This window comes from Sphingobium sp. KKT206 (assembly GCF_055640555.1).
Map to the genome: position 1 here is coordinate 2,842,501 of NZ_CM145764.1, position 56,967 is coordinate 2,899,467.

Consider the following 56,967-nt stretch of genomic DNA (forward strand, 5'->3'; position numbering starts at 1 on the left):
TCGCTTGGTCCTTCTGCAAGGCGGTGCGGTTGCTGTTGCTGATTTCCTGTCCGGTCTATCTGGGCATGGCGGTGACGGCCGAGCCGCTGGTCGAGACATTATTCGGGGCGAAATGGCTGGAGATGGCGCCCTTCGTGGCGATTCTCGCGCTCGCCATGCCGTTCATGACGGTGCAAGTGATGTTCGCGCCGGTGAGCAATGCGCTGGGTCGGCCCGGCACCACGGCGCGAGTCGCGGCGGTCGGTGCGGTGCTGATGCCGATATCCTTTCTGATCGGGATCAAATTCGGCGCGATCGGCCTCGCCTGGGCGTGGCTGGGTGCCTTTCCGATCCTGACCGCGATCACAGCGCGGTTGGCGGGGGCACCGATGGGGTTGCGTCTTACGGATCTGGTCCGCGCGGCGGCACCGGCGCTGGGCTGTTCGGTGTTGATGGCGGGTGTCGTGATAGCGGTTGATTGGCTGCTGCCGCCGCTGGCCGCGCCGATCCGGCTCGCGATCCTGGTGCCGACGGGCGGCATCGCCTTCCTCGCGGCGTTGATGCTGTGTTCGCGCGCCACGGTGATGGAACTGGTCGCGCTGGTGGTGCGCCGCGCGCCCCCGGCCCAGGCACCGGCCTGAACCGAGGGCGCGAGCCGCCTGTTTCAAGCCGTCTGGATATAATCGCGCAGCGCGCTGGCTTCCGATTCGATGCTGTCGATGCGGAATTTCACCAGATCGCCGATCGAAATCAGGCCGACCAACTGGCCATCGACCACGACCGGCAGATGGCGGATGCGCCGCTTGGTCATCAGCGAGAGGCCATGGATCACCGGCATCTTGTCATCCACGGTGATGGCGGGCGAGGTCATCAGGTCGCCGACCGGGTGGTCGAGCGCCGCCGCGCCATCGGTTGCCACGCGATAGACGAGGTCACGTTCGGAAAAGATGCCGACCACTTCGCCATCATCGACCACGGGCACGCAGCCGATTCGCCGATCGGCGAGCAATTGGACAGCGGACAACACCGTATCGGTAGACCGCACCTGGACGACATCGCCCCCCTTGCCCCGCAAAATCGCTGCAATCGTCATGGCTGCTCTCCTTCTGCCCTATAATTTGGTTCAGGCGCTTGATGATCCCACTTTCGCGGGCCAAAGAAAAGGGATGACACGCAAGCAAGCGCTCGATGATCCGCAGATCGCCGCCGTGGCCTGGACCCGGTTTCGCCGCATCATGGCGTGGATGGCGCTGGGCGGGGCGGCCTGCACCGCGCTGGCGCTGCTCTTTCTCTATTATCGGTCGGAAACCATGCCGATCCATATGATCATCGCGACCATATTGGGGGTGTGGCTGACCTTCATGCTGGGCACGGGGCTGATGGCGCTCGCCTTCCTGTCGCATGGCACCGGCCATGACGAGCAGGTGATGGACCGGTTGAAGGACGAGGTGCCGCTGGATGACTGACAAGCGCGACGATGTGGTGTTGCGGGTCATGCCACGCATCGCCGACATCAACGCCAACGGCCATATTTTCGGCGGCTGGGTGCTGAGCCAGATGGATATTGCGGGCGGCATCGTCGCGCATCGAATCGCGCAGGGGGCCGTGGCGACCGTCGCGATCGAGAGCATGAAGTTCATCACGCCGATTTTGCTGGGCGATGTCGTGTCAGTCTATGCCCATGAGGAGCGGCGCGGGCGGACCTCGCTCGCCATCCGCATCGATGTGGTGGCGACGCGCGGGGCGGAGCAGGAGCAGGTCGATTTGACCAGCGGCCTGTTCACCTTCGTCGCGCTGGATGAGAATCACCGGCCGCGCCCCTTGCCCGCGACCTGATCGTCAGCGGGGCGTCCGCAGGCGGTAGTCGAGTTGGGCCGTTCCCTGCGCCGGTACGGTAGCCGTCCAGAGCCAAGCCCCGTCGCGACGGACGAGGCGCGGACGTGATCCGACGAGTTGGTTGGCTTCGTCATCCTGCACGATGATTTCCGCGACCAGCGGTTCGGCACCGCTATTGATCAGCCGAAGACCGTATCGCTGCGTTTTTTCATCGAAGGTCCGTTCGTAGCGCAAGTGCGGGCTTTGCCCCGCCGCGATCTCTACCTTGTCGCCGATCGCCTGGTCACGCATTCGCGCCTGCGCCAGCAACAGCGATTCGACCCCGCGCATCGCGAACAGCGACAGGCCGCCGGACGGGAGCGGTACGCCTGCCCCACTTTCGCGCCGATTGGTGAAGCGCAGCGTGCGGGTGAGCGGGCCGCCCTCGCTGACATCGCCCTGCGCTAAAAGCCGCGCGGTGTAGAGGATGGTGAAGGCAATCGCGCGCTGGTGCAGGAGGGCGACCTGCTTTTGGCTGCTGGGGTTGAGATCGACCGCCATGGGCACACGATAGAGTTTGAGGTCGCCCAGTTCCTCCTGCGTCGCGACGCGGCGACCCGTCACCATGATTTCCTGGGCCGCCATCATCGGCGGGGGTGCAGCAACCGGCGATGGCATGAAAATGAGATCAGCCCCGTCATCCTCGCCCTCATAGCTTGGTTCGGGCCAGCAGCTCAGGTAAAGCGGTGGCGCTTCTGGGGCGCGTCCGAGCGCGTCATAATCCGATGTGCGGTTGAGTCGTCCCGCAATCGCCAGCAGGCGCGCGTCGGAAAAGGCGACGCTGTTGCCGTTGGCGACCGTCAGCCAGGCGAACAGGTCGAGCGTGCGCCCGTCCGGCGCGATTCGGGCGACATAGTCGGCGGCCCAATCGAATCCGGTGGTGAGATAGGTGAGCGTCACATCGGCCTGCGTCGCCCGGTCGCTCTGCGTGTCGATCGCCAAGGTGGGGGTGACGGACAGGTCGGACGGCACGCTGTCATGGATCAGCGTTTCGGGCAGGCCCGAACAGCGCAACGCCTCTACCCCGTCCGCGCTTTCGATGACGAGCGCTTGGTCGGGCGTGGAGCGGACGATCGCGTCCTGCTCCACCACTCTGCCGGTCGCGGGATCGGTGCGGCGCAGATGCACGGCCTTGCCCAGCGCGCCGAGTGTCAGACTGGCGGGCGACAGCAGCCGGGCATCGCGATTTTTCTGGATGACGCCGCCGGGCAGGCCGGTCACCGCCGCGCTGACCGCGATCATGCCGTCCGCAACGCCTTCGAAGCGGATGGTCGCATCGCCGGGTGGGAGGGTGATGCGCCGCTGTTCGGTGACGAGCGCGAAGCCGGTGGGGAAGCGGGCGTTGATACTCCCCTCGCCGCGTTCGGGGTCGCGATAGACGGTGACCGAGCGGGAGTGCGCGCCGGGCGAGACGATAAGCGTCTGCGCAGACGCGGGCGCGCCCGTCATCGCGAGCAGCAGCAGGATCAGCCAGCGGCGCATGCGCGGGCCGTCAGTAGCGGGTTTCGAAAATGGCGGTGAGGGTGGTGGTGCCATTGGCGGGCACGGTCACCTGCCACCGCGCGCTATTGTTGTCGATCCGCTGGGACGGCAGGCTTTCGCTGACGATGCGGGTATCGTTATAGGCGAAGTCGAGGCCCGATTGGGTCAGTTCGATCGTGACCGGCTGATCCTTCGCATTGCTGAGGTCGTAGCGCATATGGCTGCGCCATTTGCTGTTCGAGACACGCTCGCGCTGTTCGACGACGGGCCTGACCTTCACGTCGAAGGCATCGCCGGTGGCGAGCGCGAGATCGCTGCCCATCGGCGTATGATCGACCTGATTTTCGCCGATGAACTGCGGCGCGCCGCCGGCATCCTTCATATAGAAGCGCACTGTGCCGGCGGGCAGCGCGTCGCCAAGGCCGCCTGACCGCGCGGTCGAGAAATGCACGACGCTGCGGACGCTTTGCGGCTCCTCGCTGCTGGCGAGCCAGCCGTTGCGATAGGCATAGCCCGCGCGCGCGGGCACGCCCTGCACGTCGAGGAAACTCACTTGCTTGGTCTGGCGATCGGCGATGCGGGTGCGGGCGGCGATGGGATAGAGGTAGAAATCGCCCAATTGCTCGCGCGGGGCGGTCTCCGTTCCGGCGCGGCGAAGGGCGGCGGCACGTTGCGGGCGATAGCCGCCCTGGCTTTGGCCGACGCTGCCCGCGACCAGCAGGGTGCGGGCATTGTCATAGCTGGTGCCGCTGGTGTTGGTGAGCGTGACCCAGCCCTGCACGTCGATCCGCCCGGCCTTGGCATCGAACAGCGCGACATAGTCCGCCGCCCAGCCAAGCCCCGGCGTCAGATAGCGGAGCGAGGCCGCGCGCGTGCCTGCGCGGGCGCTGTCCACCGTTACCGACAGGGTCGGGCGCGCGCGCAGATTGGCGGGCACCTTGTCGAAGATGACGCGCACCGGCAGGCCGTCGTCGCGCAAAATCTCGATCCGCTGGCCGATCTGCAGTACCACGCCGCCCTGGACGCTCAGCACCTTGGCCTGTTCGCGCTGTTCCGCGCCGGTGGCGGGATTGGTGCGGACGATGGTGACGGTGCGGCCGATCGCCTTTTCCATCAATTTTCCGGGGGACAGCAGGTCGAAGTCGAAATTCTGTTCGACGATCGATGCGTCATCGGCGGCGAAGGACAGGGTTTCGGGGCGGATCTGCGCCGACACATCGGGAAATTCGATGCGGCTGACCCCGGCGGGGATGGCGAGTTGGCGCACATCCTGCACCAGCGCGAGATCATTATTATAGATGGTGACGGCTACATCCCCCTGCGCCGGAGCGGCGGTCGTGTCGGTTACATCCTGTGCCAGAGCCGTGGCGGGCAGGAGAGCGAGCAAAGGCGCAAGCAGGCAAAAGCGGGGCATGGCGGCATCTCTCCAGTCGGAACGCCGGTGCCTTGTGCCGGATCGCAGCGGCCTTGGAAAGCGGGCATGAAAAAGGGGATGGCGCATGGGCTGCGCCATCCCCCTTTTTTGTCCGGTAGAGCCGGTGTGCGGCCTTATTCGGCCGCTTCCGTCGCGGGACGGGTGCGGCGAGTGCGCTTCTTGGGCGCTTCAGCTTCACCGTCATTGTCGGCGCGACCGATGGCGGGCGGCAGCACGGCCAGGTCGAGGCTTTCATTGGCCTGTTCGGCTTCGGGCACGACCTTACGCGGGCGACCACGGCGGGGACGCGGCGCTTCGGCTTCGGGCTGCGGCGCTGGGGCCTGTTCAACGACGGGCTGCGGCGCGGGGGCGGCCTGCTCTACCGGGGCCTGCGATTCCGCGGCGACGGGGCGATCGCGACGCGGACGGTCGCGACGGGCATTGCGATCTTCGCGCGGTTCGTCCTGGCGGCGATTCTGGTCGCGCGGGGCACGATCGCCGAACTCGCGGGGTGCGCGGTCGGCCTGATCGCGTTGCGGACGGTCGCCCTGGTCGCGTTGTCCGCGATCGGCATAATCGCGCTGGGGCCGGTCGCCCTGCTCGCGCGGGGCACGGTCGTTGCGGTCATTGCGATCGTTACGGTCATTCTGCTCACGCGGGGCGCGATCGAAACCGGGCTGTTCGCGCGGGGTGCGGTCGTAGGACGAATTGTCGGTGCGGAATTCGTCGACGCCGTCGGCGACGCCCTCGAAATCATCGCCATCTTCGTCGAAATTCTCGTCCGGGCGACGCTGGCGCTGGGGCTGGCCCTGCTGCTGTTCTTCCTGCCGGGCGCGGTTGTCGGCCAGGACGCGGAAATAATGGTCAGCGAATTGGAGATAATATTCGGCGTTGACCCGATCACCCGACATCTGGGCATCGCGCGCCATATTCTTGTATTTTTCAAGAAGCTGGGTCGCATTGCCACGGGCGCGATTGTCGATGCGGTTGCCGCTGTCGCCGCCCCCGCCCCGATTGTTGGTGTTGGGACGTCCGTTATTATTCCGGCCGCGATTGCGGCGACCGGCCTGCCGGTTGTTGATCAAGATATGATCCTTGTGTTCGCTGTCATAACCTTGGCTGAAAACACTGTTCCGTCGCCATCCCCAAGCGCGACCCGCTCATCGGGCCGGATATAGCTCCGCAGGACATAGGCCATTATCTGGCTTATGCCGTCCAATGCCAGAGGTGCCGCGCAGCAGCGCCATCATGACTTTAAGGAGCTAGAAAACAGCTTTTCCATCAATGACCTAAAAGGGTCATGTCGCCGGAGCGTGCTGTTCCTGACCCCGATGTAATGGCTTTCATGGGATAAACCAAGCAAATTCGGCTTTATCATCGTTAATCATGGAGTGGCGACCAGGCAGCGGTCCAGACCCGCCAAGTCGGGCAGCGGGCGCACGGCAAGGCCGACGCCCTCCAGCAGCGCCGTAACGGCAAGCCGCTGGTCATGGCCGATCTCGATCGCGGCCATGCCGCCCGGCGCGATCAGGCGCGGCAGGTCGGGCACGATGCGGCGATAATCATCGAGGCCGTCGTCGCCCGCGAACAGCGCGCTGCCCGGTTCGCGCAGCACATCGCCCGCGAGCGCCGCGTCGCGGGCGATATAGGGCGGGTTGATGAGGAGGAGGTCGAACGGGCCATCCACCCCCTGCCCCCAATCACCGAGGCGGAATTGCGCGCGCGTCGCCAGGCCCAGCCGCGCGGCATTGCCCTGCGCGACGGCAAGCGCGCGGGACGAGGCATCGATCCCCAAGCCCTGCGCGGTCGGCCATTCGCTCAAGGCCGCGAGCAGGAGCGCGCCGGAGCCAGTGCCGAGGTCGAGAACGGACGCAGGCGCGCGCCCCGCAAAATGCGCGACCGCCGCCTCGATCAGCGTTTCGCTGTCGGGGCGCGGGATCAGCACGTCGGGCGTGACGGTCAGGCTGATCGTCCAGAAATCGCGCATGCCGCTGATATAGGCGATCGGTTCGCCGTTCAGGCGGCGGTCGAGCAATGCGGCGAAGGCGGCGGGGACCGCCAGGTCGCGCTGGCGCAGCAGCATGTCGGCGCGCGAGAGGCCCAGCGCATGGGCCATCAGTAATTCGGCGTCGAGCCGCGCTGTGTCGCTGGTCGCGCTCAAACGGGCCGTAGCCTCGCGCAGCGCAGGCGCGATGCTCACCCCACCCCGTCCAGTTGCGCCAGCCGTGCGGCTTCGTCTTCGGCGATCAGCGCGTCGATGACTTCGGCAAGGCCCGGCCCTTCGAGAATTTCGGGCAGGCGGTGCAGCGTCAGGTTGATGCGGTGATCAGTGACGCGGCCTTGCGGGAAATTATAGGTGCGGATGCGTTCTGAGCGGTCGCCCGACCCGACCATCGCCTTGCGCGCGCCGGCCTGTTCGCTCTGGGTGCGTTGCCGTTCGGCTTCGTAGAGGCGCGCGCGCAGCACCTGCATCGCCTTCGCCTTATTCTTGTGCTGCGAGCGTTCGTCCTGCTGAATCACGACGAGGCCGCTGGGCAAATGGGTGATGCGGACGGCGGAGTCGGTGGTGTTGACGTGCTGGCCGCCTGCTCCGCTAGCGCGGTAAATGTCGATCTTGAGGTCGCCGTCAGCGATCTGGACATCGACTTCCTCCGGTTCGGGGAGGACGGCGACGGTCGCGGCGCTGGTGTGGATGCGCCCGCCGCTTTCGGTGACGGGGACGCGCTGGACGCGGTGGACGCCGCTTTCGAACTTGAGCTTGGCGAAGACGCCGGTGCCGGTGATGGAGGCGACGATTTCCTTGAAACCACCCGCTTCGGACGCGTTGGCCGTCATCTGCTCCATCTTCCAGCCCTGCGTGTCGGCATAGCGCTGATACATGCGGAAGAGGTCGCCGGCGAACAGCGCGGCTTCGTCGCCGCCGGTTCCGGCGCGGATTTCCAGCATGGCGGGGCGGGCATCGGCGGAATCGCGGGGCAGCAGTTGCAGCGCCAGCGCGCGTTCGGCCTGGGGCAGCTGGCTTTTGAGGAGCTGCATTTCCTCCTGCGCCATTTCGCGCATCAGCGGATCGGCATCGGCATCGACTCCGCCCGCCATATAATCGAGCGCGGCCAGTTCCTGCCGCAGGCGGCGCACTTCATGCGCGGCGCGGGCGACCGGCTCAATCTCGGCATATTCCTTCGACAGGCGCACGAACGCATCGGGGGCAAGGTCGGCGCGCGTCATCGACGCCTGCACCTCATCCCGGCGCGCCTCGATCTGCGCGATGCGTTCAGGCGAGATGTGCATTAAGTGTTGCCCCTAAATCCGTTCGGGCTGAGCTTGTCGAAGCCCCGTCCTTTCTTGCAGGCAGCAGAAAAACGGCCCTTCGACAAGCTCAGGGCGAACGAGGGTGGGGAGGCGCGATTGGCGGTGAAGGGCATTAGTCGGCCGTTGCCTTCACGCCTTCAAGCAGCGCTGGATTTCGCGCCATGCCTTCACCAACCAGCAGCATCTTCAACAGTTCATATGGAGAAGTCAGTGGCACTTCCTGCTGCTCACCCGACCGCAGATTTTTGAGCGCCATTACCCCTTGGGCGATTTCATCATCACCCAGGATAGCCGCAAATAACGCCCCGGAAGCATTCGCACGCTGCATCCGCTTTTTCATATTGCCGCGAAAACCCATGTCGCAGGCGATACCAGCGCGCCGCAGATCAGCGATGATGCCGGTGGCCTTCACTTCGGCGGCTTCCCCCATCGGGATGATGGCGACTGTTGGCTTCTCAATCTCCGGCGCATCCACAAGCATCGCCAGCCGCTCGATCCCCGCCGCCCAGCCGACCGCTGGCGTCGCAGGACCACCCAGATTTTCGATCAACCCGTCATAGCGGCCGCCGCCCAGCACCGTGCCTTGCGCGCCCAGACGATCCGTGACGAATTCGAACGCGGTGTGGCGATAATAGTCGAGGCCGCGCACGAGGCGCGCGTTGCGTTCCCAAGCGACGCCAGCGGCATCCAGGCCGCTCGTCACCTTGTCGAAGAAGCCACGCGCTTCGTCCGTCAGATAGGCGTCGATGTCGGGTGCGCTGTCGGCGACGGGGCGGTCGCGCGGGTCTTTGCTGTCGAGGATGCGGAGCGGGTTGCGCTGCAGGCGATCGACGCTGTCTTCCGACAACTCCCCGCGATGCGCCTCGAAATGGGCGATCAGCGCGGCGCGCCAGGCGTCGCGGCTGGCGGCGTCGCCCAGCGTGTTGAGCGTCAGCGTCACGCCGTCATCGATGCCCAGTTCCTTGAGCAACTGGTCGGCCATGACGAGCAGTTCCACGTCCGCGCCCGGCTCGGCCGCGCCGATGATTTCAGCGTCGAGCTGGTGGAACTGGCGGAAGCGGCCCTTTTGCGGGCGTTCGTAGCGGAACAGGGGTCCATGGGTCGCCACTTTAAGCGGCGCATATTGCTGCCAGCCTTCGGTGATATAGGCGCGGCTGATCCCGGCGGTAAATTCGGGGCGCAGGGTGATGCTGTCCCCGCCGCGATCCTCGAACGTGTACATTTCCTTCGACACGACGTCAGTGCTTTCGCCCAGCGAGCGGGCGAAGACGGCGGTGGATTCGAACACCGGCACTTCGACACGTTGAAAGCCGTAGAGTTTGCGCACCTTGTCAAAGGTCGCGACCACATGCGCGAAGCGTTCCTGGAACGCTTCCGTGGTGCCGCCCAGCATGTCCTGCGTGCCGCGTACCGGACGCGGCGTTTCGATTTTAGCCATGGGGATGGGCCTTTAACCGCAATTGCCGTTCAAGGAAACGCGCTTTTTATGCGCCTGCATCAAGGGGTGGACGCGCCCGCGTAGCGACGCCATTGTGCGGGCATGAGGGCCGTCCGGCCCAGACTGCATTTTCGGAGATGTTCATGATCCGCAGCCTTGCTGCCGCCCTTTTGCTGACAACGGGCCTTTCGACCGCGATCGCCAGCCCCCTTTTCGCGCAGGAGGCGATCCGGTCCAAGCCGACCGCACTGCCCGTCAATGACGCGACCCCTGCCCCAAAAGACGTGCCCTATCCCGGCGGCACCATCAAATTGGAGGTCGATGCCAGCGACACGACCCAGCGCATCTTCCGCGTGAAGGAAACGATTCCCGTGGCAACCAGCGGGCCGATGACGCTGCTGATGCCCGCCTGGCTGCCCGGCAATCACGCGCCGCGCGGGCAGATCGAGAAGCTGACGGGGCTGACCATCACCGCCAATGGGCAGCCGGTGCCGTGGAAGCGCGATCCGCTCAACGTCTTCGGCTTCATCATCAACGTGCCGCAAGGCGCGCGCGAAGTGGTGGCGCAATTCCAGTTCCTGTCGGCAACCCAGCCCAATCAGGGCCGCGTCGTCATCACGCCCAAGATGCTGAACATTCAGTGGGAAAGCGTCGCGCTCTACCCGGCGGGCTATTATACCCGGCAGATCCCGGTGCAGGCGACCGTCACCTATCCGGCGGGCTGGCAGGCGGCGACCGCGCTGCGCGGCACCAAGAGCGGCAACCGCGTTGCCTATGAAACGATCGATTATGAAGCGTTGCAGGATTCGCCAGTCTTTGCGGGCCGCTATTTCAAGGCGGTGGACCTGGGCAAGAATGTGACGCTCAACATCGTCGCCGACGATGCCGATGAGCTGGAATACAAACCCGAACAGATGGCCAAGCATAAGAAGCTGGTCGATGAAGCGGGCGCGCTGTTCGGCAGCTATCATTTCGACCATTATGATTTCCTGCTGGCGCTGACCGACGAAATGGGCGGCATTGGCCTGGAGCATCATCGCTCCTCGGAAAATCAGGTCGAGCCGGGCTATTTCAAGAAATGGGAGTCGGGCGAGGCGCTGCTGGACCGCAACCTGTTGCCGCATGAATTCACCCATAGCTGGGACGGCAAGTTCCGCCGCCCAGATTTGCTGTGGACGCCGGATTTCCGCACGCCGATGCAGGATAATCTGCTGTGGGTCTATGAAGGGCAGACGCAATTTTGGGGCTATGTGCTGGGTGCCCGGTCGGGGATGTTCACCAAGCAGGAAACGCTGGACGCCTATGCTCAGATCGCGGCGAAGCTCGATACCAATGTCGGTCGGCAGTGGCGGCCGATGGAAGATACCACGCATGATCCGATCATCTCCGCGCGGCGGCCCAAGGGCTGGGCGAGTTGGCAGCGGTCGGAGGATTATTATAATGAAGGGCTGATGATCTGGCTGGAGGCCGACGCGATCATTTCGAAGGCGACGCGCGGCACCAAGGGGCTGGAAGATTTCGCCAAGGCGTTCTTCGGTGTGAAGCCGGGCGACTGGGGCCAGCTCGTCTATAATCGCCAGGAGGTGATCGACACGCTCAACGGCATCGCGCCTTATGATTGGGCCGGTTTCTTCCGCACCTATGTCGACAGCCCGACCAAGGAAACGCCCAAGGGGGGCTTCATCCTGGGTGGCTATAAGCTGGTCTATGGCGACGAGCCGAACGCCATCACCAAGGCGGCCGAGGGCGCGAACAAGATGGTCGACCAGAGCTTTGGCCTGGGCGCGATCGTCAAGAATGACGGCGATATCAGCGCCGTCATCTGGGACAGCGCGGCGTTCAAGGCCGGGCTGGTGGTCGGTGCCAAGATCGTAGCGGTCAATGGCGACGAGTTTTCCGGCGACGTGTGGAAGGCGGCAATCAAGGCCAAGCAGCCGATCCAGATCATCCTAAAGCAGGATAAATATTACCGCACATTGTCACTCGATTATTCGGGCGGGCTGCGCTATCCGCGCCTCGAAAAGACAGGAGAGGGTGAAGGCAGTCTCGACCGACTGCTCAAGCCGAGAACATAATCACCCGTAGCGCATCATCGTAGCAAAAGGCGTTTCCATGAATATCGAACTGATCCCGGTGGGCGACGATCCGCCAAACAGCCTGAACGTCATCATCGAAGTGCCGGTTGGCGGCGAGCCGGTGAAATATGAATTCGACAAGGCGTCGGGCGCGCTGTTCGTGGACCGCATTTTGCATACGCCGATGCGCTACCCTGCCAATTATGGCTTCGTGCCGCACACACTGTCGCCCGATGGCGATCCGCTCGACGCGCTCGTCATCGCGCGCTCGCCCTTCGTCCCCGGTTCGGTCGTGCGCGCGCGCCCGATCGCGGTGTTGAACCTGGAAGACGAGGCCGGCGGCGACGAGAAGCTGGTGTGCGTGCCCGACAACAAGACCTTCCCTTATTATGCCGACATCAGCGAGAAGGACGACCTGCCCGGCATCGTGATGGAGCAGATCGAGCATTTTTTCACCCACTATAAGGACTTGGAAAAGACCAAGTGGGTCCGCATCGGCACCTGGGGCGGCGCGGAAGATGCCAAGCAGATCACGCTGGAAGCCATCGCCCGCTATCAGGCGGCGAAGGCAGGCTGAGGCTTTTGAGCTAGAGCTAAGCAAGAGGCCGCGCGGGGTGACCTGCGCGGCCTTTTTGTTGGCAGACAAGCGGCAGCGTCGAGCCCCCTCATCCAACTTCGCCTAAGTGCCTGCGGCACCAAGGCTGCGTATCCTTCTCCCCGCCGGGGAGAAGGGGCATCTACTCATTACCCCCTCAGATCAATCGGTCCGCTTCCAGCGCGAGCGCGAGCGAATCGCGGCTTCTGGGCAGGCGGGCGTGGAGGCGGGCGTCGGCTTCGGCGAGGCGTTCGACGCCGGTGGCGAGTTGCTCTTCGGACAAGGTGAAGGGCAGGCGCAGGAAGCGTTCGAACGCGCCGCTGACGCCGAAGCGCGGTCCCGGCGCGACGCGCACGCCGAGATTTTCGGCGAGCGCGGCGAGTGCGGTGGCTTCAGCGCGGGGGAGTTGCGCCCAAAGCGACAGGCCACCCGCAGGCGCTTCGACCCGCCAATGGGGCAGATGCCGGTCGATCAGGCCGAGCAGATGGTCGCGCCGGTCGCGCAGCATCGCGGCGCGGGTGCCAAGCCCCTCGCCCGCATCCAGCAGATGCGCGACGGCGAGCTGTTCGAGGACGGGGCTGGCCATGTCGGTCGTCGTGCGCAGGCGGGCGAGCGCGGCGATCGTCTGCGGGTCAGCGCGAATCCAGCCGGTGCGCAGGCCGCCCCAATAGATTTTGCTGGCCGAACCCATGGTGATGACCTGCCGCCCCGACGGATCATGCAGCGCGACCGGCGGCGGGGCCGTGAAATCGAGGCCCATCGCCGCCATCGTCTCGTCGATCACCAGCGGCGTGTGGCTGCGCGCGGCGACCGCGACCAGCGCGCGGCGGGTGGCCGGGTCCATGCTGCGCCCGGTGGGGTTGTGGAAATCGGCGATGATATAGGCAAAGCGCGGGGCCGTCTGGCGGAAGGCGGCGTCCATCGCGTCGATATCCCAGCCCTGGGTCGGCAGGCCCACGGGCACCGGCACGACATGGGCGCGCTGCAACGCCTGGATTGCATTATGATAGGTCGGATGATCGATGACGACGCGGTCGCCCGGCCCGGCGAGCCAGTGCAGGAGCAGCGAAAAACCCTGCTGCGCGCCGTTGGTGACGATGATCTGGTCCGGACTGGTCGGGCAACCGCGCTGTTCATAATCAGCGGCGATCGCGCGCCGCAGCACGGGAAGGCCGAGCGGATCATAGCCAAGGTCGCCCAGATGCGCAGGCAGCGCGTCGAGCGCGGCGGCATAGGCGCGCGCGACGCCGGGCGCGGCGGGGAGCGCGGCATGGGTCCAGTTCAGGAGGTTGCCGCCGCTGGCGATGCCGTCGTCAACAGGTGGTGCGGGCGTGTCGCCGGGCGGCAGGCGCGTGACGCTGCCTGACCCCTGGCGACTTTCGAGATAGCCCTCGTCACGCAGCCGATCGAAGGCGGCGGCGATGGTGGTGCGGCTGAGGCCCAGCGCAGCGGCCAGTTCCCGCTCACCGGGCAAACGGACGTTGAGGCCGATCCGGCCGTCCAGCACCAGCATCCGCAAGGCCTGTGCCAGCTGGCGATAGGCAGGCTGGGCGCTATCGAGCGCGCGCCATGCGCCGAGCAGGCGCAGCAGCGAGGGCGGGCGAAGATGCGAAGTGGACATGGCCTAGCGTTCCATTTGGGGAGCAATGCCATGCCATTTACCGCGCAATGACCCTGATGGGAAAGGCCAGTTGCTGCGAACCTGCCTGCGCCGTTGACCTGTCGGATCAGATGGGCATGATCCCGCCAACCCGTTGATCCCAGGAGCCTGACCCCATGCGCCCCGTCCTTGCCTGCGCCCTTCTTTTGATGCTGAGCGCGGCCGCGCCCTCCCCGCCTGCCCTGTCGCCGCTGGCGTTCGAGCAGATTGCACCGGCTGGCACTAAGATGCCGCGTTTCAAGGTGGATGCCGCCTGGCCGACGATGCCGGGCGACCTGTTGCTGGGGCAGGTAAGCGGCGTGGCGGTAGGGCCAGACGATTCGGTCTGGGTCGTGCATCGGCCCCATTCGCTGACCGGCACGGACACGGGATTGGCGCAGACGCCGCCGATCGCGGTCTGCTGCAAGCCTGCGCCGCCGGTGGTGCGTTTCGGCAAGGATGGCACCTATATGGGCGGCTGGGGTGGCGCGGCGAGCGCGCCGACGATTGATGGGGTCAGCCAGTGGCCTGCCAGCCTGCATGGCATATTCGTCGATCAGGCCAATACGGTCTGGTTCGGCGGCAATGGCAAGGACGATCATGTCGTGCTGAACTACAGCGCGGACGGCACATTTCTGCGCGCCTTTGGCAAGCGGGGCGAGACCAAGGGCAATGATGCGACCGACCGACTGGGCAATCCGTCCGACGTGCATCAGGTCGATGGCATGGTGCTGGTGTCGGACGGCTATGTGAACCGCCGGGTGATCGGCTTCGATGCGAAGACCAATGGCTATAAGGGGCGCTGGGGCGCCTATGGCAAGCCGCCGATCGCGCCGACCCGTCAAGGCACGTTCGACCAGAGCCATGCGGTCGACCCCAGCAAGGTGGACAATCCCAAGTCCGACATCTTTGGCGACATCGTGCATTGCGTGGTGCCGACGAAGGATGGGCATGTCTATGTGTGCGACCGCAACAACAACCGGGCGCAATTGTTCAAGCGCGGCAAGGACGGGTCGCTGACTTTCGTCCGCGATCTCGCCATCGCCCCCGAAACCGGAGGCACGCATACCGTGACCGACATCGCCTTCTCGCCCGACCCGGAGCAGACCTATCTCTATGTCGCCGACATGATGAACGGGCGGGTGTGGATTTTGCTGCGCAAGACGCATGACGTGCTGGGCGCGATTGGGCGTGTTGGGCGTCAGGCGGGGCAGTTCACCTGGCTGCACAGCATCGATACGGATAGCGAAGGCAATATCTATACGACCGAGGTGAATACCGGGCGGCGGGTGCAAAAGCTGGTGTTTACCGGTATCGAGTGAAACGAAAAGCGGTGCGCAGCGCTTCTCGACTTCGCTCGAAGCGAACGGAGGTTGGTGAAGCCGCGGTTTTTACCCGCCAATCAGTCGCATATAGGGGCTGGCGAGCCAGCCGCTGACGCAGGGGCCGGCATAGGGTTGTTTGCGGTCTACGGGCGACGACACGCCGCAATCAGGCGCAGCGGGGGCACTGTCGGCGGGCGCGGCGGGCTGCACGACGACGCCCAGCCATTTCTGGTCGAGGCTGCGGGTGCAGATATAGGCGCGCTGGCCTTCGGGCAGTTGTGCGACCACCTTGGCATCGGCGAATGGTGCGGCGAGCAGGGGAAGCCCCCCTGCCCCGCTGCGGCTCACCTGGCCCAGGCCACCGCAGGCATCGAGCCGAGGTCCGTCTTCGCCGATCGTCACGGGCCGGGCGGATGGCGTATCCATGCGGGTTTCGGAGACCTCCGAGCGCGGTGCGTCGGCAAGTGAACTGTTGGGCAATTCGTCCAGCACCTCGCGGCTGTCGGAGCAGGCGGCGAGCATCAGGAGGAGGGCAAGGGTTCGGACCATGGAGACGGGATAGACCGGCAGGCTGGTGGGGGGAAGGGCCCATGTTTCGCTTTAGTTTCAGCCCGCCTTTCCCTATAGGCTGGGCTATGAGCGAAGAACCCGTAAACTCCCCGAACAGCAACGAATATGGCGCCGACAGCATCAAGGTGCTCAAAGGTCTGGACGCGGTCCGCAAGCGGCCCGGTATGTATATCGGCGATACCGATGATGGCAGCGGCCTGCACCATATGGTGTTCGAGGTCAGCGACAATGCGATCGACGAAGCGCTGGCCGGGCATTGCGACCGGATCGACATCACGCTGAACCCCGATGGCTCGGTCAGCGTCATGGACAATGGCCGCGGCATCCCGACCGGCATCCATACCGAAGAAGGCGTGTCGGCGGCCGAGGTCATCATGACCCAGCTGCACGCCGGGGGTAAGTTCGAGAATACGTCGGACGACAACGCCTATAAGGTATCGGGCGGCCTGCATGGCGTGGGCGTGTCCGTGGTGAATGCGCTGTCCGACTGGCTGGAGCTGAACATCTGGCGCGACGGGCAGGAACATTGGATGCGGTTCCGCCATGGCGATGCTGAGGCACCGCTCAAGGTGCTGGGTCCGGCCGCACCGGGGCAGAAGGGCACGAAGGTCACCTTCATGTTCTCGACCGACACGTTCAAGAATGTCACCGACTATGATTTCGACAAGCTGGAGCATCGCTATCGCGAGCTGGCTTTCCTCAACAGCGGCGTGCGCCTGTTCCTGACCGACGCGCGGCATGAGGAAAGCAAGACAGTCGAACTATACTATGAGGGCGGCATCGCGGCCTTCGTCAGCTATCTCGATCGCAACAAATCGGCGATGATGCCGGAGCCGATCGCCATTTCGGGCACGCGCGACAATGTGACCATCGAAGTCGCGCTGGAGTGGAACGACAGCTATTATGAAAATGTGCTGTGCTTCACCAATAATATCCCGCAGCGCGACGGCGGCACCCATTTGGCGGCGTTCCGCGCGGCGCTGACCCGCACCCTCAACAATTATGCCGAAAAATCGGGCATGTTGAAGAAGGAGAAGGTGAGCCTGACGGGCGAGGATATGCGCGAAGGTCTGACCGCGATCGTCTCGGTCAAATTGCCCGATCCCAAATTCTCGTCGCAGACCAAGGACAAGCTGGTCTCCTCCGAAGTGCGCCAGCCGCTCGAAAGCCTGATGGCCGACAAGATGGCCGAGTGGCTGGAAGAAAATCCGGCGCACGGCAAGATGATCATCCAGAAGGTGATCGACGCCGCCGCCGCGCGCGAAGCGGCCAAGAAGGCGCGCGAGCTGACCCGGCGCAAGGGCGTGCTGGATATTGCCAGCCTGCCCGGCAAGCTGGCCGACTGCCAGGAGCGCGATCCGGCCAAGTCCGAACTGTTCCTGGTCGAGGGTGATTCGGCAGGCGGTTCGGCAAAGCAAGGCCGCAACCGGCATAATCAGGCGATCCTGCCGTTGAAGGGCAAGATCCTGAACGTCGAGCGCGCGCGCTTCGACAAGATGCTGTCGTCCAAGGAAGTCGGCACGCTCATCCAGGCGATGGGCACGGGCATTCGCGACGATTTCAACCTGGAAAAGCTGCGCTACCACAAGATCGTCATCATGACCGACGCGGACGTCGATGGCGCGCATATCCGCACGCTGCTTTTGACCTTCTTCTATCGCCAGATGCCGCAGATCATCGAGGGCGGACACCTCTATATCGCCCAGCCGCCGCTGTATAAGGCGACGCGCGGCCGCAGCGAACTCTATCTGAAGAACGATACCGCGCTGGAGCAATATCTGGTCGATAATGGTGTCGAATCGATGGTGCTGGAGGGACCGGCCGGGACGCGGACCGGCAATGACCTCAAGAGCCTGGTCGATCATGCCCGACGGATGCGCGCGGTGATGCGCTATGTTCCCCGCCGCTATGACCCGACGATCATCGAAGCGCTGAGCCTGACCGGGGCGCTCGACCCCGAATTGTCGCAGGACGAGCAGGCAACCCGCCTGGACGCGGCGGTCGCCTGGATGGGCGCGCAGGATGCCGAGGGCAAATGGACCGGCCGGATCGCCGAAGAAGGCGGTTTCCATTTCGAACGGCTGTGGCGCGGCGTGACCGACCATCATGTCATCGAACATGGTTTCGTCGGGTCGGCCGAGGCGCGCAAGTTACACACATTGGCGAGCGAAGAATCGCAAAGCTATCTGACCCCGGCCCGGCTGGTCACCGCCAAGGCGGCGATGGCCGCCGAAGAAGCGGGCGACGATGACCTGCCTGCCGCCCCTGCCAAGGGTATGACGCTGGTGACGCGGCCGAGCGAATTGCTGGAAGCGATTTTGGCGGCAGGGCGCAAGGGGCTGGCGATCCAGCGCTACAAGGGGCTGGGCGAGATGAATGCCGAGCAGCTGTGGGAAACCACGCTGGACCCCGACAACCGGTCGATGCTGCGGGTCGAGGTCGAGCAGGCGGATATTGCCGACGAGATTTTCAGCCGCTTGATGGGCGAAGTCGTCGAGCCGCGGCGCGAGTTCATTCAGGATAATGCGCTGAACGTCGCCAATCTGGACGTCTAAAGCGGACAGCGAAGCGGACATTGGTTTGCGAAAATGACGTTGGACGGGGGTGGTTCGCCGCCCCGCCTAGTGTCGCCCTATGTCCGCTTTGGCTGATCGGAAGATGCTGAAATAGCGCCATCTTCCGTTTCACGTGGAACAGGCTTTGTACGCTATTCCCGCCAAATGGTGGTTATGGCTTGGCGTCGAGCTGTTTGACCATCGCGTCATTGCCCTGGCCCTGGGCGACGGCCTTGGCGGTGCGGCCGGAGGCATCAGCGAGCGCTGGGTCGGCACCGGCTTTCACCAGCATGGCGACCTGGGCGCTGCGGCCAAAGAGCGCCGCCATCATCAGCGCGGTTTGCCCCGCCTTGTTGCGGGCGTTGACGTCGCAGCCTGCGGTCAGAAGCCGCGCGGCGATCGCGTCATTGCCCTTGAAGGCGACGCCCATTTGCGCGGTATTGCCCTGCGATTCGTCGGGCTTGCAGGGGTCCGCACCGGCGGCGATCAGCGCGTCGAGCGTTTCCGCCTGACCATTATAGGCCGCGAGGATGAGCGGGGTGAAGCCGCGGGCGTCGGTTGCGTTAAGGTCGACGCCTGCCTTGACGAGCGGCGTGATCATGTCGGTACGGCCGAGTCGGGCGGCGTCGAACAGGAGTTGCTGGCGGCGTTCGGGGGTGGGGAGTGCGTCGGGCGCGGGCGTTGCGGCGGCCAGCGCTGTGGCCAGGAGGAGGGAGAGCATCGCTAGTCAGCCTTATTGTGTAAATGATCCGTTCGGGCTGAGCCTGTCGAAGCCCCTCCCTTCTTTACATAGGGAAAGAAGGAAGGGCCCTTCGACAAGCTCAGGGCGAACGGTGTTTGTGCCGTGCCTTAACGCACGGTCAGGCGTTGTTGCGGATAGGCGGCTTCATATTCGGAGACCGCCTTGGTCACTTCCGCCATGGGCACGTTCACCGCCTTGGCGATGCGGGTGCCGTAATCCTTGTCCGCCTGGTAGAAATAGCTGACCATCATCGTGCGGGTGCGGTCGGAGGTGACCTGGCCCAAATCGCCCGCGAGGTTCGCGATCAGGTCGGCCTTGTCCTTGGCCGACAGCGCGCGGTAGAAGATGCCTGCCTGTGCGAAATTATTGGTCTTTTCGATCGGTTTGGTGTCGACCGTCGCATTGATCGCATAGGTCGACTGGCCAAATTCGGCCGCAGCCTGCTTCTGCACCATCGCCGGGAAATAATTGACGTTGGAGGTCGAGCCGGTCGCGTCCATCACGCCATCCTGCGAATTATTGACCACCGGGGCCAGCGGCTTGTTGACCGGCAGTTGCAGGACGTTCGCGCCGACGCGATAGCGCTGCGTGTCGGCATAGCTGAACAGGCGGCCCTGGAGCATCCGGTCGGGCGAGGCTTCGATGCCGGGCACCATGTTGGACGGCGCAAAGGCCGACTGCTCGGTGAATTCGAAATAATTGGCCGGCATCTTGTTGAGCGTCATCTCGCCGATCTTGCGGAAGGGTACGTCGAGCCATTCCTTGGTATCGTCAAACGGATTATAGTCGAGACCCGCAAATTGTTCGGGGGTCATGGTCTGCACCATCAGATCCCAGGTCGGGAAATTGCCCTTGCCGACTTCGCGATAGAGATCGTCGGTCAGGAAGTTGAACTGGGCCGCGCCTGCATCCTTGCCGGTAAGATTCTTGACGCCCTGGCGGCTGATCCAGCGGAACTTGGCGAAAGTCACCTTGCCCTGCGCGTTCACCAGCTTGAAGGCGTGGACGCCATTGCCGTCCATGGTGCGGTAGGAGGAAGGCGTGCCCAGGTTCGAATAGAGCTGGGTCAGCATATTGGTGGATTCAGGCGTGTTCGAGAAGAAATCGAAATAGCGGTTGGGGTCTTGCTTGTTGGTGACCGGCGAGGGCTTGAGGCTATGCACCATGTCAGGGAATTGCATGGCGTCGCGGATGAAGAAGATCGGCAGGTTGTTGCCGACCAGATCCCAATTGCCCTGATCCGTGTAGAATTTGGTGGCAAAGCCGCGCGGGTCGCGCAGGCCTTCAGGGCTGCCCGATGGGTGGATGACGCTGGAGAAGCGCACGAAGACCGGGGTTTCCTTACCCGACGTGAACAGCGAGGCGCGGGTCAGGTCGCTCATGTCGGCGGTGGCGCGGAAGACGCCATGCGCGCCAGTGCCGCGCGCGTGGACGACGCGCTCTGGGATGCGTTCGCGGTCGAAGCGAGCAAGCTTTTCAATCAGCGTGGTGTCTTCAAGCAGTACCGGGCCAAGGTCGCCTGCGGTCTTGCTGTTGCGGTTAGCCCCGATCGGCGCGCCATTGTCGCGCGTCATGTTGGGGACGGTCGCGGGCGCAGCTTCGGCGGGGACGGTCATGGTCTGCCCGGCATCGGCGGGCAAGGTGACGGTGGCCATGCGCGGGGCGACCTGCGTGTTGGTCTGGGCCGAGGCCTGTGCGCCGACAAGCGCGGACAGGCTGACGGCAGCCAGGGTCAGGCCGCGCAGCGGCGCGGCCGAAATCGGTGAATTCGACATGATCAGGTTCCTCTGTTGTTTTGTCGATCGTGACGATCGACACCCCTCGGACTGGGAAACGATGGATGGACCCGTAAAGTCCGCAAGAGAAACGGCTTATCTAGCTTTCAGATAGTGGGAATTTCGATCATTGCCGCAGCAATGCTCAATCGGCGCGCATCGCCAACGTCACCAGTGCTTCGGCTTCGATCAGCAACGCATCCTCGGCAGCGCTTTGCGCGACCTGCTCGCGGCCGATGAGGATGAGGACCGGCACGGCAAGCGGGCTGACCCGGTCGAGCGTGACATGCAGCATAGTCGTCGCCGCCCGGTCGATCAGGTCACCCAGCCGCCCGACATCGGTCATACGCGCGCGGGCGTCGGCCCAGGCGGCCTTGATCAGCAGATGGTCAGGCTGATATTTGCGCAGCACGTCGTAGATGAGGTCGGTGGAGAAAGTGACCTGCCGCCCGGTCTTGCGCTTGCCGGGATGCTGGCGCTCGATCAGGCCGGAGATGACCGCGACGTCGCGGAAGGCGCGTTTAAGCAGGCTCGATTGTTCGACCCAATCGACAAATTCATGGTCGAGTATGTCGGCGGAGAAAAGGCTTTGCGGGTCGGTGACGGGTTTCAGGCCGTAGACGGCGAGCGCGTAGTCGTTGGCGACGAAACCCAAGGGCATAAGGCCCTGGCTCTCCATCCGGCGGGTGAGCAACATGCCGAGCGATTGATGCGCGTTCCAGCCTTCGAAACTGTAGCAGACCAGATAGTGACGGCCTTCGTGCGGGAAGGTTTCGATGAGCAGTTGGCCCGGTTGCGGCAGGACGGAACGGAGTTTCTGCATGTCCAGCCATTCGCGCACGTCGGGCGGGAAGCGATGCCATTGGTCGGGGCTGGCGAGGAAGGCGCGGACGCGGTCGGCGAGGCGCGTGGACATGGCCATGCGGCTGCCGCCCCAACTGGGGATGCGCGCCTGTTTGGAGGTCGCGCGGACGACCAGATCGGTGGTGTCCATCTTGACCACTTCGAGCGCCATGCCGGAGAAGAAGAAGCTGTCGCCGGGGGCCAGCTGCGCGGCAAAGCCCTCCTCCACCGTGCCGAGCTTGCGGCCATTGGCGAAGCGGACGGCGAGCGCGGGCTGATCGACGATGATCCCGGCGTTGAGGCGATGCTGCTGAATGAAGCGCGGGTGAGCGACGCGCCATGTGCCGTCGGCATCCTGGGCCAGCCGTTTGAACCGGTCATAGGCGCGCAGGGCATAGCCGCCGCCTTCGATGAAATGGAGGACGGAGGCGAAGGCGTCAGGCGTCAGCGCGCTATAGGGGGTGGCGGACTGGATTTCGGCGAGCATCGCGGCTTCGTGGAAGGGACCGGCGCAGGCGAGGCCCATGATATGTTGGGCAAGGACATCGAGGCTGCCGACGCGGAAATCATCGGCGTCGCGCTCGCCCGCCTCCACCGCATCGAGGGCGGCGCGGGCTTCGAGATATTCGAAGCGGTTGCCGGGGATGAGGATCGCCTCGCTCGCCTGATCGAGCCGATGATTGGCGCGGCCGATCCGCTGGAGCAGGCGCGACGAGCCCTTGGGTGCGCCCATCTGGATGACGCAATCGACATTGCCCCAATCGACGCCAAGGTCGAGCGAGGCGGTGGCGACCAAAGCGCGGAGTTTGCCATCGGCCATCGCGCTTTCGACCTTGCGGCGGGCTTCGATCGACAAGCTACCATGGTGGATGGCGATCGGCAGGTTGGCGTCGTTCGCTGACCAAAGCTCCTGAAAGATGAGTTCGGCGAGGCCGCGCGTGTTGCAGAAGACGAGCGTGGTTTGATGCGCGGCGATTTCGGCCATCACCTGATGCGCGGCATATTTGCCTGAGTGACCCGACCAGGGGACGCGACCTTCGGGGATGAGGATGGTGACGTTCGGCTCCGCGCCTGCCTCCCCCAAAACCGCCGCGACCCTGTCGATATCGCCATCGGGCGCGAGCCAGGCGCGATAGGCATCGACGTCCGCCACGGTGGCGGACAGGGCGACGCGGCGCAGGGCGGGATTGATCGTCTGAAGCCTCGCCATCGACAGGCTGAGCAGATCGCCGCGCTTCTGCGTGGCGAAGGCGTGGACTTCATCGACGATGACGGTTTGCAGGTCGGCGAACATCAGCGCGGCATCGGGATAGCTGAGCAGCAGCGAGAGCGATTCGGGCGTGGTGAGGAGGATGTGGGGCGGCTTGACGCGCTGGCGCGCCTTGCGGTCCGAGGGCGTGTCGCCGGTGCGGGTTTCGACGCGGATGGGGAGCGCCATCTCCTCAATCGGGGTCAGGAGATTGCGGCGGACGTCTACCGCCAGCGCTTTGAGCGGCGAGACATAGAGGGTGTGGAGCCGGTCGGTCGGATGATCGATGAGGTCGGCGAGCGTCGGCAGGAAGCCTGCCAGCGTCTTGCCCGCGCCGGTCGGGGCGACGAGCAGCGCATGATCACCCCGGCGCGCGGCAGCGAGCATCGCGCGCTGGTGCGAACGTGGTGCCCAATCGCGGGCGGCGAACCAGTCTTCCAGCACGGGGGGGAGAGCATCCATGGGGTGGATGTAGGGAGCCGACCCAGGCCTGTCACGACATGGGGCGGGAAGAAGGGTTCGCGCGGAGACGCGGAGGGAAAAGCTCACCGTTCGCGCGCTCCGTGGTCCCGCGCATGGATATTTGGCAATAATCTGCACGGCGCGGTCGCGTAATTTAAGTCCACGTCGGTAAAATTTTATGTCTCTCCCCTCTGGCCGTCCGACCTGTCCCTGCGTTACCATCGCGCCATCAAGAGCGGCGCAATAGATGCCGCATCATGCAGGAGATCAACGATATGTCTGGCGAAAGTGAAGCCGATCTGACGGGTGTCGAATCCAACCGCCGCCGTCCCAAGCCGCCGATCATGGAGATTGACGGGCGCAAGCTGAAGCCCGCGACGCTGATGATGGGGCATGGCTATGACCCGACCCTGTCCGAAGGATCGTTGAAGCCGCCAATCTTCCTGACCTCAACCTTCGCGTTCGAGAGCGCGGCGGCGGGCAAGCGGCATTTCGAGGGGGTGACGGGCATCAGACCGGGCGGATCGGAAGGCCTCGTTTATTCGCGCTTCAACGGTCCTAATCAGGAGATTGCCGAGGATCGGCTGTCAGTATGGGAAGAGGCCGAGGATGCGTTGCTCTTTTCCAGCGGCATGTCGGCGATCGCCACCACCTTGCTGGCGATGGTGCAGCCGGGTGACGTGATCGTCCATAGCGCGCCGCTCTATGCCGCAACGGAGTCGCTGATCGGGCGGATATTGGGCAAGTTCGGGGTGCAGTGGCTCGATTTCCCCGCTGGCGCGAGCGCCGACGAGATTGGCGCGGTGATCGAGAAGGCCAAGGGGCTGGGTCGCGTGGCGATGATCTATCTGGAAAGCCCGGCCAATCCGACCAATGTGCTGGTCGATATCGAAGCAGTGGTTGCGCGGCGCGACTTGGCCTTTGCGGGCGAAGACCATGTGCCGCCGATCGCGATCGACAATACATTTTTGGGGCCATTATGGTTGAAGCCGCTGGCCCATGGCGCGGATCTGGTGATCTATAGCCTGACCAAATATGCAGGCGGGCATAGTGATCTGGTCGCGGGCGGGGTGCTGGGGTCCAGCGCGCTGATCACCACGATCCGGTTGATGCGCAATACGATCGGCACGATTTTGGACCCGCATTCGGCGTGGATGCTGATGCGCAGTCTGGAGACGCTGGAATTGCGGATGAGCCGGGCGGGCGAGAATGCGGCGAGGGTGTGCGCTTGGCTGCGCGAGCAGCCGCAGGTGGAGAAGATCGTCTATCTGGGCTTCCCCGAAACCGAACGGCAGCGCGACATTTATGAGCGGCATTGCACCGGGGCAGGATCGACCTTCTCGCTCTATCTGAAGGGTGGCGAGGCGGAGGCGTTCGCCTTTCTCGATGCGCTCAAGATCGCCAAGCTGGCGGTCAGCCTGGGCGGGACCGAGACGCTGGCGAGCCATCCCGCCGCGATGACGCATTTGTCGGTGCCGGCCGCGCGCAAGGCGGCGTTGGGGATTGGCGACAATATGGTGCGTATCTCGATCGGCTGCGAGGATGCCGACGATCTGATCGCGGACTTTGCGCAAGCGCTGCGGGCGATTGGATAAGGCGATGACGCGACCGGTTCTCTTGGTGGGTCAGGCTTTGCTGGCCCCGGTCGTGCCGCTGCTAGCGCAGGAGTATGACGTCATGGCGCTGTGGGAAGAACCCGACGCCGCGGCGTTGGCGCGGGTGGATGCGGTGATCTGGGCGGGCGAGTTCGTGCTGGAGCGGGCGCTGGTCGACGCGATGCCGCGCCTGTCGCTGATCGCCTGCTTCACTGTCGGCTATGACGGGGTGGACCTGGCGCTGGCGCGCGAGCGCAGCATTGCAGTGACTCATGCCGGTGATGTCAATGCGCAGGATGTCGCCGACCATGCGATCGGCCTGATGATCGCGCAGCGGCGCTGGATCGTGGGCGGCGACCGGCATGTGCGGAGCGGCCAATGGACGATGGCGGCCAAGACGCGGACCCGGTCGATGGGCGGGGCGAAGCTCGGTATCGTCGGCATGGGGTCGATCGGCGTTGCGGTGGCGGAACGGGCGCAGGCGATGCGGATGCAGGTCCGTTGGTGGGGACCGCGCGAGAAGCCCGCCCTCCCCTGGCCGCGTGTCGCCAGTCTGGAGGCGCTGGCGCGCGAGAGCGACATATTGTTGGTCGCGGCGCGGGCGGATGAGAGCAATCGTGGTATGATTTCGGCCGATATCATGGATGCGCTGGGGCCGGAGGGATTGCTGGTCAATGTCGCGCGGGGGCAGTTGGTGGATGAGGCGGCGCTGATCGCGGCGCTCATATCCGGGCGATTAGGGGGCGCGGCGATCGATGTTTATGATCCCGAACCGACTGACCCCAAGCGCTGGGCCGATGTGCCCAATGTCGTGCTGACCCCGCATACCGGCGGGGCGACGCATGAGGCGGTGGCGCATATGGCGCAGATGCTGCTCGCCAATCTGACGGCGCATTTCGCAGACAAGCCGCTGATCTCGCCGGTGCGCGGCTGAACCCTAAGACGAGTTGTGCGTTGAGCGCGACACAATGATGGGGGACTTGGGGGGTGTCGGTGAACGCAAAGCGGGGAGCGCGATGGGCCATAGGCATTGGCGCCGGGCTGGTGACATTGCTGGTCGTTGCGACACTGCTGCTGGCGGCCTTCCCTTGGGGGATGTTCAAGGATCGGATCGAGGCACGATTGTCGGCGCGAATCGGCAAGCCCGTCACGATCGGGACGATGACGCGCGAGGACAGCCTGTCCTTCCATCCCGTCGTCCGCCTGACCGATATGCGTGTGCCCCAGCCTGATTGGGCGAAGGGCGATGGCGATCTTGCCCGGATCGGCGAGGCGCGGGTCGGCTTTTCGGTTTTCGCGCTGCTGACCGGCGGGCCGGTGGTCGAGACGCTGGACCTGCGCCGCGCGCGCCTGAACTTCTATCGCGCCGCCGATGGGCGCGAAAGCTGGAGCGGCGAGCGGAGCGGTGGCGACGATCGCAAGGGCCGACGCCCGGCGCTGCGCAGCCTGACCGTCAGCGACAGCCGCATCGCCTATCGCGATGACAAGCGCGGGCGGTCGATGGACGCTGCGCTGGCCGTCGATGGCAAGGGGCTGCGCCTGTCCGGCAAAGGCGATGTGCGCGGCTATCCCGTCACGGTCACCGCCAGCGGCGCGCCGATACTGGGTCATAAACCAAGCACTCGCTGGCCATTTCGCGCAGAAATTGCAGGCGATGCCGTGGGCATGACGTTCGATGGCACCATGGATGGCCCGCTCGACATCGGCCATTTGCGCGGCAAGGTGACGGGCCATGCGATCGACCTGCGGGTGCTGGACGCGATCATCGAGGCGGGCCTGCCCGGCACCCAGCCCGTGCGACTGACGGCGCAGGTTGTGCGCGAGCGGCCGGACTGGATCATCGAATCGCTCAAAGGCACGATCGGCCGGTCCGCGATTGCGGGCCATGCCACCGTCCGCAAGCGCGAGGGCCGTACCCGGATCGACGGCGCGATTCGCGCGGCGCAGCTGGATTTCAACGACCTGTCGTCGGATGAAGGCCGACGCAAGGCATTGGCCAAGCGTGCGCGGCTGGGCGACCGGCTGATCCCCGACACCGCGATCGACCTGCGCAAGATGGCGCGCACCGATGGGCGGCTGGAGATACAGGCCGACCGGCTGTTATGGCCGGGGTCCAGCCCGTTCCGGTCGCTCAAGGGCGTGTTGACGCTGGAGCGCAGTCGGCTGGTGGTCGAACCATTGCGGATGGACCTGACCCGCGGCGTGCTCAGCGGGCGGATGGCAGTGGATCAGCGTGACGGCGGGCCGCGACTCGATCTGGCGCTTGATCTGCGATCGGCGCGGCTGCTCGATTTCTTTCCCGAAACGCGGATCGACGGCGGGCTGGTCGGGCGCATCGCGCTCAATGGGCCGGGCCGCACCATCCGCCAGGCGGTGGGGCAATCGTCGGGCACGATCGCGCTGGTAGCAAAGGACGGATCGATCCCCGCGCGCACGGCGGCGTTGATGGGGCAGGATGTCGGCAAGGGGCTGACGCTCGACAAGGACAAGATGGCGGTGCTGCGCTGCATGGTTGCGCGGTTCGACGTCAAGGGCGGCGTCGCGCGGACCAATCCGGTGCTGATCGACACGTCGCGCGCGCAGACCCGCGCCACCGGCACGATCCGCCTGTCGGACGAGACGCTGATGCTAACGCTGAGCGGGCAGCCCAAGCAGGGGAGCCTGTTACGGCTGAAAGGCACAGTGCCGATCCGCGGCACGATCAAGGCGCCCGATATTCAAGTGCCCAAGGAAGCGCGATCGGCCAAGGGCATCCTCAAGATGATCGGCGATGCGATCGGCGGCGACAAGGTGCCGCGCGCCAGCGATGCGGATTGCGACGCGCTGGCGCGGTCGGCGATGCGTTAGACCGACATATCGGTTCGGTTCGCGCGTTTCTCGACTTCGCTCGAAACGAAGCGATGTCTATGTCTAATTCCAGTCGACCCGCGTCCAGCCGCGCACCGCCGCCAGCTTGGCCAGCGGCTTGTGCGGGTTGGAGGCGATGGGGACGTCGGCAAATTCCAGCATCGGCGCATCCGACACATGGTCGGAATAGGCGCGGATGTGGGTTTGCGTCCGGTCGATCGCCTGCGCGGCCATCCAGGCCTTGATCATCCGCAACTTGCCGGTGTCGTAGCAATTTTCGCCGGCAATCTTGGCGCGGACATAGCGCAGATCCTGCGAGAGATGGTCGGTCGCAATGACGGCGTCGAAACCCAACCGCCGGGCGATCGGTTCGACATAGAGGCGGTAGGAGGCGGTGGCGAGGACGAGGCGGTAACCATCGGCGCGGTCGCGCGCAATCTGCGCCACCGCATCGGCGCGCAGGTTGGTCGCCAGCACCTTGTCGGCATAGCTTTCGACATGCGGCATCAACCGGGCGCGTTCCACATGGAACCCGATCATCAGCGCTTGGTTGAGTTCCTTGAGACGCTGGCGCGACAGCAGCTTGAGGACATAGGCCAGCATCAGCAGCACGACGCAGGGGAGCAGGATCAGCCGCCACGGGGCCATCGCCCGCGCCACATGGATGAGGAAGCCGGTATAGGTGCCGCTGAACGTCACCGTGCGGTCCATGTCGTAAATCGCCAACCGATGCGTCATGCCGTATCCGAAACTTTTGCCGCTGCCCTTCGTTCGGACTTGCGGATGGGCCGTTTCGGCTTGCCGTGCAACCGATATTGGACCACTAATCCCATCGCATGAATAAAGCCGCTTCACTGGCCGAAGAACAAAGCGACGGCGGCAGCGTGCTGCGGCTGTCCGGTTCGCTGGCGATCGCATCGCTGCATGACCTGCCCGACCGGCTGGATGCCGTGCAGGGTCCGGTCGGGACGATCGACCTGTCCGACGTCGATCATATGGACACGATCGGCGCGTGGACGGTGCATCGCACCGCCAAGCGGCTGGGCAGTCAGATCAGCGGCGCGCACCCGGATGCGCAGCGGCTGATCGATACGGTCGGCGCGCTGGACGATCCGGTTTCGATCCACCCAGACAGCGTTCCGGCCCTGCGCCGCGTCGTCGGCCAGATCGGCGAGGCGGTCAGCACCGCCGGGTCGACCATGTTGGGACTGCTGGGCTTTTTCGGCGCGACACTGGTCGCGGCCTGGAGCCTGATCCGCCACCCCAGCCGCTTCCGCGTCAATGCAGTGGTGCAGCGTTTCGAGGTCGTGGGCGTGTCCGCGCTGGGCATCATCGGCCTGATGAGCTTCCTGATCGGCATCGTCATCGCCCAGCAGGGATCGGTGCAGTTGCGTCAGTTCGGCATGGAGATGCTGACGATCAACCTGGTCGGTCGCCTGACCTTCCGTGAGTTGGGCGTATTGATGACCGCGATCATGGTCGCGGGCCGCTCCGGCTCAGCCTTTGCCGCGCAATTGGGCACGATGAAGCTGACCGAGGAAATCGACGCGATGCGGACCATCGGCGTGTCGCCGATGGAAGCGCTCGTCCTGCCGCGCACGCTGGCCGTCATCATCATGATGCCGCTGCTTGGCTTTTATGCGTCGATCCTGTCAGTGCTGGGTGGCGCTTTCCTGTGCGCGATCGCGCTCGACATTCCGCCCATCACCTTTTTCCAGCGGTTGCGCGAAGTCGTGCCGATCACCGACCTGTGGGTCGGGCTGATCAAGGCACCCGTGTTCGGCCTGATCATCGCCATTTCCGGCTGTTTTCAGGGGATGCAGGTCAAGGGCAATGCGGAGGAGGTGGGGCTGCGCACCACCGCCGCCGTCGTCCAGGCAATCTTCCTCGTCATCGTCATCGATGCTTTCTTCGCGGTGTTCTTCACCTGGGTAGGGTGGAACTGATGACCGAAGACGAACAGCGCCAGGCCGAAGAGCAGCGGCTCGCCCAAGCGGTCGAACAGTCCGACATCGCCATTTCGGTGCGCGGCATTCGTAATGCCTTTGGCGACCAGGTCATCCATGATGGCCTCGACCTTGATGTGCGCAAGGGCGAGATATTGGGCGTGGTCGGCGGATCGGGCACCGGCAAGTCGGTGCTGATGCGCGCGATCATCGGCCTTCAGACGCCGAACGAGGGCGAAATCCATGTCTTTGGCGAATCGATGGTCGGGCGGCTGGACGATGATGCGCTGGCGATCCGCAAGCGGTGGGGCGTGTTGTTCCAGGGCGGTGCGCTGTTTTCGACGCTGACCGTGGCGGAAAATATCGAAGTGCCGATCCGCGAATATTATCCCAATATCGGGGCGCAATTGCGTGACGAGATTGCGGCCTACAAGATCCGCATGACCGGCCTGCCCGCCGAGGCGGGGCCGAAATATCCGTCGGAATTGTCGGGCGGCATGAAGAAGCGCGCTGGCCTGGCCCGCGCGCTGGCGCTGGACCCGGACCTGCTGTTCCTCGATGAGCCGACCGCTGGCCTTGATCCGATCGGCGCGGCGGCGTTCGACGAGCAGACCCGCAAATTGCAGGAGACTTTGGGTCTTACCGTCTTCCTCATCACCCATGATCTCGATACGCTCTATTCGATCTGTGATCGGGTGGCGGTGCTGGCGGATAAGAAGGTGATCGCGGTCGGCACGATCGATGAACTGCTGGCGCTCGACCATCCGTGGATCCAGGAATATTTCAATGGCCCGCGTGGCCGTGCGGCGACGGCGGCAGTATCGCGGGAAAAGAACAAGGCGGCTCAGACCCCGCCGGACGGAAGGCAATAGGATATGGAAACCCGCTCCAACCATGTGCTGGTGGGCACGGTCACGCTGCTGCTGCTGGCGGCGATCATTATCGCGGCCTTCTGGTTCTCCCGCATTTCCGACGGGCAGAACAAGCAATATGACATCTTCTTCAAACAGTCGGTCAGCGGCTTGGCCAAGGGTTCGAGCGTCAACTATGCGGGCGTTCCCTCCGGTCAGGTGGAATCGATCGACCTGTGGAAGCGCGATCCAAGCTTCGTGCGGGTGCGCATTACGGTGAAGGACGGGACGCCCGTACTGCAGGGCACGACCGCCAGCATTGCGGGCGTCGGCTTTACCGGGGTGAGCGAAGTAGTGCTGGATGGTGCGGTCAAGGGCGCGCCGCCGATTATCTGTCCGGCAGAAAATCCCCAGGCGGTATGCCCCGATGGCGTGCCCGTCATCCCGACCAAGCCGGGCGCACTGGGCGAATTGCTCAACAGCGCGCCGCAATTGCTGGAGCGGCTGTCGACGCTGACCGAGCGGCTGACCGAAGTGCTGAGCGACAAGAATCAACAGTCGATCGCGGGCATATTGGCCAATGTCGAGCGGGTGTCTGGCGCCTTGGCCGACCGTAGTCCTGAGATCGCCGCGACCCTGGCCGAAGCGCGTATCGCAGTGCAGCGCACCGGCGTTGCCGTCGAACAGATCGGCAAGCTGGCCGCGACGACCGACGCGATGCTGAACGAGGAAGGCAAGCCGCTGATGGCCGACCTGCGCAAGAGCGTGCAGTCGGCGACGCGCAGCATCGACACGCTGGACAAGACCATCGGCGCGGCGCGGCCGGGCGTGGAGGCGTTCAGCACCCAGACCATGCCGGAAGTGAACCAGCTGGTGCGCGACCTGCGCGAAATGTCGCGCGCCTTCCGGGGCGTTGCCGAGAAACTGGACCAGCAGGGTGCGGGTTCGCTGGTCGGATCGCCCAAGCTGCCGGACTATAAGCCATGATGAGAGAGATGCGGACCATGTTCCATGCCAAACCCACCGGTGCCCTTGCGGCGCTGACCACCGCCGTCCTGTTGTCGGGCTGCGTCTCGATCGGCGGGAAGGTGCCTGAGCGGTTGCTGACGCTGGATGCAGTGCAGAAGGTGCCGGCTGGCACGGCGCAGCGTGCGGGCGCTGGGCGCACATTGATCGTGTCCGATCCCGACGCGCCCAAGATGCTGGATACGATACGTATCCCGGTGCAGACCAGCCCGACGTCGGTCGCCTATGTGACCGATGTGCAATGGGCCGATACGCCGCGCCATCTGTTCCGGCGCTTGTTGGCCGAGACGATTTCGGCGACCACCGACCGGGTGGTGCTCGATTCGGGACAGTTTTCGGGTGATGGTGGGCAGCGGCTGTCGGGCGAGTTGATTGCCTTTGGGCTGGATGCGCCGGGGAATAATGCGGTGGTGACCTATGACGCCGTGCTGACCACGCCCAATGGGGTCGCCTTGGCCCGGCAACGCTTTACTGCCAGCCAGCCAGTGGGCGCGAAGATTACGTCGATGACGGTCGGAACGCCACTCAACCTGGCAGCGAACAAAGTGGCTGGCGACGTCGCAGCCTGGGTCGCGGCGATGAAGGACTGATGGCCGCCCCGTTCGCGTCGCGCGAACGGGGGCACTCTCCTCTATTCCAGACTTTTCCCGGCCTGCTCGGTCACGTCCTTGGACAGGCCGGGCTGCGCCAATATGCGTTCGAGTTCGCCCCGCATGAGCGCGCCGCGCGCTGCATCGAAGCGCTTCCAGCGGCCTAGTGGCGGCACGAGGCGGGCGGCCGTCTGCGGATTGAGCCGGTCCAGCGCAATGATGCAGTCCGCCACCAACCTGTAGCCCTTGCCCGATTTGTGGTGGAACGCCCATTGGTTGCCGGTGAACGCGCCATAGAGCGCGCGGACGCGGTTGGGATTGGCGAGGGTGAAGTCCTTGTGCCGTCCCAGTTCCTCGACCAGATCGACCGTATCGGGATGGACCGCAAAGGCCTGGGTCTGGAACCATTTGTCGAGCGTTAGCGCGTCGGCCCCATAGCGGTTGTAGAAGATATCAAGCGCCGCGACTCGTTCGGCGCTATCACCGTTGGCGAGGATGGCGAGGGCTGCTTGCCGCTCGGTCATATTATGAGCGTGGTCGAACTGGACGAAGGCGGTTGCGGGGCCGTCCATCGCGCCGGAGGCGACCAGATAGCCAAGTGCGCTGTTGCGTAGCTTGCGCGTACCCTTGGCAGCGGCGGACATGGAAAATTCGGCGGCCTTGGTCCGGGCATGGATCGCGCGCCAGTCCACCTCCAGTTCCGCGCCGATCCGCTGTTGCAAGGCTTCGCGCGCGGCGTGGACCGCGTCAGGATCGACCTGCGCCATCTGATCGCCGAGATAGGCTTCGCTGGGCAGGCGGATGGCTTCGGCGACGAAGGCGGGATCAAGCATGGGGTCGGTGATGACCTGACGGAACGCGGCGATCACAGGGCCGTCGTCCATGGGCTGACCGGTGATGCGGCCGACCAATATGTTGACCATCAACTGTTGCATCGCCTCATAGCGGGCGAATGGATCATCATCATGGGCGGACAGGAAGGCGAGATCGTCTTGGCTGCGGTTGGTGTCGACGATCACGGGAGCGGAGAAGCCGCGATTGATCGACAGGATCGGCGCGGTCGTGAAGTCGGGGAAGGTGAAGCTTTGCTGCGGCTCGGTGAGTAGCAGCAGTTCATCGCCATGATGGGTGCTGGTGGCGGGATCGAACAGGGCGACGCGCAGTGGGATCGCCATTGGGGCCTTGTCCGGCTGGTCGGGCGTGGGGGCGAGCGACTGGTGCAGATGCAGGTTCACCATCCGGGTCACCGGATCATGGTCGAGCGTGGCGCGGACGTGCGGGGTTCCGGCCTGCTCATACCAGCGACGGAATTGGCTGAGGTCGATCTCCCCGCCCTCTTCCATCGCCAGGACGAAATCCTCGCAGGTGGCGGCTTGGCCGTCATGGCGATCGAAATAAAGATCAGCGCCCGCGCGGAAGCGTTCCGGCCCCAGCATCAGGGCAATCATGCGGATCAGCTCCGCGCCCTTATTATAAATGGTCGCGGTGTAGAAGTTACTGATTTCCATATAGGATTCGGGCCGCACGGGATGCGCGAGCGGGCCAGAGTCCTCCTGAAATTGGGCGGCGCGCAAGATGCGCACATCTTCGATCCGCTTGACCGCATGGCTGCCCATGTCGGCCGAGAAATTCTGGTCGCGAAAGACGGTGAAGCCTTCCTTGAGACTGAGCTGGAACCAGTCGCGGCAGGTGACGCGATTGCCCGACCAGTTGTGGAAATATTCATGCGCCACAACGCCTTCCACGCCATCATAATCGATATCCGTCGCGGTTTCGGGATCGGCCAAAATATAGCGTGAATTAAAGATGTTGAGGCCTTTATTCTCCATTGCGCCGAAGTTGAAATCGGCCACGGCGACGATGTTGAACACATCGAGATCATATTCGCGGCCGTAGACGCGCTCGTCCCATGCCATGGAGTTTTTGAGCGCCTGCATGGCATGGCCAGTGCGTGGCAGGTCCGCCTCACGCACCCAGATGCCCAATTGCACTTCCCGGCCGCTCATCGTCACGAAGCTGTCGACGTTGCAGGCAAGGTCTGCGGCGACCAGCGCGAACAGATAACAGGGCTTGGGGAAGGGATCGACCCATCGTGCCCAATGTTGTCCAGCGTCACCCTCGCCCTGCTCCACCGGATCGCCGTTGGAGAGCAATATGGGAAAGCGCGCCTTGTCCGCGCGCAGGGTCACGTCATAGCGCGACAGGATGTCCGGGCGATCGGGGAAGAAGGTGATGCGGCGAAAGCCCTCCGCCTCGCATTGGGTGCAAAGCAGACCCCCGCTGGCGTAGAGGCCCATCAATTTGCTGTTGGCTTCCGGGGCCAGTTCGACCAGCGTTTCGACACTGTGCGCCGAACCGGACAGCGCCACGGACAAGGAGCCTGCTTCCATATGCCATAGATCGGGCGTGGCGAGTTCGCCGTCGATGCGGACCTCCAGCGGGATCAAGCCATCGCCGTCGAGCCGCAGGGGCCGATCATGACCGCCGTTGCGCGTGACCATGAGCGTCGCGCGGACGCGGGTGCATGCGGGATCGAGGTCGAAATCCAGCGCGATATCGGGCACCAGCCAGTCGGGCGGGCGATAATCCGCGCGACGAATGACGGAAGGAGAAGCGGGGGAAGCGTGCATGTCGGCCATCCCCCCAAGCTAGGGAGACGGCCGGGAAAAGGCCAGCGGCGTGGCCCGGTTTTTCGCGTCCTGCCTGCTTAAATCCGTTCGCCCGACAGACGCTGGCACAGCATGTCCAACTGATCGAGGGTCGAATAGCGCAGGGTCAGCGTGCCGCCGCCATTGCCTTCGTGCTGGATATCGACCTTTAAGCCCAATATGTCGGCCAGATGCTGTTCCAGCGAGGCGATGTCCGCGTCTGGTTCGGCGGCGGCACCGGTGCGACGCGCGGCGGGCGTGTCGTCGCCGGTCTTCATGCGGCGGACCAGTTGTTCGGTATCGCGGACCGACAAGCCCTTTTCTTCCACCCGCCGCGCCAGCGTTTCGCAATCAGGCACACCGATCAGCGCGCGGGCATGGCCCATGCTGATCTTCTGCTCCATCACCTGCTGCTGCACCGAAGCGGGCAGGTCGAGCAGGCGCATGAGGTTGGCGATGTGGCTGCGCGATTTGCCGACGATGCGGCCCAGGGCGTCCTGCGTATGCTGAAAGTCGCCGATCAGTTTGCGATAGGCTTCGGCCTCTTCGATCGGGTTGAGATCCTCGCGCTGGATATTTTCGATCAGCGCGATTTCGAGCGTTTCCTGCTCGTCAAAATCGCGGACGATGGCGGGGATGCGGTGGAGCTGCGCCCTTTGCGCCGCGCGCCAGCGACGTTCGCCCGCGACGATCTGAAAGCCGCCGCCATGCGGGCGGACAATGATCGGCTGGATCACGCCGCGCTTGGCGATGCTGTCGGCCAGCTCCTGCAACGCGCCTTCGTCGAAATGGCGACGCGGCTGTTCAGGATGCGGCTGAATGAGCGACACTTCAATGTTCTGCACCGCCTTGCTGGACGGCGAAGCGGCGGGCGCAACCGGCTCTTCGCGCGCAACGTCGCCGAGCAGCGCGGACAAGCCGCGCCCCAGGCCGTGCGGCCGCTTCACAACTTTGGGCTTGTCGGTCGTTTCGTCGCTCAAGCGGCAACCTCCTGTCGGGGCAGGCGCGCGATCAATTCGCGCGCGAGCCGCATATAGGCTTCCGATCCTGAACAGCGGAAGTCGTAAATCAAGGCCGGGACGCCGTGGCTGGGCGCTTCGGACAGGCGCACATTGCGCGGGATGACGGTGGTGAAGACCAGATCGCCGAGGCAGGCGCGCACATCATCGGCAACCTGATCGGTCAGCCGGTTGCGCCGATCATACATGGTGAGCGCGACGCCCATGATCGACAGGCCGGGATTGAAGCGGCCGCGGATGCGCTCGACCGTCTGGAGCAGTTGCGACAGCCCTTCGAGCGCGAAAAATTCGCATTGTAGCGGGACGAGCAAGGATTGCGCGGCGACCATCGCGTTGATCGTCAACAGGCCAAGCGACGGCGGGCAATCGATCAGGCAGATGTCCCAGCGGCCCGGAGGCGCTTCGGCCAGCACCCGTTCGAGCCGATGGGTGCGCTGCTCATATTCGATCAGTTCGATCTCGCAGCCCGACAGATCCTGCGTCGCGGGGACGAGGTCGAGCTTGGGCACGCGCGTCGTGACGATCGTGTCCTCCAACGCGCAATTGCCGACGAGCAGGTCATAGCTTGACCGGGTACGTTCGGACTGGCCAACGCCGAGGCCGGTTGAGGCGTTGCCCTGCGGATCGAGATCGAGCAGCAGCACGCGCAGGCCAGTGGCGGCGAGACCGGTAGCGAGGTTGATCGCCGTCGTGGTCTTACCCACGCCGCCCTTCTGATTGGCGATAGCGATACAGATCATGCGCGACCTTTCCTTCTGGCGACGGGTTTGACCGCGTGCGCGACGATGATGGCGCTATCGGCGTCCGTCACGCTCGGTTCCACGTGAAACACACCCTGCCATGATGGGCGCGTCGCCTCCAGTTCATTCTGCGCATTTCGTCCCTTAGGCAGCACCCATAGCGTATTTTTGTCGGAAAGATGCGCGGCGGATTCGAGCAGGCGCGGGAGTGGTGCATAAGCGCGCGCGCTGATGACGGCGGCGGCGCAAGGCGGCACCATCTCGACCCGGCCGCCGAAGACCGTGGCGTTGGGCAGGTCCAATGCGGCGATGGCTTCGTTCAGAAAATCGATGCGCTTGCGCCGGGATTCGACCATCAACATGGGTCGGTCGGACAGGCAGGCGACGACGATACCGGGCAACCCGGCTCCCGATCCGAGGTCGATCCATGCGCCCTCCCCCGCCGATTGGGCGCGGGTGAGGAGCTGCGCAGAGTCCACGATATGCCGCGCCCAGACATGGGGGCGGGTCGATTCGGCGATGAGATTCTGTTCGCCCATCGCATCCAGCAGGATCGCAACGAAGCGTTCCAGACGCGCCATTGTTTCACGTGAAACATCGAATTGGCCCGTCAGCCAGGCGCGGGCTTCATCCTCCGTCATGCTGCAACCTTGCGGACATGCACGAGAATGGCGGCGAGGGCCGCAGGGGTAACGCCCCGGATGCGGCCTGCTGCGGCGAGCGTATCGGGACGCGCGACATCGAGCCGTTCGATCATCTCGGTCGAGAGGCCCCCGATGCTGGCAAAGTCGAAATCGGCGGGGATGAAGACGCGCTCGTTGCGTCGCAGGTCGGCGATCTCCGCATCCTGGCGGTGGAGATAGGGGGCGTAATGGGCATCCTCCAATATCTCCGCGCGCAGGTCGGCGGGTGCCGCGGCGAGGCGGGGGGCGAGCGACAGGATCAAGGCCCGATCGACTTCGGGGAAGCGCGCCCATTCGAACAGGCTGCGGCGTATGCCATCCTGCCGCACCGACGCGCCCGCGCGGGCCATGGTGGTGGCACCGATGGGTTGCGTGAGTTCGGCCTCTATATCGGCGCGCAGGGCATCGCGCTCGGCCAAACGCGCATAGCGGACGGGGCCGATGATGCCATGCGCGATGCCGATCGCGCCGAGGCGCGTCTCCGCATTGTCGGCGCGCAGACGCAGGCGATATTCGGCGCGCGCGGTCAACATGCGATAGGGTTCGGTCACGCCCTGTAAGGTGAGGTCATCGATCATGACGCCGATATAGCTGCTGGCCCGGTCGAGGATCATGGCCGCTTCGCTGCGTGCGCGGGCGGCGGCGTTGACGCCCGCGATCAAGCCCTGGGCGGCCGCCTCCTCATAGCCGGTGGTGCCGTTTATCTGCCCGGCGCAGAACAGGCCGGGGACGGCGCGGACTTCCAATGTGGCGTCGAGCGCGCGCGGATCGATATGGTCATATTCGACGGCGTAGCCGGGCACGACGATGTCGGCCTGCTCCAGGCCGACCATTGACCGGATCATAGCGACCTGAACATCGGTGGGCAGCGAGGTGCTGATGCCATTGGGATAGACGAGCGGATCGTCCAGCCCTTCAGGTTCCAGAAAAATCTGATGCCCGTCGCGGTCTCCGAAGCGCTGAATCTTATCTTCGATCGAGGGGCAGTAGCGCGGCCCCCGCCCTTCGATCGCGCCGCTGAACAAGGGCGATCGGCCGAGGCCATCGCGGATGATCTGATGGGTGCGCGCATTGGTGCGGGTAATGGCGCAGGCGAGTTGGGGCAGCGGGCGACCGTTGGACAAAGGCGACATGGTCCAGCCGTCACTGTCCGATGGCTGTGCTTCCAACTGCGCCCAATCGATCGTGCGGCCATCGATGCGGGGTGGCGTGCCGGTCTTGAGGCGACCGAGGGGAAGAGCGAGATCGCGCAACTGGACGCCCAGGCTGGTCGCGGCCCGCTCGCCGACGCGACCGCCGGTTTCGCGTTCATCGCCGCGGAACAGCTTGCCACCGAGGAAGGTGCCGGTCGCCAGCACCACTGACGCGGCCTCCAGCACGCGCCCATCGGCGAGGGACAGGCCGGCGATCGCACCATCTTGCAGAAGCAGTGCAGCCGCCTCGCCCTCTACGATTGTCAGACGTTCTTGCGCATCAAGCATCTGGTGAATGGCGGCGCGATAGCGTTTGCGGTCGGCCTGGATGCGCGGCCCCTGGACCGCGGCGCCCTTGCTGCTGTTGAGCATCCGATAGTGGATCGCGGCCTGGTCTGCGGCGCGGCCGATCAGGCCATCCAGCGCATCGACTTCGCGCACGAGATGGCCCTTGCCCAACCCGCCGATCGCCGGGTTGCAGGACATGGCGCCCACGGTAGTACGGTCGAACGTCAGCAGCGCGACGCGCGCGCCTTTGCGCGCAGCGGCCGCCGCCGCTTCGCACCCGGCATGGCCGCCGCCGACCACAATCACATCATAGCGAGTTTGCATGGGTGGCCTGTAGCAGATGCAGGCCATCGCGGTCAAAAGCGTTCCACGTGGAACATCGCGCTATTTGCCGATGCAGAAGCCCGAAAAGAGACGGTCGAGCATGTCCTCGGTCCCCGCCTGTCCGGTGAGCGCATCGATCGCGCGGCGGGCCTGCCGCAGCTCTTCGGCGATGACGAGCAGGTCATCGCTGCGCCGTGCGGCGTCGACATGGGCGAGCAATTCGCCGACCCGCGCACGCTGGCGGGCGTGGAGGGCATAATCGCCCTCGCCCGGCAAGAGTTGCGCGGCGCGATCCAGCAGGGTGGTGACGAGGCTGTCCATCCCCTCCCCTGTTCGCGCGGACAATTGCAGGCCGGGTCGGGTCGGATCGCGATCGCATTGGGCGGCGATCAACAGCGCATCAGCGCGCGGCAGGTCAGCCGCATCGCCCAGCCATAGGATGATGTCCGCTGCGTCGAGCGCCGCACGCGCGCGATCCATGCCGATCGCCTCGATCGCGTCCCCAGTCCCCTCGTGCAGACCGGCGGTGTCGGTGAAGAGGAAGGCGGTGCCGCCGATTGCCGCAGGCACTTCGATGCGGTCGCGCGTCGTTCCGGCAATGTCGGACACGATTGCGGCGTCGCGCCCGACCAGCGCATTGAGCAGGGTCGACTTGCCTGCATTGGGTGGCCCCGCCAGTACGACGCGGATGCCGTCGCGCAACCGCTCAGCCGACGGCGCGGCCAATGCGGTGCCAATGTCTTCCGCAAGCGCCGCGATGCCCACACCGATCCGCTGCTCGATCGCAGCATCGGGCACATCATCCTCGTCGGAGAAATCGAGCGCGGCCTCGGCCATGGCCGACAGGTCGAGCAGATCGCGCCGCCAGCCTTCGACCCGGCGGGAAAAATGTCCCTCGGCCATCATCAACGCAGCACGGCGTTGCTGCTGGGTCTCGGCGGCGAGCAAGTCCGACAGGCCCTCGACCGCATTGAGGTCCATCCGGCCATTGAGAAAGGCCCGGCGGGTGAACTCGCCCGCTTGCGCCCGGCGCAGTCCTGGCATTGCGGCCAACGCCGCCTCCACCGCCGCGACGACAGCGCGGCCGCCATGGCAATGGAGTTCGACCAGATTCTCGCCGGTCACCGTGCCGGGGCCAGGGAACCAGAGGATGAGCGCGCGATCTAGGGGCGCGCCATCCTGCGGGTCGGTAAGCAAGGCGAGGCTGGCCTGACGCGGTGGCGGGACACGCTGGGCGAGGCTTTCCAGCGCCGCGCGGGCACGTGGCCCGCTGACCCGTACCACCGCAATCCCTGCGGGCGGCGCGCCGCTGGACAGGGCGAAAATCGTGTCAGTCATCGGCGTGGCGACGATCCTATTTCTTGTCGCCCGTCCCGCCCATGCCGGACAGACCGATATTCATCATTTGCTGGAACAGGCGCACGCCCGCATCGCCCATCGGCGAGAAACTCTTGAACAGGGTTTCCATCTGTTCGACGTTGCCGACCCCTTCGAAACTGTCGAGGACGGTGCGGATATATTTGTCGTGGATGGGCGTCACGTCGGGCAGGCCGAGAAAGGCGCGCGCCTCGGCTGGGCTGCAATCCACATCGACCGTTACCTTCATAATCCTGGCCCTTCTGGTTCTTCTATCGTCTGTCCCCCGTCATGCCGCAAACAGGCACATGGTGGCAAATTTTTTGCGTCGGTCGATGGTTGCGCGCCTACCGATGCGCCAATATGCGGGCGAGCCCCTATGGCCCAACCGCAAAGAGGAATGCGACATGACAGGCTTTACCCCGATCGAGACGCTGGAGGGCGGTGCCCGGTTCGACGCTTATGTGGCACGACCAGAAGGCGACGAGGCCAAGGCGGCGATCATCGTCATCCAGGAAATTTTCGGCGTGAACGAAGGCATCCGCCGCAAATGCGACAATTGGGCCAAGGCAGGCTATGTCGCTTATGCCCCCGACCTGTTCTGGCGCGAGACGCCGCATGTCGAACTGGATGCCGACGTGCCGGAGGAATTCCAGGCCGCGCTTGGCCATATGCAGAAGCTCAATCAGGATCAGGCTATTCGTGATATCGAAGCGACGATCAAGGCGGCGCGTGCGACGGTGAATGGCGGCAAGGTTGGGCTGGTCGGCTATTGCCTTGGCGGGCGGCTGGCGTTCATGGCGGCGTGCCGTACCGATGGCGATGCGTTTGTGTCCTATTATGGCGTCGGGATCGACGGCTTGCTGGGCGAAGCGAAGGCGATCGGGAAGCCCGTCATGCTCCACATTCCGACCGCCGATCATTTCGTCCTGCCGGATGCGCAGAAGGCGATGCATGACGGGCTGGAGCCGAACCGCCATATTGTCCTGCATGACTATGACGGGCTGGACCATGGGTTCGCCGCCGAGATGGGCAGCCGACGCGACGAGGAAGCGGCTGAGCTGGCCGACCAGCGCACCGCCGATTTCTTCGCCGAGCATCTCGCCTGATGGTCGATGCCTGGCGGATGGTGGCCCGCAGCCATGGCGGGCCGGAGGTCATCGCGCGCGAGGATTTCGATCCGGGCGTGCCGGGTGACGGCGAATTGCTGATCGCGCAGAAGGCGATCGGGCTGAACTTCATCGACACCTATTATCGCACCGGCCTCTACCCTGCCCCCCTCCCTACCCCCTTGGGGTCGGAGGGGGCAGGGCATGTCGTTGCGGTCGGGCCGGGCGTGTCGGGTTTTGCCGTCGGCGACAAGGTGGGCTGCGCGCATGGACTGGGCGCCTATGCCAGCCACCGCATCGTCGCGGCCGAGCGCGCAGTGAAGATCCCCGATGGCGTGTCGAGCGAGGATGCTGCGGCGATGATGCTCAAGGGCATGACCGCCTGCTATCTTGCCGAAGACACGGTCGATCTGGCGGCCGGGCAGGTAGCGCTGGTCCATGCAGCGGCGGGCGGGGTCGGGTCAGTCCTGGTGCCGTGGCTGCGGGACAAGGGCATCGTGGTCATCGCCCATTGCGGGTCGGCGGAGAAGGCCGCGCTGGTCGATGCCGACCATAGCCTCCATGGTCCCTTCGCCGATCTGGCCGCGGCCGCTCGCGACCTGACCGGCGACCAGGGCGTCGATGTCGTCTATGACGGTGTCGGCAAGGATAGTTGGGCGGCTTCGCTGGCCAGCCTTAAGCGCCGTGGGTTGATGGTAAGCTATGGCAATGCGTCAGGCGCAGTGCCGCCGATCAGCCTGCTGGACCTGAGCAAGGGCGGGTCGCTCTATGTCACGCGGCCGACGCTTTTCGACTATGTCGCAACGGCGCAGGCGCTGGCGCATACGGCCGACCGGCTGTTCGACCGGATGCAGCGCGGCGTGGTGCGCGCGGTGATCGGTCAGCGCTTCGCGCTTGCCGATGCACCAGAGGCGCACCGGGCACTGGAGGCACGGCAGACGACCGGCGCGACGATCCTGCTACCCTGATTGGGGCGGATAGCAGACACAAAAAAGGGGGGCGAAACCATGATGGTTTCGCCCCCCTTTTTACGTCGGATCAGCGGCTTAGCGGAACAGTTGCAGCAGCCCGACTTCCTGATCAGTGATGCCGGTATAGATCATCGTGCTGGCGACATAGAGGATGACCAACAGGCCAACCCAGGCGATCCAGCGATAGCGCTCGATATATTTGGCGATGATGTTGGCAGCGATACCCATCAGGCCGACGGCAATCACCAGCCCGACCATCAGGATGCCCGGATGATCGCGCGCCGCACCAGCGACGGCCAGCACATTGTCGAGGCTCATCGACACGTCAGCCACGGCGACCGCCCAAGCGGCGGCGGCGAAGCTCTTGGCGGGCTTCATGCCAGAATGTTCGTCGCCTTCGATTTCCGGCGACCCGGCGCTTTCGCCGCCATGGCCGATTTCGCGATACATTTTCCAGGCAACCCAGAACAGCAAGACGCCGCCCGCAAACACCAGGCCGATCAGCTGCAGCAACTGCGTCACCACCAGCGCAAAGCCGATGCGCAGCACCAGCGCGGCGATGATCCCGATCAGGATCACCTTCTTGCGCTGATCGGCGGGCAGGCCCGCCGCCAGTGCGCCGATGACGATCGCATTGTCGCCCGCCAGCACGATGTCGATCAGGATCACCTGGCCAAAAGCCAGCCAAGCCGATCCACTGCCGGAAAACAGCCCGGCAAAATCCGTGACAATATGGCCCCAAATGTCGGTCATGTCCGTCTAGTCCCCTTCACGCCGTCACTGGTTCATCGAATCGAAGAAATTCTCGTTGGTCTTCGAATCCTTCATCTTGTCGAGCAGGAACTCCATCGCGTCGATCGTGCCCATCTGCATCAGGATGCGGCGCAGCACCCACATCTTGCTGAGCGTGCCCTTATCGACCAACAGCTCTTCCTTGCGGGTGCCGGACTTGCCGACGTCGAGCGCCGGGAAGATGCGCTTGTCCGCGACCTTGCGATCCAGCACGATTTCCGAGTTGCCGGTGCCCTTGAATTCTTCGAAGATGACTTCGTCCATGCGGCTGCCAGTGTCGATCAGCGCGGTGGCGATGATGGAGAGCGAGCCGCCCTCTTCGATATTGCGCGCGGCACCGAAGAAGCGCTTGGGCCGCTGCAGCGCATTGGCGTCCACACCGCCGGTCAGCACCTTGCCCGAAGACGGGACGACGGTGTTGTAAGCGCGACCGAGGCGGGTGATGGAATCGAGCAGGATGACGACATCCTTCTTATGCTCGACGAGGCGCTTGGCCTTTTCGATCACCATTTCGGCGACCTGGACGTGGCGGGTGGCAGGCTCGTCGAAGGTGGAGGAAACGACCTCGCCCTTCACGCTGCGCTGCATGTCGGTGACTTCTTCCGGGCGTTCGTCGATCAGCAGGACGATCAGGAAGACTTCGGGATGATTGTCGGTGATGGCCTTGGCGATATTCTGCAACATCACCGTCTTGCCGACGCGCGGTGGCGCGACGATCAGCGTGCGCTGGCCCTTGCCCTGGGGCGAGACGATATCGATGACGCGCGCCGACTTGTCCTTCTGGGTCGGATCGCCCGGATCGAGCGTCAGCTTGGATTCGGGATAGAGCGGCGTCAGATTGTCGAAATTGACGCGATGACGGACCACATCGGGATCGTCGAAATTGACGGTGTTAAGCTTCACCAGCGCGAAATAGCGCTCGCCATCCTTGGGCGCGCGGATTTCGCCGTCCACCGTGTCGCCGGTGCGCAGGCCGAAGCGGCGCACCTGGTTGGGGGAAACATAGATATCGTCGGGACCGGCCAGGAAGTTGGCTTCCGGGCTGCGCAGGAAGCCGAAGCCATCGGGCAGCACTTCGATCGTGCCTTCACCCATGATCTGCTCGCCATTTTCCGCCTCGGCCTTGAGGATCGCGAACATCAGATCCTGTTTGCGCAGGGTCGACGCACCCTCGACGCCCAGTTCCTCGGCAAGCTGCACGAGGTCGGCGGGCGCTGTTTTCTTAAGGTCCTTGAGATGCATTGCGAGTCGGTCCGATGACGAGAGGGAGACAGGCGCCGGAAACGGCGAGAAACAGGCGAGCAGGACGCTGCCAGACGCTTGCCGCGAACAGGCAAGGTCGATCGTGCGCGCATTTAGCGAGGCGCGGCCCGCCAAGTCAAGGCGGGAGTGCGCCAGACGGGTGCGGAAAGGGCGGCGCGGCGGCGATTCGGGGCCAAGGGTGGCGCTGGCGCGATGACCCGGATTCATGCTATAGCGGGAGCATAAGATAAGCGGAAAGGATGCGGACATGAGACGGCACCGCGCAGGGCTTTGCGCCGTGCGCTTCGCGGGACTGGCGATCGGGCTGGCGACAGCCTGGATGCCATTGGCCGCGCAGGACGTCCCCGCGCTCGATCCCGACACTCCGCCGGCCGTCGTCCGCACCGGCCCCTCGCTCGATGCGCGGGTGACGATCCCCATCCATATCGACGGCAAAGGGCCGTGGAACTTCATCATCGATACCGGGTCGCAGCGAACCGTGATCGCGCGCGATCTGGCGGAGCGGCTGGCCCTCCCCGCGCGCACCAACGTCACCATCATCAGCATGACCGGCCGGTCGGAAGCGACGACGGTCGCGGTGCCGCGACTTGGCTTTGCGGGCGGCACGATCGACGATATCGAAGCGCCGGTTCTGGAGGGCGAGCATCTGGGCGCGCCGGGCCTGCTGGGGCTGGACAGCCTGCATGCCAAGCGGGTGACACTGAATTTCCGCAGCGGACAGATGGCCATCGCCAGCAGCAATGCGCGGCGCAGCGCTAGGGTCGATCCCGATACGATCGTGGTGGAGGCGCGGCGCAAGCGCGGTCAGTTGATACTGCTCGATTCCAACGTCAACGGCATGCGCGTCGCCATCATGCTCGACACCGGCACCAATTTCAGCATCGGCAATATGGCGCTGCGCAACAAGCTGATCGCCAAGAAGCGCGCGCCCGAATTGCTCACCGCGTCGCTGACCAGCGTGACCGGCGGGACGCTGACCGGCGAAGTGGGGCGGATCAAGGCGGTGCGGATGGGCCGGGTCAACCTGATCGACGTGCCGGTGCTGTTCGTCGATGCCAGCCCCTTTGCGGAACTGGGCATGGCCGACAAGCCGGCGCTGCTACTGGGCATCAGCGCGTTGCGTCTGTTCGACCGGGTCGCGATCGACTTCGGCCGGGGCAAGGTGGACTTCCTGCTGCCCGATGCAAGGGCGCTCGACAAGACGCAGTTGGCGGCGAACGATGTCGGCCCTTAGGCGCGCGCCTCAAGGATAAGGGTTGGGACGCGGGGGTGGCTGGCGCTGGCGATCACGGTCGCGGCCCAGCACATTGTCGATCCATTGCTGGTCGATCTGCTGGGGCGGCTGTTGCCGATCCTCCGGGTCCACCTCAAGCTGTTGCTCGTCACTCTCTTCTTCCATCGCCGGGGGACGGGAGCGTTCGATCGGGAATCCATTTTCATCGACCATCATGCCGCCTTCGGCCTCCCCATCAGGCGTGCCATAATAGGCTTCCTCGTCCGGCTCCAACTGCCATTCGGGCAAGGTGACTTCGGTTTCGAACTGTTCCACGGGGCGTTTGGCGACGGCGACCTTCATATAATCGGCAAAGGCGCGGGCGGGGGCACGGCCGCCCTGCAACACGCCCACGGCGCGCGCATCGTCGCGACCCATCCATACGCCGGTCGTGATGCCGCTGGAAAAGCCCAGGAACCAGCCATCCTTGTTGCTGCTGGTCGTGCCGGTCTTGCCTGCTACGGGGCGGCCGATCTGCGCGGCCTTGCCGGTGCCGGTGGATACGGCGGTCTGCATCAGGTCGGTCATGCCCGCCGCGACCCAAGGCGCAACCAGCACGCGGCTGGTATCGTCCTGATGCTCGTAGAGCAGGCGGCCGTCCGCCGTCGTCACCTTGGTAATGCCATAGGGGGTGACGGCAATGCCCTTGCGCGCGATCGACGCGAAGGCGCGGGTCATGTCGATCAGGCGGACGTCCGACGTGCCCAGCACCATCGAGGGATGGGTGTTGATCGGCGTCGTCACGCCAAAGCGGCGGGCCATGTCGGCGACGGTCGGGAAGCCGACCTCGACACCCAGCTTCGCCGCGACCGTGTTGATCGAATAGGCGAAGGCGGTGCGAATATCGATGTCGCCCGAAAAGCGCCCGGAACTGTTGCGCGGCTTCCAGCCGTTGATGTCCACCGGCTCGTCCGTGACGCCGGTGTCAGGCGTATAGCCCGCCTCCAGCGTGGCCATATAGACGAAGATCTTCCACGCCGATCCCGGCTGCCGCGTCGCTGTGGTCGCGCGGTTATAGTTGGACGTGACATAATCAAGGCCGCCGACCAGCGCCCGCACCGCGCCATCGCGGTCCAGGCTGACCAGCGCGCCCTGCGTACCCGACGGCACATTGGCCTTAACCGCCGCCGTCGCCGCATTTTGCATGCTGAGGTCGATGGTGGTGTAGACTTCCAGCGGTTCGTTGGACTCGTCGATCAGCACATCGAGTTGCGGCAACGCCCAGTCGGTGAAATAGCGCACGCTGTTCTGCGGCGGTTCGGGCGCGAGCGCGACATTGGCAATGTCGGCCGCCGCCTTGTCCGCCGCGCTGATGACGCCATTCTGCACCATCAGGTCCAGCACCACGCCAGCCCGGCCGATGGCAGCTTCGGCATCGGCGGTGGGGGAATAGCTGGACGGAGCCTTCACCAGCCCTGCGACGATCGCCGCTTCTGGCAGGTCGAGCGTCGTGGCGGGATGGCCGAAAAATTTGCGGCTGGCCGCATCGATGCCGTAGGCGCCGCCGCCGAAATAGACTTTGTTGAGGTACAGTTCGAGTATCTGCCGCTTGGAGAATTTGCGCTCCAGCGCCAGGGCCAGCACCATCTCGCGGATCTTGCGGCCGAAACTATAGCTGTTGTTGAGGAAGATGTTGCGCGTCACTTGCTGGGTGATGGTCGATGCGCCCTGCAGACGGCGGCCGGTGCCGCGATTTTCGACCGCGACCCAGGCCGCGCGTGCCATGCCGACCGGATCGACGCCGGGATGATGATAGAAGCGCTTGTCTTCGGTCGACACCATCGCGTCGATCATGACCTGCGGGATCTGGTCATAGTCGAGCCAGCGGCCAAAGCTCGGCCCCAGCGACACGATCACGCTGCCATCGGCGGCATGGACGCGGATCATCTGGCCATTGGGGGAGGATTTGAGGCTGCCATAATCGGGCAGCGACTGGAGCGCGATGACGACCGCGATCACGATCGCCAGCAGGCCCGCCACCGCCGCCGCCACGCCGATCTTCACCGTGCGCAGCGCCCATGTCTTCGCGCGGCTGGGCGCGCCCTTGCTCTTGCCTGATCCTGCCATCTGTGCTGCCCCGGATACGCGCTAATCCCGGCCCCGGCCAGCGTGATTCAGACGCTTTGCCGGGAAAATTGCCGTGATCGTCTCCATGACGAAAGCCGCTTTACACGGGATGAACGGTTAGTCGTCCTGGCGCGGTTTGAAGTCGAGCGAGGCGCTGTTCATGCAATAGCGTAGGCCGTTGACGCCCGGACCATCGGGGAAGACATGGCCCAGATGCCCGCCGCACTTGGCGCAGCGGACCTCGGTGCGGACCATGCCATGGCTGACATCGCGGATTTCCTCGACCGCGTCGATATCCACTGGCGCGGTGAAACTGGGCCAGCCGGAACCGCTGTCATATTTTTCCTCGGCATCGAACAATTCGGTGCCGCAGCCCGCACAATAATAGCGGCCATCGACCTTGTTGGCGTTGAGATTGCCGGTAAAGGCGCGCTCGGTGCCGCCTTCGCGCAGCACATGATAGCGTTCGGGCGAAAGGCGCGCGCGCCACTCCGCATCGGTCAAAGTCAGCTTTTCCATGGCGGCAATATGGGTGCGCAGAGCGCGCCGATCAAGCATCCGCGATGCGGGTAAGGCGCATGGCGAGACCTGCGGCCCCCGGTGTTGCGCTCAGGACACGGAGCAGGCCGGGATAGCGCCCCAGCGCGCGAAAACCCGCCGCCGCGCGCAAGGGCAACAGCGCTCGCCGCCCGAAATGGCGCTGGTAACGCTCTGCGCCGTCGCGTCCCTGCGCCTGCCATTGCGCCACGGCTTCTGCGGCGCTGGCGAGCGCGATACCGATCCCCTCCCCCGCCAAAGACGGGATCACCGCGGCTTGATCGCCAAGTCGATAGAGCCCCGGCCAGGTCGTGGTTGCGCGCCAGCCATAGGGGACATCGCCGATCGCATCGATGCTGGCGTGGGCGGGCACATCCCCCAGCCGATCAGCCAGCGCAGACGATCGATCGGCCAGCGCCGCGATCAGGCCGAGCGGACGGCCGCCCGCTGCAGCCAAGCGGCTCTTGCGCACGGCCATGCACAAATTGGCGCTGCCATCCTCTTGCAACAACAGGCCGGCATAGCCGCCCTCGACCCAATGCAGTTCGATGCGGCCGCCGATCAGGCGTTGGCGCGCAGGGCTGGCGGGCAGGCGCAGCCGCAGGCCGAGTTCGGGGTCTGCGCCGTCACGGGGCCGCGCCGCGCCGCGCACATCATGCTTGCCGGTGGCGAGGAACAGGCTGTCCCAGTCAAACGCTTGCCCATCATCCAGGGTGATCGCGGTCGGCGTCAGCGTCCGCACGGCATGGCCCAGCCGGAATGTCACCCCTGCCTCGGTCGCGGCGGCGCGCAGCAGCGTGTCGAGCCGATGCCGCGACAGGCCCATGCCCGGCGCCGGGAGCGGCAGCTCTATTTCTTGCCCACCTGCAAACAACGCCAGCCGGTCGATCCGGTGGCCGCCGAGCATGGCCGCGTCGATGCCCAGGGCCTCGATCTGCGCGATGGTCGCCCAGCTTAGAAACCCGCCGCACAGCGCATCCCCCGGCACCTGTTGCCGATCGATCAGCAGCGGCTCCGCCCCCAGCCGTGCGAGCCGCAGCGCTGCCGCTGCACCTGCCGGGCCTGCGCCGAGGATCAGCGGCGGGGTCATCGCTGGCGCGCGACGCAGAGCCGGAAGGGGAAGACACGCTCGATGCGCGCATCGTCGATATGCGCCGCCGCCAGCATCGCTCGCCATTCACCGGGCACGAAGCTGCGCGCGATCGACAATTGCCCGTCGGCGCGGACGATGGGATGGACGCCCAGCAGGCGGGCGAGCAGCGGATAGCCATGATAGGCAAAGCCGTGGCGATGCAGGTCGTTGACGAACCACCCCATGCGCGCCTGATCCTCCATGAAATGCAGGAACGCCAGCCGCTCCGCCTCATCCATATGGTGGGTGACCAGGCTGGAGATAATGATGTCCCATGGTTCATCCGCCAGCGCGGCATAGTCGCCGGTGCGATAGTCGATGGCCAGCGCCGGGCCAGAGCGCGCCTGCGCCACGGCCTGGCTACGCGAGTTGAGGTCGATGCCGACAAGCGTGCAGGCAATGCCACGCCGCTTCGCCCAGGCCGCGATCCGCCGCAGCATGCCGCCGTCGCCATAGCCGACATCGAGCAGCCGGAACTGGCCGGTTACCGCGCGATCGAGAAAGCGGAGCGTTGGCCGCGCCGCCAGCGTGACGCGATTGACCCGGTCGAGATCGGCCAGCACCCGCGCATAGACGGCTTCGGGCAGGTCGGCCGCATCCATCTGCTCTGGCGCCAGCGATCGCTTCATACGTCCGCCCGGTGGAAGGTCAGCCCTTCGGCCGCAAGCCCCGGCCCGAAGGCCAGCGCCATCCCCTGCCCGCGCGCATCGCCCGCCAAGATGCGCGCCAGCACGAACATCAGCGTCGCCGACGACATGTTGCCAAAGGCGCGCAGCACGGCGCGGCTATGGTCGAGCGCGTCGGGGGCGAGATCGAGCGCGCGCGCCACCGCGTCCAGGATCGATCGGCCCCCGGCATGGACCGCCCACAGATCGACGCTGTTCGCGGGAATCGGCAAGGCGATCGTGCCGGCGAGCGCCTGCGCGATCGCGCCGGGGACTTCGCCCGACAAATGCATGGCGAAACCATGATCGCCCAGATCCCAGCGGATCAGCGCCTCCGTATCGGGCACGGTCATGGCGAAGGGCTGGCCGAGCGTAATGCCGCCCGGCCCCGCGCTCACCAGCGCCGCCGCCGCGCCATCGCCAAATTGCAGCATGGCCAGCAATGGTTCGACCCGCGCATCGTCTTGCAAATGCAGGCTGCTGAGTTCCACGCACACCACCAGCACGCGCGCATCCGGTTCCGATCGCACGATATGGCGCGCGGATCGCAACGCGACGATGGCGGCATAGCAGCCCATATAGCCGACCATCAGCCGCTCGACCGTCGGGTCCAGCCCCAGCATCGTCACCAGCTTCTGGTCGATTCCCGGTGCGATGAAGCCCGTGCAACTGGCGACCACCAAATGGGTGATGCCGTCGATCGCCACTTGGTCGGCCAGAGCCGCCACCGCGCGCGTGGCGAGGATCGGCGCGGCGTCGGCATAGATGGCCATGCGCTGCGCCGTGCTCGGCCATGACCCGCCGTAAAAGCCGCCTTGCGCGGTCGGCGATCCAGTACCGCCATCCAGCACCGACCAGCGATGTTCGATCCCGCTGCGCTGCGCCATCCGCGTGAACAAAGCCCGTTCGCGCCGGTCGGCGATCCGCGCGCCTGCCCAGTCGATGAAGGCCGGGTGGATGTCGGTATCCGGGACGGCCGTGCCGATGGCGTGGATCGTGGCGGGAAGGGAAATGATGCGCTGCCTTTGTTGCGCGCGGACGCGGTGGGCCGGTCATACCACCAAGTCGCGACCTGTTCAGCCCTTCAAAGCGCCCAGACCCGCCCTATCGTTCCCGCCCTATCGTTCCCGCGCCGCCTGCCGCGCGATGGTCAGCAATTCGTGACGCACCAGCAGGTCGCCCGTGCCCCGGCCCGACCGGGTGGCGCGTTCGGCTTCCAGCAGGCGCTGGATCACGCGCGCGATGCCATGGCTGTCCCACAGCCGCACTTGCCGCGACACCAGCCCTTTTTCCTTCCAGAACACGGCCTTGCCCGCCGCCTCCATGGCCGTTTCCAGCCGTCCGCTGGCGTCGAAGCTGGTGCGGATATTGGCGATCAGCATCGCGCGGGTCATCAGCGGACGGATGACCGAGGCCATCGCCGTGCTGGTTTCCTGCAGGCGCGTAAGTTCATTGTGCATGGCCTTTAAGTCACCACCCAGCACCGCATTGACCAGCGGCGCGACCTCCGTATCGGGATTATCCGCCGACAGCGCATCCAGCGCCTCCGCCGTCGCTTCGCACGGCCGGTCGGGCGCGGCGTCGAGATAGAGGATCAGCTTTTCGACCTCGCCCTGCATCAGCGCGCGATCACCATTGGCGAGCGCCACGATCCGCCGTGCGAGGTCCGACGAGAGGCGCAGGCCGCCTTCGCGGGCGATGGCGATGGCGATCTGCTCGGCCTCGCGCGCGTCGGGCTGGTAGGAGATGAAGGCCAGCGTCGCCTTATGGTCCAGCGCCAGCTTGAGCAGCTTCGACGTGGCCTTGAGCGCGCCCGCCACGGCTACGACCGGATTGCCCGCCGCCGGGCTTTCGAGCAGCGCGGTCAGCGCGGGCAAGGATTCCTCCCCCATGCCATTGACGCGAATCCAGCGCCGGTCGCCGAACATGGAAAAGGACGCGGCTTCATCCGCCAGCCGGGCGGGATCGTCGCGCAGCGTCGATCCATCGAGGTCGATGCGTTCGGCCTGCGGCCCCATCGCCCGCTCCAACCGCTTGAGCAGCGCCTGGCTGCCCGCATCGTCGGGACCGTAGAGCAGGAAGAAGCGGACGTCAGCCGGCGGGGCGTCGAGCGCCTTTTCGATCTGGCCGCGATTGGCCTTCAAGGATTGGCCGCCTTGCGTGAAAACAGCGCGAGCCGGGTGACGATCTGATCCGCCACCGTCTGCGACAGCCGCTCCAGTGCCGTGTCTTCGGCCGCGATCGTCGCATATTCGCTGGATGTCACGTCAATGCCCGCGTCCGACCCGGCGGTGTCATCCAGGATTTGCGCACCGGTCGCTTCGTCGATCAACTGGTAACGCGCGCGCAGGGTGCGCCGTTCGCGGGTGACGGCGGCGTCGGCGCGCAGACCGAAGCCGGTGATCTGGTCATCCAGTTTCACGACCAGACGATAGCGCGGACCGCTGCCGCCGCTCATCGCCCCCAACCGATCGTTGAGCGCATTGCGGACCAGCCAGCCGCCGCGCCCTTCGATCGGTGCGACATCGACATTGCCCAACGCCTGCGCGACCGCGCCCTGCGTTCCCCCGCCATAGACCGGGCGAAGGCCGCAGCCGGTCAGCAGGAGGGGGATGGCGAGAAGGGGGAGGAGACGCTTCATCCGCCTTCCATAGCCGCTGCATCGATCAATTCAAACAGTGCTCCTGCGAAAGCAGGAGCCCAGAGTCGAATGGCGTGCCCTGCATCCTGGGCTCCTGCTTTCGCAGGAGCACCGACGGTCAAATAACCAGATTCACCAGACGATCGGGCACGACGATGATCTTCTTAGGCGTAGCGCCATCCAATATCCGCATGACATTCGGGGCGGCGAGCGCGAGCCGCTCCAGTTCGTCTTTCGCCGTCCCCTTGGGCACGGTGATGGTGTCGCGCAGCTTGCCCATCACCTGGCAGGCAATGGTCACTTCATCGTCAACCAGCAACGCCGGATCGACCGTGGGCCAAGCGGCATCGGCGATCAGGCCGGTCTCGCCCATGTCGGCCCAGGCTTCTTCGGCCAGATGCGGCGTCATCGGCGCGACCAGCAGGGCGAGCGCGCGGATCGCGGCGTTGCGCGATGCGGACGGCGCGGCTTTCTCGACCGCGTTGGCGAGTTCGTAGATCTTGGCGACCGCCTTGTTGAAGGACAGCGCCTCAATATCCCTGGCGATTCCGTCGATCGTCTGGTGCAGCTTGCGGTCGAGCGGCTTGTCGGCGCCTTCTGCGCCCGCTTCGATCTGGCCGAAGAGACGCCACAAGCGATTGACGAAGCGCCACGATCCCTCGATCCCGCTTTCGGTCCAGGGCAGGTCGCGTTCGGGCGGGCTGTCCGACAGCATGAACCAACGGACCGCGTCCGCGCCATATTGGGCGATGATGTCATCGGGATCGACGACATTCTTCTTGGACTTGGACATTTTGACGACCCGGCCGACAATAGCTTCGCGTCCGGTTGCGATTTCAAAAACCTTGTCACCACGCCTTTCAATCTCGGTAGGCGCAAGCCAAGGACCTATTTCGGTCATTTCGATCGTAGAATCATAATCGATGTCCGGCCAAAATCCTCTAAATTCGTACTCTGTCATCGTTCTTACGACATCTGGCCTTTTGTACGTCTCATGCGTCACCATCCCCTGCGTGAACAGGCCGGTGAACGGCTCGGCAAAGCCCAATTGCCCCATATGCTGCAACGCCCGCGTCCAGAAACGCGCGTAGAGCAGGTGCAGGATCGCATGTTCGACCCCGCCAATATATTGGCCGACCGGCAGCCATTTTTCGACCGTCGCGCGGTCGAACGGCTTGTCCTTGGGCTGGCTGGCGAAGCGGATGAAATACCAGCTCGAATCCGCGAACGTATCAAGCGTATCGGTTTCCCGCACCGCCGCCTTGCCGCAGGACGGGCAATCCACATGCTTCCAGGTCGGATGGCGATCGAGCGGGTTGCCCGGAATGTCAAAGGTCACGTCTTCGGGCAGCACGACCGGCAATTGCGCCTTGGGCACCGGCACCGCGCCGCAGGTCTCGCAATGGATCACCGGGATCGGCGTGCCCCAATAACGCTGGCGCGATACGCCCCAGTCGCGCAGGCGGAACACGGTCTTGCCCGCGCCCCAGCCTTCGCCTTGCGCCCGCGCGATGACAGCAGCCTTCGCATCCTCCACGCTCATGCCGTCCAGGAAGCGGCTGTTCACCAGCTTACCCGGCCCGACATAGGCTTCATTGTGGATCGGTTTGGCTTCGTCACCCTCCGCAGCCACGACACGTTCGACGGGCAGCATATATTTGCGCGCGAAGTCGAGGTCGCGCTGGTCATGCGCGGGGACGCCCATCACGGCGCCAGTGCCATAGTCCATCAGCACAAAGTTCGCGATGAACACCGGCAACTGCCAGTCGGGATCGAACGGATGCGTGACGGTCAGGCCCGTGTCGAAGCCCAGCTTCTCCGCCGTTTCCAACTCGGCCGCCGTCGTTCCGCCCGCCTTGCACAGGTCGATGAAGGTCTGCGCGTCCGGGTTTGCGGCCGCGACTTGCTGCGCCACCGGATGATCGGCGGCGATCGCAACGAAGCTGGCGCCAAAGATCGTGTCGGGCCGGGTCGAATAGACCTCGATCGCCTGGTCGAACGGTGCGACCGGCTTGAAGTGGAACTGCAGGCCGACAGACTTGCCGATCCAATTCTCCTGCATCGTCCGCACCTTTTCGGGCCACTGGTCGAGGCTCTTCAGCCCTTCCAGCAGATCGTCGGCGAACTGGGTGATCTTGAGGAACCATTGCGACAGCTTGCGCTTCTCGACCGTCGCACCCGACCGCCAGCCCTTGCCGTCGATCACCTGCTCATTGGCCAGCACGGTCATGTCGACCGGGTCCCAATTGACCGCGCTTTCCTTGCGATAGACCAGGCCCGCTTCCAGCATGTCCAGGAACAACGCCTGTTCATGGCCATAATAATCGGGGTGGCAGGTCGCGAGTTCGCGGCTCCAATCCAGCGCAAAGCCCAATTTCTTGAGCTGCGTCTTCATGTTGGCGATATTCTCATAGGTCCATTTGCCGGGATGAACCTTTTTTTCCATCGCGGCATTTTCAGCCGGCATGCCAAAGGCGTCCCAGCCCATCGGGTGCAGCACTTCATGCCCCGTCATCCGGCGGAACCGCGCCAGAACGTCGCCCATCGAATAGTTGCGGACATGGCCGATATGGATGCGGCCCGACGGATAAGGGAACATCTCCAGCACATAGCTGCGCGGCTTGTCCGACATATCGTCGGCCTTGAAGCTCTGCTGCTCGTCCCAGATCGCCTGCCAGCGGGCGTCGGCCTCCAGCGGATTGAAGCGCCTTTGCATGTTCACGTCCTACCCAAATGCGAGGGGGCTGGGCCTTTGCAAGCCCAGCCCCGAACCGTCAAAAAACTTGGGCTTCGCCTGCGCGCCGCCCAAGCGAAGAAGAATCAGCCGCCAATCGACGTGCGGCGCAGGTCGCGGGCCTTGGTCAGGATCACCTCTTCCAGCTTCTGCACGGTCGCGGCCTTGACCGGCGCGTCGAGCCACTGGCCATTCTGGCTCACCTGGCGGCTGGCCGCGACGCGCAATGCGTCGGCGCGCAGATCCTGATCCAGGATCGACACGGTCAGCTTCATCCGCTCATTGGGGCTGTTGGGGTTGGCGTACCAGTCGGTCACGATCACGCCACCGTTCGAATCGGTCTGCACCAGCGGCATGAAGGAAATCGTGTCGAGCGCCGCGCGCCACAGATAGGCGTTGACGCCGATCGTCGTCACTTTCGACGCGGCAAGGTCCGCCTTGGGCCGATCCTTGGACCCGCCACCGCAGGCGGCCAACGGCAAAAGCGCGGCCAGCAGCAGGCCGGCGGAAACAGGGGCGGGAAAACGGCGGACCATCAGGCATGTCCTAGCTTGGAAAATGACGAAAAACAGGCTGCTTCTATAGTGGCCATGCAGCGTTGGGCAAGGGGCGCTGCATCAGGACGCTGCGATCCTCGCTTCGCCGTGCCATCGCTGCCTTTTCAAACTCTGTGTGTTCCTTGCAACAGCTCCGACAAAAAGCCCGCCGCCCCCTAGCCAATGGAGGCTTTCCGCGTGTAGAGCGTTACACATAACAAGGAACAGGGGCGAGAATCGGGTCATGCGCGTACAAAGGGGACATCTGGCATTGGCGGGAGCGGCATTGACCGTGACCGGCTTCATGCTGTCTCCCGCGATCGGCGCGGCCAACAAGCTCGTCCAGATGCAGATCGACGCACCCGTGTCGCTCGGCGCTCTGGGCAGCATCTCTTCCTTCACCCCCACGACCAAAGACCCACAACTGGCCGCCGCTTATGCGAAAATCGCGGCGTCCGCCAACCGCCAGGGCTTTCGTTTCACGCCGACCAGCGGCTCGCTGAGCGGCGAACGGTCGATCACCGTGATGGTCCGCGCCAGTGGCGAACGCCCATCGGTGACTCGCACGATCGACCCGATCGACATCAAGCCGGTCGCGTTCAGCCTGAACGGTGCGCAGAACTGGCGCAAGTTCGCGCTGCCCGAATCGCTCGGCCGCAAGCCGCTCGATCCGGTGCCGGTCGAAACCATGGTCGATGCCAAGAATTTCTCGCTGGATGACGCCAAGAAGGATCGCTTCAGCACAAAGATGCTGATCGAAACCCGCCGCGACGCCGTCACCGCGACGCGCAACCCCGGCGCGGAGAAGGATTAT

Annotated in this window: 49 protein-coding genes (2 of these 49 cut by a window edge); 18 read left to right on the forward strand and 31 right to left on the reverse strand. The window is 64.8% G+C overall.

Annotated features, from left to right (window positions below):
* A protein-coding gene (locus ACZ2HM_RS13780) for a lipopolysaccharide biosynthesis protein (RefSeq protein ID WP_470425461.1) crosses the window boundary here: on the forward strand, window positions 1-620 show its end. It extends 868 nt beyond the left edge of the window; only the last 620 of its 1,488 coding nucleotides appear in the window; its start codon lies beyond the left edge, outside the window; the stop codon is at window positions 618-620.
* 23 nt (window positions 621-643) lie between these two features.
* On the opposite strand, the gene ACZ2HM_RS13785 is transcribed toward ACZ2HM_RS13780, so the two are convergent.
* Window positions 644-1,072: a CBS domain-containing protein gene (locus tag ACZ2HM_RS13785; protein ID WP_037479586.1), complete on the reverse strand. Its 429-nt coding sequence runs from the start codon at window positions 1,070-1,072 to the stop codon at window positions 644-646.
* Between the two features lie 73 nt (window positions 1,073-1,145).
* Here ACZ2HM_RS13785 and ACZ2HM_RS13790 point away from each other — a divergent pair, with 73 nt between their 5' ends.
* Both ACZ2HM_RS13790 and ACZ2HM_RS13795 read left to right on the forward strand, forming a co-directional pair.
* A complete protein-coding gene (locus ACZ2HM_RS13790; RefSeq protein ID WP_037479592.1) occupies window positions 1,146-1,445 on the forward strand; it encodes a hypothetical protein in 300 nt (99 codons plus the stop codon).
* Window positions 1,438-1,815 carry an acyl-CoA thioesterase gene (locus ACZ2HM_RS13795; RefSeq protein WP_037479585.1) on the forward strand — a complete coding sequence of 126 codons (378 nt, stop codon included), beginning with the start codon at window positions 1,438-1,440 and terminating at the stop codon, window positions 1,813-1,815. Before ACZ2HM_RS13790 ends, ACZ2HM_RS13795 begins: the two co-directional genes overlap by 8 nt.
* A gap of 3 nt (window positions 1,816-1,818) precedes the next feature.
* Here the strand turns inward: ACZ2HM_RS13795 and ACZ2HM_RS13800 are convergent, their stop codons facing one another.
* From ACZ2HM_RS13800 to hisS, 6 genes are all read right to left on the reverse strand, one after another.
* Complete coding sequence (locus tag ACZ2HM_RS13800; RefSeq protein WP_470425462.1) at window positions 1,819-3,336, reverse strand: DUF4139 domain-containing protein; 1,518 nt, start codon at window positions 3,334-3,336, stop codon at window positions 1,819-1,821.
* A gap of 10 nt (window positions 3,337-3,346) precedes the next feature.
* Window positions 3,347-4,750: a DUF4139 domain-containing protein gene (locus ACZ2HM_RS13805; protein ID WP_470425463.1), complete on the reverse strand. Its 1,404-nt coding sequence runs from the start codon at window positions 4,748-4,750 to the stop codon at window positions 3,347-3,349.
* 134 nt (window positions 4,751-4,884) lie between these two features.
* Window positions 4,885-5,835, reverse strand: coding sequence for a DUF4167 domain-containing protein (locus tag ACZ2HM_RS13810; protein WP_470425464.1), 951 nt, complete (start codon window positions 5,833-5,835; stop codon window positions 4,885-4,887).
* 299 nt (window positions 5,836-6,134) lie between these two features.
* On the reverse strand, window positions 6,135-6,950 hold the full coding sequence (gene prmC / locus ACZ2HM_RS13815; RefSeq protein ID WP_470425465.1) for a peptide chain release factor N(5)-glutamine methyltransferase: 816 nt from the start codon (window positions 6,948-6,950) through the stop codon (window positions 6,135-6,137).
* Entirely contained in the window at window positions 6,947-8,038 is a 1,092-nt protein-coding gene (prfA, locus tag ACZ2HM_RS13820) for a peptide chain release factor 1 (protein WP_037473367.1), read from the reverse strand. Before prfA ends, prmC begins: the two co-directional genes overlap by 4 nt.
* A gap of 133 nt (window positions 8,039-8,171) precedes the next feature.
* A complete protein-coding gene (gene hisS / locus ACZ2HM_RS13825; RefSeq protein ID WP_470425466.1) occupies window positions 8,172-9,497 on the reverse strand; it encodes a histidine--tRNA ligase in 1,326 nt (441 codons plus the stop codon).
* 143 nt (window positions 9,498-9,640) lie between these two features.
* Here hisS and ACZ2HM_RS13830 point away from each other — a divergent pair, with 143 nt between their 5' ends.
* A complete protein-coding gene (locus ACZ2HM_RS13830; protein WP_470425467.1) occupies window positions 9,641-11,572 on the forward strand; it encodes a M61 family metallopeptidase in 1,932 nt (643 codons plus the stop codon).
* A 37-nt stretch (window positions 11,573-11,609) separates the two neighbouring features.
* A complete protein-coding gene (gene ppa, locus ACZ2HM_RS13835; RefSeq protein WP_037473364.1) occupies window positions 11,610-12,149 on the forward strand; it encodes an inorganic diphosphatase in 540 nt (179 codons plus the stop codon).
* Between the two features lie 175 nt (window positions 12,150-12,324).
* Here the strand turns inward: ppa and yczR are convergent, their stop codons facing one another.
* Window positions 12,325-13,788 carry a MocR-like transcription factor YczR gene (gene yczR / locus ACZ2HM_RS13840; protein ID WP_470425468.1) on the reverse strand — a complete coding sequence of 488 codons (1,464 nt, stop codon included), beginning with the start codon at window positions 13,786-13,788 and terminating at the stop codon, window positions 12,325-12,327.
* A 155-nt stretch (window positions 13,789-13,943) separates the two neighbouring features.
* On the opposite strand from yczR, the gene ACZ2HM_RS13845 reads away from it, so the two are divergent.
* Window positions 13,944-15,128: an NHL repeat-containing protein gene (locus tag ACZ2HM_RS13845; RefSeq protein ID WP_470425469.1), complete on the forward strand. Its 1,185-nt coding sequence runs from the start codon at window positions 13,944-13,946 to the stop codon at window positions 15,126-15,128.
* A 69-nt stretch (window positions 15,129-15,197) separates the two neighbouring features.
* Here the strand turns inward: ACZ2HM_RS13845 and ACZ2HM_RS13850 are convergent, their stop codons facing one another.
* The gene (locus ACZ2HM_RS13850) at window positions 15,198-15,680 is read right to left on the reverse strand and encodes a hypothetical protein (RefSeq protein ID WP_470425470.1); all 483 of its coding nucleotides are present in this window, start codon (window positions 15,678-15,680) and stop codon (window positions 15,198-15,200) included.
* 86 nt (window positions 15,681-15,766) lie between these two features.
* Between ACZ2HM_RS13850 and gyrB the strand changes: the two genes are divergently transcribed.
* The gene (gyrB, locus tag ACZ2HM_RS13855) at window positions 15,767-18,256 is read left to right on the forward strand and encodes a DNA topoisomerase (ATP-hydrolyzing) subunit B (RefSeq protein WP_470425471.1); all 2,490 of its coding nucleotides are present in this window, start codon (window positions 15,767-15,769) and stop codon (window positions 18,254-18,256) included.
* A 172-nt stretch (window positions 18,257-18,428) separates the two neighbouring features.
* On the opposite strand, the gene ACZ2HM_RS13860 is transcribed toward gyrB, so the two are convergent.
* The 3 genes from ACZ2HM_RS13860 to ACZ2HM_RS13870 form a co-directional block, all read right to left on the reverse strand.
* Window positions 18,429-18,977 (reverse strand): ankyrin repeat domain-containing protein, encoded by a 549-nt coding sequence (locus ACZ2HM_RS13860; protein WP_052027537.1) that lies wholly within the window; start codon window positions 18,975-18,977, stop codon window positions 18,429-18,431.
* Window positions 18,978-19,105: 128 nt separating this feature from the next.
* Window positions 19,106-20,773: a catalase gene (locus tag ACZ2HM_RS13865; RefSeq protein ID WP_156106103.1), complete on the reverse strand. Its 1,668-nt coding sequence runs from the start codon at window positions 20,771-20,773 to the stop codon at window positions 19,106-19,108.
* Window positions 20,774-20,918: 145 nt separating this feature from the next.
* Window positions 20,919-23,327, reverse strand: a complete 2,409-nt coding sequence (locus ACZ2HM_RS13870) for a ligase-associated DNA damage response DEXH box helicase (protein WP_470425472.1) — start codon at window positions 23,325-23,327, stop codon at window positions 20,919-20,921.
* 275 nt (window positions 23,328-23,602) lie between these two features.
* Between ACZ2HM_RS13870 and ACZ2HM_RS13875 the strand changes: the two genes are divergently transcribed.
* The 3 genes from ACZ2HM_RS13875 to ACZ2HM_RS13885 all read left to right on the forward strand — a co-directional run bounded on the left by ACZ2HM_RS13875 (window position 23,603) and on the right by ACZ2HM_RS13885 (window position 27,769).
* Window positions 23,603-24,922: a cystathionine gamma-synthase family protein gene (locus ACZ2HM_RS13875; protein ID WP_470425473.1), complete on the forward strand. Its 1,320-nt coding sequence runs from the start codon at window positions 23,603-23,605 to the stop codon at window positions 24,920-24,922.
* Between the two features lie 4 nt (window positions 24,923-24,926).
* Entirely contained in the window at window positions 24,927-25,856 is a 930-nt protein-coding gene (locus tag ACZ2HM_RS13880; RefSeq protein ID WP_470425474.1) for a 2-hydroxyacid dehydrogenase, read from the forward strand.
* Between the two features lie 110 nt (window positions 25,857-25,966).
* Window positions 25,967-27,769, forward strand: a complete 1,803-nt coding sequence (locus ACZ2HM_RS13885) for an AsmA family protein (RefSeq protein WP_470425475.1) — start codon at window positions 25,967-25,969, stop codon at window positions 27,767-27,769.
* Between the two features lie 63 nt (window positions 27,770-27,832).
* Here ACZ2HM_RS13885 and ACZ2HM_RS13890 read toward each other — a convergent pair whose 3' ends face one another.
* On the reverse strand, window positions 27,833-28,507 hold the full coding sequence (locus ACZ2HM_RS13890) for an HAD family hydrolase (protein WP_037473352.1): 675 nt from the start codon (window positions 28,505-28,507) through the stop codon (window positions 27,833-27,835).
* 98 nt (window positions 28,508-28,605) lie between these two features.
* Here ACZ2HM_RS13890 and ACZ2HM_RS13895 point away from each other — a divergent pair, with 98 nt between their 5' ends.
* The 4 genes from ACZ2HM_RS13895 to ACZ2HM_RS13910 are packed head-to-tail and all read left to right on the forward strand — an operon-like array spanning window position 28,606 to window position 32,182.
* The gene (locus ACZ2HM_RS13895) at window positions 28,606-29,715 is read left to right on the forward strand and encodes an MlaE family lipid ABC transporter permease subunit (protein WP_037473350.1); all 1,110 of its coding nucleotides are present in this window, start codon (window positions 28,606-28,608) and stop codon (window positions 29,713-29,715) included.
* On the forward strand, window positions 29,715-30,587 hold the full coding sequence (locus ACZ2HM_RS13900; RefSeq protein ID WP_037477748.1) for an ABC transporter ATP-binding protein: 873 nt from the start codon (window positions 29,715-29,717) through the stop codon (window positions 30,585-30,587). Before ACZ2HM_RS13895 ends, ACZ2HM_RS13900 begins: the two co-directional genes overlap by 1 nt.
* Window positions 30,588-30,590: 3 nt before the next feature.
* A complete protein-coding gene (locus tag ACZ2HM_RS13905; protein ID WP_037473348.1) occupies window positions 30,591-31,553 on the forward strand; it encodes an MlaD family protein in 963 nt (320 codons plus the stop codon).
* 17 nt (window positions 31,554-31,570) lie between these two features.
* Window positions 31,571-32,182: an ABC-type transport auxiliary lipoprotein family protein gene (locus ACZ2HM_RS13910; RefSeq protein ID WP_470426856.1), complete on the forward strand. Its 612-nt coding sequence runs from the start codon at window positions 31,571-31,573 to the stop codon at window positions 32,180-32,182.
* Between the two features lie 41 nt (window positions 32,183-32,223).
* On the opposite strand, the gene pepN is transcribed toward ACZ2HM_RS13910, so the two are convergent.
* From pepN to ACZ2HM_RS13945, 7 genes are all read right to left on the reverse strand, one after another.
* The gene (pepN, locus tag ACZ2HM_RS13915) at window positions 32,224-34,821 is read right to left on the reverse strand and encodes an aminopeptidase N (RefSeq protein ID WP_470425476.1); all 2,598 of its coding nucleotides are present in this window, start codon (window positions 34,819-34,821) and stop codon (window positions 32,224-32,226) included.
* Between the two features lie 68 nt (window positions 34,822-34,889).
* Window positions 34,890-35,810 (reverse strand): ParB/RepB/Spo0J family partition protein, encoded by a 921-nt coding sequence (locus ACZ2HM_RS13920; RefSeq protein WP_470425477.1) that lies wholly within the window; start codon window positions 35,808-35,810, stop codon window positions 34,890-34,892.
* The gene (locus ACZ2HM_RS13925; RefSeq protein WP_470425478.1) at window positions 35,807-36,589 is read right to left on the reverse strand and encodes a ParA family protein; all 783 of its coding nucleotides are present in this window, start codon (window positions 36,587-36,589) and stop codon (window positions 35,807-35,809) included. Before ACZ2HM_RS13925 ends, ACZ2HM_RS13920 begins: the two co-directional genes overlap by 4 nt.
* Window positions 36,586-37,230 (reverse strand): 16S rRNA (guanine(527)-N(7))-methyltransferase RsmG, encoded by a 645-nt coding sequence (gene rsmG / locus ACZ2HM_RS13930; protein WP_096063312.1) that lies wholly within the window; start codon window positions 37,228-37,230, stop codon window positions 36,586-36,588. Before rsmG ends, ACZ2HM_RS13925 begins: the two co-directional genes overlap by 4 nt.
* On the reverse strand, window positions 37,227-39,077 hold the full coding sequence (mnmG, locus tag ACZ2HM_RS13935) for a tRNA uridine-5-carboxymethylaminomethyl(34) synthesis enzyme MnmG (protein ID WP_470425479.1): 1,851 nt from the start codon (window positions 39,075-39,077) through the stop codon (window positions 37,227-37,229). The genes rsmG and mnmG overlap by 4 nt, the downstream gene beginning before the upstream one ends.
* 60 nt (window positions 39,078-39,137) lie before the next feature.
* The gene (gene mnmE, locus ACZ2HM_RS13940; RefSeq protein WP_470425480.1) at window positions 39,138-40,415 is read right to left on the reverse strand and encodes a tRNA uridine-5-carboxymethylaminomethyl(34) synthesis GTPase MnmE; all 1,278 of its coding nucleotides are present in this window, start codon (window positions 40,413-40,415) and stop codon (window positions 39,138-39,140) included.
* A gap of 16 nt (window positions 40,416-40,431) precedes the next feature.
* Window positions 40,432-40,683, reverse strand: coding sequence for a DUF6489 family protein (locus ACZ2HM_RS13945; protein WP_096063315.1), 252 nt, complete (start codon window positions 40,681-40,683; stop codon window positions 40,432-40,434).
* A gap of 157 nt (window positions 40,684-40,840) precedes the next feature.
* Between ACZ2HM_RS13945 and ACZ2HM_RS13950 the strand changes: the two genes are divergently transcribed.
* Together ACZ2HM_RS13950 and ACZ2HM_RS13955 are read left to right on the forward strand one after the other, a co-directional pair.
* Window positions 40,841-41,542: a dienelactone hydrolase family protein gene (locus tag ACZ2HM_RS13950; protein ID WP_470425481.1), complete on the forward strand. Its 702-nt coding sequence runs from the start codon at window positions 40,841-40,843 to the stop codon at window positions 41,540-41,542.
* Window positions 41,542-42,510 carry a quinone oxidoreductase family protein gene (locus ACZ2HM_RS13955; RefSeq protein WP_470425482.1) on the forward strand — a complete coding sequence of 323 codons (969 nt, stop codon included), beginning with the start codon at window positions 41,542-41,544 and terminating at the stop codon, window positions 42,508-42,510. The genes ACZ2HM_RS13950 and ACZ2HM_RS13955 overlap by 1 nt, the downstream gene beginning before the upstream one ends.
* A 78-nt stretch (window positions 42,511-42,588) precedes the next feature.
* Here the strand turns inward: ACZ2HM_RS13955 and ACZ2HM_RS13960 are convergent, their stop codons facing one another.
* Window positions 42,589-43,266, reverse strand: a complete 678-nt coding sequence (locus tag ACZ2HM_RS13960; protein WP_043151875.1) for a TerC family protein — start codon at window positions 43,264-43,266, stop codon at window positions 42,589-42,591.
* Window positions 43,267-43,290: 24 nt separating this feature from the next.
* Window positions 43,291-44,547 (reverse strand): transcription termination factor Rho, encoded by a 1,257-nt coding sequence (gene rho, locus ACZ2HM_RS13965; protein ID WP_037478949.1) that lies wholly within the window; start codon window positions 44,545-44,547, stop codon window positions 43,291-43,293.
* A 268-nt stretch (window positions 44,548-44,815) separates the two neighbouring features.
* Between rho and ACZ2HM_RS13970 the strand changes: the two genes are divergently transcribed.
* Window positions 44,816-45,802, forward strand: coding sequence for a retroviral-like aspartic protease family protein (locus ACZ2HM_RS13970; protein WP_052027730.1), 987 nt, complete (start codon window positions 44,816-44,818; stop codon window positions 45,800-45,802).
* A 9-nt stretch (window positions 45,803-45,811) separates the two neighbouring features.
* Here ACZ2HM_RS13970 and ACZ2HM_RS13975 read toward each other — a convergent pair whose 3' ends face one another.
* The 9 genes from ACZ2HM_RS13975 to ACZ2HM_RS14015 form a co-directional block, all read right to left on the reverse strand.
* A complete protein-coding gene (locus tag ACZ2HM_RS13975; RefSeq protein ID WP_470425483.1) occupies window positions 45,812-47,908 on the reverse strand; it encodes a transglycosylase domain-containing protein in 2,097 nt (698 codons plus the stop codon).
* A 117-nt stretch (window positions 47,909-48,025) separates the two neighbouring features.
* Complete coding sequence (msrB, locus tag ACZ2HM_RS13980; RefSeq protein ID WP_470426857.1) at window positions 48,026-48,427, reverse strand: peptide-methionine (R)-S-oxide reductase MsrB; 402 nt, start codon at window positions 48,425-48,427, stop codon at window positions 48,026-48,028.
* Window positions 48,428-48,458: 31 nt separating this feature from the next.
* Entirely contained in the window at window positions 48,459-49,535 is a 1,077-nt protein-coding gene (locus ACZ2HM_RS13985; RefSeq protein WP_470425484.1) for an NAD(P)/FAD-dependent oxidoreductase, read from the reverse strand.
* Window positions 49,532-50,206, reverse strand: coding sequence for a methyltransferase domain-containing protein (locus ACZ2HM_RS13990; RefSeq protein ID WP_470425485.1), 675 nt, complete (start codon window positions 50,204-50,206; stop codon window positions 49,532-49,534). The genes ACZ2HM_RS13985 and ACZ2HM_RS13990 overlap by 4 nt, the downstream gene beginning before the upstream one ends.
* A complete protein-coding gene (locus tag ACZ2HM_RS13995) occupies window positions 50,203-51,255 on the reverse strand; it encodes a type III polyketide synthase (protein ID WP_470426858.1) in 1,053 nt (350 codons plus the stop codon). The genes ACZ2HM_RS13990 and ACZ2HM_RS13995 overlap by 4 nt, the downstream gene beginning before the upstream one ends.
* A gap of 105 nt (window positions 51,256-51,360) precedes the next feature.
* Window positions 51,361-52,386 (reverse strand): DNA polymerase III subunit delta, encoded by a 1,026-nt coding sequence (holA, locus tag ACZ2HM_RS14000; protein WP_470425486.1) that lies wholly within the window; start codon window positions 52,384-52,386, stop codon window positions 51,361-51,363.
* The gene (lptE, locus tag ACZ2HM_RS14005; protein WP_470425487.1) at window positions 52,383-52,883 is read right to left on the reverse strand and encodes an LPS assembly lipoprotein LptE; all 501 of its coding nucleotides are present in this window, start codon (window positions 52,881-52,883) and stop codon (window positions 52,383-52,385) included. Before lptE ends, holA begins: the two co-directional genes overlap by 4 nt.
* Window positions 52,884-53,001: 118 nt before the next feature.
* The gene (leuS, locus tag ACZ2HM_RS14010; protein WP_470425488.1) at window positions 53,002-55,599 is read right to left on the reverse strand and encodes a leucine--tRNA ligase; all 2,598 of its coding nucleotides are present in this window, start codon (window positions 55,597-55,599) and stop codon (window positions 53,002-53,004) included.
* Window positions 55,600-55,703: 104 nt separating this feature from the next.
* Window positions 55,704-56,153 carry a DUF3576 domain-containing protein gene (locus ACZ2HM_RS14015; RefSeq protein ID WP_096063325.1) on the reverse strand — a complete coding sequence of 150 codons (450 nt, stop codon included), beginning with the start codon at window positions 56,151-56,153 and terminating at the stop codon, window positions 55,704-55,706.
* Between the two features lie 244 nt (window positions 56,154-56,397).
* Here ACZ2HM_RS14015 and ACZ2HM_RS14020 point away from each other — a divergent pair, with 244 nt between their 5' ends.
* Window positions 56,398-56,967 carry the 5' portion of a hypothetical protein gene (locus ACZ2HM_RS14020; RefSeq protein WP_470425489.1) on the forward strand. It continues 156 nt past the right edge of the window, so the window shows 570 of its 726 coding nt (coding positions 1-570); its start codon is at window positions 56,398-56,400; its stop codon lies off the right edge, out of view.

What these genes read in the sequence shown, in the direction of transcription:
- ACZ2HM_RS13785 (WP_037479586.1), bottom strand. Translation starts at nt 1,072, where the DNA reads ATGACGATTGCAGCGATTTTGCGGGGCAAGGGGGGCGATGTCGTCCAG.
- ACZ2HM_RS13790 (WP_037479592.1), top strand. Translation starts at nt 1,146, where the DNA reads ATGACACGCAAGCAAGCGCTCGATGATCCGCAGATCGCCGCCGTGGCC.
- ACZ2HM_RS13795 (WP_037479585.1), top strand. Translation starts at nt 1,438, where the DNA reads ATGACTGACAAGCGCGACGATGTGGTGTTGCGGGTCATGCCACGCATC.
- ACZ2HM_RS13800 (WP_470425462.1), bottom strand. Translation starts at nt 3,336, where the DNA reads ATGCGCCGCTGGCTGATCCTGCTGCTGCTCGCGATGACGGGCGCGCCC.
- ACZ2HM_RS13805 (WP_470425463.1), bottom strand. Translation starts at nt 4,750, where the DNA reads ATGCCCCGCTTTTGCCTGCTTGCGCCTTTGCTCGCTCTCCTGCCCGCC.
- prfA (WP_037473367.1), bottom strand. Translation starts at nt 8,038, where the DNA reads ATGCACATCTCGCCTGAACGCATCGCGCAGATCGAGGCGCGCCGGGAT.
- hisS (WP_470425466.1), bottom strand. Translation starts at nt 9,497, where the DNA reads ATGGCTAAAATCGAAACGCCGCGTCCGGTACGCGGCACGCAGGACATG.
- ACZ2HM_RS13830 (WP_470425467.1), top strand. Translation starts at nt 9,641, where the DNA reads ATGATCCGCAGCCTTGCTGCCGCCCTTTTGCTGACAACGGGCCTTTCG.
- ppa (WP_037473364.1), top strand. Translation starts at nt 11,610, where the DNA reads ATGAATATCGAACTGATCCCGGTGGGCGACGATCCGCCAAACAGCCTG.
- yczR (WP_470425468.1), bottom strand. Translation starts at nt 13,788, where the DNA reads ATGTCCACTTCGCATCTTCGCCCGCCCTCGCTGCTGCGCCTGCTCGGC.
- ACZ2HM_RS13845 (WP_470425469.1), top strand. Translation starts at nt 13,944, where the DNA reads ATGCGCCCCGTCCTTGCCTGCGCCCTTCTTTTGATGCTGAGCGCGGCC.
- ACZ2HM_RS13850 (WP_470425470.1), bottom strand. Translation starts at nt 15,680, where the DNA reads ATGGTCCGAACCCTTGCCCTCCTCCTGATGCTCGCCGCCTGCTCCGAC.
- gyrB (WP_470425471.1), top strand. Translation starts at nt 15,767, where the DNA reads ATGAGCGAAGAACCCGTAAACTCCCCGAACAGCAACGAATATGGCGCC.
- ACZ2HM_RS13860 (WP_052027537.1), bottom strand. Translation starts at nt 18,977, where the DNA reads ATGCTCTCCCTCCTCCTGGCCACAGCGCTGGCCGCCGCAACGCCCGCG.
- ACZ2HM_RS13865 (WP_156106103.1), bottom strand. Translation starts at nt 20,773, where the DNA reads ATGTCGAATTCACCGATTTCGGCCGCGCCGCTGCGCGGCCTGACCCTG.
- ACZ2HM_RS13870 (WP_470425472.1), bottom strand. Translation starts at nt 23,327, where the DNA reads ATGGATGCTCTCCCCCCCGTGCTGGAAGACTGGTTCGCCGCCCGCGAT.
- ACZ2HM_RS13875 (WP_470425473.1), top strand. Translation starts at nt 23,603, where the DNA reads ATGTCTGGCGAAAGTGAAGCCGATCTGACGGGTGTCGAATCCAACCGC.
- ACZ2HM_RS13880 (WP_470425474.1), top strand. Translation starts at nt 24,927, where the DNA reads ATGACGCGACCGGTTCTCTTGGTGGGTCAGGCTTTGCTGGCCCCGGTC.
- ACZ2HM_RS13890 (WP_037473352.1), bottom strand. Translation starts at nt 28,507, where the DNA reads ATGACGCATCGGTTGGCGATTTACGACATGGACCGCACGGTGACGTTC.
- ACZ2HM_RS13895 (WP_037473350.1), top strand. Translation starts at nt 28,606, where the DNA reads ATGAATAAAGCCGCTTCACTGGCCGAAGAACAAAGCGACGGCGGCAGC.
- ACZ2HM_RS13900 (WP_037477748.1), top strand. Translation starts at nt 29,715, where the DNA reads ATGACCGAAGACGAACAGCGCCAGGCCGAAGAGCAGCGGCTCGCCCAA.
- ACZ2HM_RS13905 (WP_037473348.1), top strand. Translation starts at nt 30,591, where the DNA reads ATGGAAACCCGCTCCAACCATGTGCTGGTGGGCACGGTCACGCTGCTG.
- ACZ2HM_RS13910 (WP_470426856.1), top strand. Translation starts at nt 31,571, where the DNA reads ATGTTCCATGCCAAACCCACCGGTGCCCTTGCGGCGCTGACCACCGCC.
- pepN (WP_470425476.1), bottom strand. Translation starts at nt 34,821, where the DNA reads ATGGCCGACATGCACGCTTCCCCCGCTTCTCCTTCCGTCATTCGTCGC.
- ACZ2HM_RS13925 (WP_470425478.1), bottom strand. Translation starts at nt 36,589, where the DNA reads ATGATCTGTATCGCTATCGCCAATCAGAAGGGCGGCGTGGGTAAGACC.
- rsmG (WP_096063312.1), bottom strand. Translation starts at nt 37,230, where the DNA reads ATGACGGAGGATGAAGCCCGCGCCTGGCTGACGGGCCAATTCGATGTT.
- mnmG (WP_470425479.1), bottom strand. Translation starts at nt 39,077, where the DNA reads ATGCAAACTCGCTATGATGTGATTGTGGTCGGCGGCGGCCATGCCGGG.
- mnmE (WP_470425480.1), bottom strand. Translation starts at nt 40,415, where the DNA reads ATGACTGACACGATTTTCGCCCTGTCCAGCGGCGCGCCGCCCGCAGGG.
- ACZ2HM_RS13945 (WP_096063315.1), bottom strand. Translation starts at nt 40,683, where the DNA reads ATGAAGGTAACGGTCGATGTGGATTGCAGCCCAGCCGAGGCGCGCGCC.
- ACZ2HM_RS13950 (WP_470425481.1), top strand. Translation starts at nt 40,841, where the DNA reads ATGACAGGCTTTACCCCGATCGAGACGCTGGAGGGCGGTGCCCGGTTC.
- ACZ2HM_RS13955 (WP_470425482.1), top strand. Translation starts at nt 41,542, where the DNA reads ATGGTCGATGCCTGGCGGATGGTGGCCCGCAGCCATGGCGGGCCGGAG.
- ACZ2HM_RS13960 (WP_043151875.1), bottom strand. Translation starts at nt 43,266, where the DNA reads ATGACCGACATTTGGGGCCATATTGTCACGGATTTTGCCGGGCTGTTT.
- rho (WP_037478949.1), bottom strand. Translation starts at nt 44,547, where the DNA reads ATGCATCTCAAGGACCTTAAGAAAACAGCGCCCGCCGACCTCGTGCAG.
- ACZ2HM_RS13970 (WP_052027730.1), top strand. Translation starts at nt 44,816, where the DNA reads ATGAGACGGCACCGCGCAGGGCTTTGCGCCGTGCGCTTCGCGGGACTG.
- ACZ2HM_RS13975 (WP_470425483.1), bottom strand. Translation starts at nt 47,908, where the DNA reads ATGGCAGGATCAGGCAAGAGCAAGGGCGCGCCCAGCCGCGCGAAGACA.
- msrB (WP_470426857.1), bottom strand. Translation starts at nt 48,427, where the DNA reads ATGGAAAAGCTGACTTTGACCGATGCGGAGTGGCGCGCGCGCCTTTCG.
- ACZ2HM_RS13985 (WP_470425484.1), bottom strand. Translation starts at nt 49,535, where the DNA reads ATGACCCCGCCGCTGATCCTCGGCGCAGGCCCGGCAGGTGCAGCGGCA.
- ACZ2HM_RS13990 (WP_470425485.1), bottom strand. Translation starts at nt 50,206, where the DNA reads ATGAAGCGATCGCTGGCGCCAGAGCAGATGGATGCGGCCGACCTGCCC.
- lptE (WP_470425487.1), bottom strand. Translation starts at nt 52,883, where the DNA reads ATGAAGCGTCTCCTCCCCCTTCTCGCCATCCCCCTCCTGCTGACCGGC.
- leuS (WP_470425488.1), bottom strand. Translation starts at nt 55,599, where the DNA reads ATGCAAAGGCGCTTCAATCCGCTGGAGGCCGACGCCCGCTGGCAGGCG.
- ACZ2HM_RS14015 (WP_096063325.1), bottom strand. Translation starts at nt 56,153, where the DNA reads ATGGTCCGCCGTTTTCCCGCCCCTGTTTCCGCCGGCCTGCTGCTGGCC.